The sequence below is a fragment of the Sphingopyxis flava genome (assembly GCF_900168005.1).
Taxonomy (GTDB): Bacteria; Pseudomonadota; Alphaproteobacteria; order Sphingomonadales; family Sphingomonadaceae; genus Sphingopyxis; species Sphingopyxis flava.
In genome coordinates this window covers 1-54,470 of the sequence record NZ_FUYP01000001.1, presented here as the reverse complement: position 1 = coordinate 54,470, position 54,470 = coordinate 1, and the positions used below count along the sequence as shown (strand labels likewise).

General features: G+C 64.5%; 56 protein-coding genes, 3 tRNA genes and 1 pseudogene (1 of these 60 running past the window's edge). 27 read left to right on the top strand and 33 right to left on the bottom strand.

What is annotated here, in order from left to right:
- Together B5X69_RS00290 and B5X69_RS00285 are read right to left on the bottom strand one after the other, a co-directional pair.
- Positions 1-655, bottom strand: partial view of an SDR family oxidoreductase gene (locus B5X69_RS00290; RefSeq protein ID WP_079636625.1) — the 5' portion only. It extends 248 nt beyond the left edge of the window; 655 of the gene's 903 nt are visible here — the first part of the coding sequence; the start codon lies at positions 653-655; its stop codon lies beyond the left edge, outside the window.
- Between the two features lie 124 nt (positions 656-779).
- Entirely contained in the window at positions 780-2,558 is a 1,779-nt protein-coding gene (locus tag B5X69_RS00285) for an ABC-F family ATP-binding cassette domain-containing protein (protein WP_079636918.1), read from the bottom strand.
- Between the two features lie 135 nt (positions 2,559-2,693).
- Here B5X69_RS00285 and B5X69_RS00280 point away from each other — a divergent pair, with 135 nt between their 5' ends.
- The gene (locus tag B5X69_RS00280; RefSeq protein ID WP_079636917.1) at positions 2,694-3,437 is read left to right on the top strand and encodes an SIMPL domain-containing protein; all 744 of its coding nucleotides are present in this window, start codon (positions 2,694-2,696) and stop codon (positions 3,435-3,437) included.
- A 58-nt stretch (positions 3,438-3,495) separates the two neighbouring features.
- Here the strand turns inward: B5X69_RS00280 and B5X69_RS00275 are convergent, their stop codons facing one another.
- Positions 3,496-4,155, bottom strand: coding sequence for a prolyl hydroxylase family protein (locus B5X69_RS00275; protein ID WP_245798481.1), 660 nt, complete (start codon positions 4,153-4,155; stop codon positions 3,496-3,498).
- Between the two features lie 128 nt (positions 4,156-4,283).
- Here B5X69_RS00275 and B5X69_RS00270 point away from each other — a divergent pair.
- The 3 genes from B5X69_RS00270 (at position 4,284) to B5X69_RS00260 (ending at position 5,961) form a co-directional block, all read left to right on the top strand.
- Positions 4,284-4,360 (top strand) — tRNA-His (locus B5X69_RS00270).
- A 98-nt stretch (positions 4,361-4,458) separates the two neighbouring features.
- Positions 4,459-5,508, top strand: coding sequence for a Glu/Leu/Phe/Val family dehydrogenase (locus tag B5X69_RS00265; RefSeq protein ID WP_079636622.1), 1,050 nt, complete (start codon positions 4,459-4,461; stop codon positions 5,506-5,508).
- A 99-nt stretch (positions 5,509-5,607) separates the two neighbouring features.
- Positions 5,608-5,961, top strand: coding sequence for a YbaN family protein (locus tag B5X69_RS00260; RefSeq protein ID WP_079636620.1), 354 nt, complete (start codon positions 5,608-5,610; stop codon positions 5,959-5,961).
- A 31-nt stretch (positions 5,962-5,992) separates the two neighbouring features.
- Here the strand turns inward: B5X69_RS00260 and B5X69_RS00255 are convergent, their stop codons facing one another.
- Positions 5,993-8,548: a TonB-dependent receptor plug domain-containing protein gene (locus B5X69_RS00255; protein ID WP_079636618.1), complete on the bottom strand. Its 2,556-nt coding sequence runs from the start codon at positions 8,546-8,548 to the stop codon at positions 5,993-5,995.
- Between the two features lie 315 nt (positions 8,549-8,863).
- On the opposite strand from B5X69_RS00255, the gene ccmC reads away from it, so the two are divergent.
- Genes ccmC through B5X69_RS00220 form a run of 8 tightly spaced genes read left to right on the top strand, consistent with a single transcriptional unit; the run spans position 8,864 to position 15,798 of the window.
- On the top strand, positions 8,864-9,595 hold the full coding sequence (gene ccmC, locus B5X69_RS00250; RefSeq protein ID WP_079636617.1) for a heme ABC transporter permease CcmC: 732 nt from the start codon (positions 8,864-8,866) through the stop codon (positions 9,593-9,595).
- Between the two features lie 4 nt (positions 9,596-9,599).
- Positions 9,600-9,755: a heme exporter protein CcmD gene (locus B5X69_RS20800; protein ID WP_139375603.1), complete on the top strand. Its 156-nt coding sequence runs from the start codon at positions 9,600-9,602 to the stop codon at positions 9,753-9,755.
- Positions 9,756-10,193, top strand: a complete 438-nt coding sequence (ccmE, locus tag B5X69_RS00245) for a cytochrome c maturation protein CcmE (protein WP_079636615.1) — start codon at positions 9,756-9,758, stop codon at positions 10,191-10,193. It abuts the gene before it with no gap.
- A gap of 34 nt (positions 10,194-10,227) precedes the next feature.
- Complete coding sequence (locus B5X69_RS00240) at positions 10,228-12,198, top strand: heme lyase CcmF/NrfE family subunit (protein ID WP_079636614.1); 1,971 nt, start codon at positions 10,228-10,230, stop codon at positions 12,196-12,198.
- Positions 12,195-12,725 carry a DsbE family thiol:disulfide interchange protein gene (locus B5X69_RS00235; RefSeq protein WP_079636612.1) on the top strand — a complete coding sequence of 177 codons (531 nt, stop codon included), beginning with the start codon at positions 12,195-12,197 and terminating at the stop codon, positions 12,723-12,725. Before B5X69_RS00240 ends, B5X69_RS00235 begins: the two co-directional genes overlap by 4 nt.
- Entirely contained in the window at positions 12,722-13,147 is a 426-nt protein-coding gene (locus B5X69_RS00230) for a cytochrome c-type biogenesis protein (RefSeq protein ID WP_079636610.1), read from the top strand. Before B5X69_RS00235 ends, B5X69_RS00230 begins: the two co-directional genes overlap by 4 nt.
- Positions 13,144-13,794: a tetratricopeptide repeat protein gene (locus B5X69_RS00225; RefSeq protein ID WP_079636609.1), complete on the top strand. Its 651-nt coding sequence runs from the start codon at positions 13,144-13,146 to the stop codon at positions 13,792-13,794. Before B5X69_RS00230 ends, B5X69_RS00225 begins: the two co-directional genes overlap by 4 nt.
- 45 nt (positions 13,795-13,839) lie before the next feature.
- On the top strand, positions 13,840-15,798 hold the full coding sequence (locus B5X69_RS00220) for a potassium transporter Kup (protein WP_079636607.1): 1,959 nt from the start codon (positions 13,840-13,842) through the stop codon (positions 15,796-15,798).
- 21 nt (positions 15,799-15,819) lie between these two features.
- On the opposite strand, the gene B5X69_RS00215 is transcribed toward B5X69_RS00220, so the two are convergent.
- From B5X69_RS00215 to B5X69_RS00205, 3 genes are all read right to left on the bottom strand, one after another.
- On the bottom strand, positions 15,820-16,791 hold the full coding sequence (locus B5X69_RS00215; protein WP_079636606.1) for an NAD(P)H-dependent flavin oxidoreductase: 972 nt from the start codon (positions 16,789-16,791) through the stop codon (positions 15,820-15,822).
- 80 nt (positions 16,792-16,871) lie between these two features.
- Positions 16,872-17,291, bottom strand: coding sequence for a VOC family protein (locus B5X69_RS00210; RefSeq protein ID WP_139375602.1), 420 nt, complete (start codon positions 17,289-17,291; stop codon positions 16,872-16,874).
- A 16-nt stretch (positions 17,292-17,307) separates the two neighbouring features.
- Positions 17,308-18,888: a bifunctional GNAT family N-acetyltransferase/carbon-nitrogen hydrolase family protein gene (locus tag B5X69_RS00205; RefSeq protein ID WP_079636605.1), complete on the bottom strand. Its 1,581-nt coding sequence runs from the start codon at positions 18,886-18,888 to the stop codon at positions 17,308-17,310.
- Between the two features lie 156 nt (positions 18,889-19,044).
- Between B5X69_RS00205 and B5X69_RS00200 the strand changes: the two are divergent.
- The 3 genes and pseudogenes from B5X69_RS00200 to B5X69_RS00190 all read left to right on the top strand — a co-directional run.
- Positions 19,045-19,407 (top strand): annotated as a pseudogene (locus B5X69_RS00200) (YciI family protein); the annotation flags it as partial.
- Positions 19,408-19,515: 108 nt separating this feature from the next.
- Entirely contained in the window at positions 19,516-20,787 is a 1,272-nt protein-coding gene (locus tag B5X69_RS00195; RefSeq protein ID WP_079636603.1) for an RNA polymerase sigma factor, read from the top strand.
- A 102-nt stretch (positions 20,788-20,889) separates the two neighbouring features.
- A complete protein-coding gene (locus tag B5X69_RS00190; RefSeq protein WP_079636602.1) occupies positions 20,890-21,435 on the top strand; it encodes a hypothetical protein in 546 nt (181 codons plus the stop codon).
- 229 nt (positions 21,436-21,664) lie between these two features.
- Here B5X69_RS00190 and B5X69_RS00185 read toward each other — a convergent pair whose 3' ends face one another.
- The 14 genes from B5X69_RS00185 to miaA form a co-directional block, all read right to left on the bottom strand.
- Positions 21,665-21,859 (bottom strand): hypothetical protein, encoded by a 195-nt coding sequence (locus tag B5X69_RS00185; protein ID WP_053553702.1) that lies wholly within the window; start codon positions 21,857-21,859, stop codon positions 21,665-21,667.
- A 28-nt stretch (positions 21,860-21,887) separates the two neighbouring features.
- Complete coding sequence (locus B5X69_RS21250) at positions 21,888-22,028, bottom strand: hypothetical protein (protein ID WP_176141459.1); 141 nt, start codon at positions 22,026-22,028, stop codon at positions 21,888-21,890.
- A gap of 42 nt (positions 22,029-22,070) precedes the next feature.
- Entirely contained in the window at positions 22,071-22,325 is a 255-nt protein-coding gene (gene infA, locus B5X69_RS00180) for a translation initiation factor IF-1 (RefSeq protein WP_079636601.1), read from the bottom strand.
- Between the two features lie 3 nt (positions 22,326-22,328).
- Entirely contained in the window at positions 22,329-22,535 is a 207-nt protein-coding gene (locus B5X69_RS00175) for a cold-shock protein (protein ID WP_079636600.1), read from the bottom strand.
- Positions 22,536-22,863: 328 nt separating this feature from the next.
- A complete protein-coding gene (gene leuA, locus B5X69_RS00170) occupies positions 22,864-24,528 on the bottom strand; it encodes a 2-isopropylmalate synthase (protein ID WP_079636599.1) in 1,665 nt (554 codons plus the stop codon).
- Between the two features lie 262 nt (positions 24,529-24,790).
- The gene (locus tag B5X69_RS00165; protein WP_079636915.1) at positions 24,791-25,432 is read right to left on the bottom strand and encodes a YceI family protein; all 642 of its coding nucleotides are present in this window, start codon (positions 25,430-25,432) and stop codon (positions 24,791-24,793) included.
- A gap of 58 nt (positions 25,433-25,490) precedes the next feature.
- Positions 25,491-25,928, bottom strand: coding sequence for a hypothetical protein (locus B5X69_RS00160; RefSeq protein ID WP_079636598.1), 438 nt, complete (start codon positions 25,926-25,928; stop codon positions 25,491-25,493).
- A gap of 77 nt (positions 25,929-26,005) precedes the next feature.
- Positions 26,006-27,262: an adenosylmethionine--8-amino-7-oxononanoate transaminase gene (locus tag B5X69_RS00155; protein ID WP_079636597.1), complete on the bottom strand. Its 1,257-nt coding sequence runs from the start codon at positions 27,260-27,262 to the stop codon at positions 26,006-26,008.
- 52 nt (positions 27,263-27,314) lie between these two features.
- Positions 27,315-27,926 (bottom strand): dethiobiotin synthase, encoded by a 612-nt coding sequence (bioD, locus tag B5X69_RS00150; RefSeq protein ID WP_079636596.1) that lies wholly within the window; start codon positions 27,924-27,926, stop codon positions 27,315-27,317.
- On the bottom strand, positions 27,923-29,065 hold the full coding sequence (locus B5X69_RS00145; protein ID WP_176141458.1) for an 8-amino-7-oxononanoate synthase: 1,143 nt from the start codon (positions 29,063-29,065) through the stop codon (positions 27,923-27,925). The genes bioD and B5X69_RS00145 overlap by 4 nt, the downstream gene beginning before the upstream one ends.
- 190 nt (positions 29,066-29,255) lie before the next feature.
- Positions 29,256-30,275 (bottom strand): ketol-acid reductoisomerase, encoded by a 1,020-nt coding sequence (gene ilvC / locus B5X69_RS00140; protein WP_079636594.1) that lies wholly within the window; start codon positions 30,273-30,275, stop codon positions 29,256-29,258.
- A 96-nt stretch (positions 30,276-30,371) separates the two neighbouring features.
- The gene (gene ilvN / locus B5X69_RS00135; RefSeq protein ID WP_053553711.1) at positions 30,372-30,887 is read right to left on the bottom strand and encodes an acetolactate synthase small subunit; all 516 of its coding nucleotides are present in this window, start codon (positions 30,885-30,887) and stop codon (positions 30,372-30,374) included.
- 5 nt (positions 30,888-30,892) lie between these two features.
- Positions 30,893-32,647: a biosynthetic-type acetolactate synthase large subunit gene (gene ilvB / locus B5X69_RS00130; RefSeq protein ID WP_176141457.1), complete on the bottom strand. Its 1,755-nt coding sequence runs from the start codon at positions 32,645-32,647 to the stop codon at positions 30,893-30,895.
- Positions 32,648-32,734: 87 nt separating this feature from the next.
- On the bottom strand, positions 32,735-33,694 hold the full coding sequence (gene miaA / locus B5X69_RS00125) for a tRNA (adenosine(37)-N6)-dimethylallyltransferase MiaA (RefSeq protein ID WP_079636593.1): 960 nt from the start codon (positions 33,692-33,694) through the stop codon (positions 32,735-32,737).
- Between miaA and serB the strand changes: the two genes are divergently transcribed.
- Positions 33,693-34,577, top strand: a complete 885-nt coding sequence (gene serB, locus B5X69_RS00120) for a phosphoserine phosphatase SerB (protein ID WP_079636592.1) — start codon at positions 33,693-33,695, stop codon at positions 34,575-34,577. The genes miaA and serB overlap by 2 nt on opposite strands.
- Positions 34,578-34,598: 21 nt before the next feature.
- On the opposite strand, the gene B5X69_RS00115 is transcribed toward serB, so the two are convergent.
- A complete protein-coding gene (locus tag B5X69_RS00115) occupies positions 34,599-35,843 on the bottom strand; it encodes an SPOR domain-containing protein (protein ID WP_079636913.1) in 1,245 nt (414 codons plus the stop codon).
- Between the two features lie 256 nt (positions 35,844-36,099).
- Here B5X69_RS00115 and B5X69_RS00110 point away from each other — a divergent pair, with 256 nt between their 5' ends.
- Genes B5X69_RS00110 through B5X69_RS00100 form a run of 3 tightly spaced genes read left to right on the top strand, consistent with a single transcriptional unit; the run spans position 36,100 to position 38,864 of the window.
- A complete protein-coding gene (locus B5X69_RS00110; protein WP_053553716.1) occupies positions 36,100-36,822 on the top strand; it encodes a ParA family protein in 723 nt (240 codons plus the stop codon).
- A gap of 12 nt (positions 36,823-36,834) precedes the next feature.
- The gene (locus B5X69_RS00105) at positions 36,835-37,464 is read left to right on the top strand and encodes a hypothetical protein (RefSeq protein ID WP_079636912.1); all 630 of its coding nucleotides are present in this window, start codon (positions 36,835-36,837) and stop codon (positions 37,462-37,464) included.
- Between the two features lie 23 nt (positions 37,465-37,487).
- Positions 37,488-38,864, top strand: coding sequence for an SPOR domain-containing protein (locus B5X69_RS00100; protein WP_079636591.1), 1,377 nt, complete (start codon positions 37,488-37,490; stop codon positions 38,862-38,864).
- Positions 38,865-38,920: 56 nt separating this feature from the next.
- On the opposite strand, the gene B5X69_RS00095 is transcribed toward B5X69_RS00100, so the two are convergent.
- The 5 genes from B5X69_RS00095 to B5X69_RS00075 form a co-directional block, all read right to left on the bottom strand.
- Positions 38,921-40,144 (bottom strand): dihydroorotase, encoded by a 1,224-nt coding sequence (locus tag B5X69_RS00095; RefSeq protein WP_079636590.1) that lies wholly within the window; start codon positions 40,142-40,144, stop codon positions 38,921-38,923.
- Positions 40,135-41,130: an aspartate carbamoyltransferase catalytic subunit gene (locus tag B5X69_RS00090; protein ID WP_079636589.1), complete on the bottom strand. Its 996-nt coding sequence runs from the start codon at positions 41,128-41,130 to the stop codon at positions 40,135-40,137. The genes B5X69_RS00095 and B5X69_RS00090 overlap by 10 nt, the downstream gene beginning before the upstream one ends.
- Before the next feature lie 13 nt (positions 41,131-41,143).
- The gene (locus B5X69_RS00085; RefSeq protein ID WP_139375601.1) at positions 41,144-41,461 is read right to left on the bottom strand and encodes a DUF1294 domain-containing protein; all 318 of its coding nucleotides are present in this window, start codon (positions 41,459-41,461) and stop codon (positions 41,144-41,146) included.
- 63 nt (positions 41,462-41,524) lie between these two features.
- On the bottom strand, positions 41,525-41,983 hold the full coding sequence (gene ruvX, locus B5X69_RS00080; protein WP_079636588.1) for a Holliday junction resolvase RuvX: 459 nt from the start codon (positions 41,981-41,983) through the stop codon (positions 41,525-41,527).
- Between the two features lie 116 nt (positions 41,984-42,099).
- Positions 42,100-43,407, bottom strand: coding sequence for a DUF3089 domain-containing protein (locus B5X69_RS00075; RefSeq protein ID WP_079636910.1), 1,308 nt, complete (start codon positions 43,405-43,407; stop codon positions 42,100-42,102).
- A gap of 78 nt (positions 43,408-43,485) precedes the next feature.
- Here B5X69_RS00075 and B5X69_RS00070 point away from each other — a divergent pair, with 78 nt between their 5' ends.
- The 4 genes from B5X69_RS00070 to gatB all read left to right on the top strand — a co-directional run bounded on the left by B5X69_RS00070 (position 43,486) and on the right by gatB (position 48,695).
- Positions 43,486-45,261, top strand: coding sequence for a DUF4153 domain-containing protein (locus tag B5X69_RS00070; RefSeq protein WP_245798480.1), 1,776 nt, complete (start codon positions 43,486-43,488; stop codon positions 45,259-45,261).
- A gap of 78 nt (positions 45,262-45,339) precedes the next feature.
- Positions 45,340-45,642: an Asp-tRNA(Asn)/Glu-tRNA(Gln) amidotransferase subunit GatC gene (gene gatC, locus B5X69_RS00065; RefSeq protein ID WP_079636586.1), complete on the top strand. Its 303-nt coding sequence runs from the start codon at positions 45,340-45,342 to the stop codon at positions 45,640-45,642.
- Positions 45,642-47,123, top strand: coding sequence for an Asp-tRNA(Asn)/Glu-tRNA(Gln) amidotransferase subunit GatA (gene gatA / locus B5X69_RS00060; protein ID WP_079636585.1), 1,482 nt, complete (start codon positions 45,642-45,644; stop codon positions 47,121-47,123). The genes gatC and gatA overlap by 1 nt, the downstream gene beginning before the upstream one ends.
- A gap of 99 nt (positions 47,124-47,222) precedes the next feature.
- Entirely contained in the window at positions 47,223-48,695 is a 1,473-nt protein-coding gene (gatB, locus tag B5X69_RS00055) for an Asp-tRNA(Asn)/Glu-tRNA(Gln) amidotransferase subunit GatB (protein WP_079636909.1), read from the top strand.
- Between the two features lie 193 nt (positions 48,696-48,888).
- On the opposite strand, the gene B5X69_RS00050 is transcribed toward gatB, so the two are convergent.
- A complete protein-coding gene (locus tag B5X69_RS00050; RefSeq protein WP_079636584.1) occupies positions 48,889-49,086 on the bottom strand; it encodes a hypothetical protein in 198 nt (65 codons plus the stop codon).
- Positions 49,087-49,255: 169 nt separating this feature from the next.
- On the opposite strand from B5X69_RS00050, the gene B5X69_RS00045 reads away from it, so the two are divergent.
- Both B5X69_RS00045 and tig read left to right on the top strand, forming a co-directional pair.
- Positions 49,256-49,340 (top strand) — tRNA-Leu (locus tag B5X69_RS00045).
- A 59-nt stretch (positions 49,341-49,399) separates the two neighbouring features.
- Positions 49,400-50,974 (top strand): trigger factor, encoded by a 1,575-nt coding sequence (gene tig / locus B5X69_RS00040; protein WP_079636908.1) that lies wholly within the window; start codon positions 49,400-49,402, stop codon positions 50,972-50,974.
- A 129-nt stretch (positions 50,975-51,103) separates the two neighbouring features.
- On the opposite strand, the gene B5X69_RS00035 is transcribed toward tig, so the two are convergent.
- From B5X69_RS00035 to B5X69_RS00025, 3 genes are read right to left on the bottom strand one after another with little or no spacing between them, the layout of a single operon-like run.
- Positions 51,104-51,691 carry a GNAT family N-acetyltransferase gene (locus B5X69_RS00035; RefSeq protein WP_079636583.1) on the bottom strand — a complete coding sequence of 196 codons (588 nt, stop codon included), beginning with the start codon at positions 51,689-51,691 and terminating at the stop codon, positions 51,104-51,106.
- Positions 51,688-52,089, bottom strand: coding sequence for a ketosteroid isomerase-related protein (locus B5X69_RS00030; RefSeq protein ID WP_079636582.1), 402 nt, complete (start codon positions 52,087-52,089; stop codon positions 51,688-51,690). The genes B5X69_RS00035 and B5X69_RS00030 overlap by 4 nt, the downstream gene beginning before the upstream one ends.
- A 35-nt stretch (positions 52,090-52,124) precedes the next feature.
- Positions 52,125-52,742 carry a DNA-3-methyladenine glycosylase family protein gene (locus tag B5X69_RS00025; protein WP_079636581.1) on the bottom strand — a complete coding sequence of 206 codons (618 nt, stop codon included), beginning with the start codon at positions 52,740-52,742 and terminating at the stop codon, positions 52,125-52,127.
- Between the two features lie 104 nt (positions 52,743-52,846).
- Here B5X69_RS00025 and B5X69_RS00020 point away from each other — a divergent pair, with 104 nt between their 5' ends.
- Positions 52,847-53,164, top strand: coding sequence for a 2Fe-2S iron-sulfur cluster-binding protein (locus tag B5X69_RS00020; protein WP_079636580.1), 318 nt, complete (start codon positions 52,847-52,849; stop codon positions 53,162-53,164).
- 79 nt (positions 53,165-53,243) lie between these two features.
- On the opposite strand, the gene rlmB is transcribed toward B5X69_RS00020, so the two are convergent.
- Positions 53,244-54,011, bottom strand: a complete 768-nt coding sequence (gene rlmB / locus B5X69_RS00015) for a 23S rRNA (guanosine(2251)-2'-O)-methyltransferase RlmB (protein WP_176141456.1) — start codon at positions 54,009-54,011, stop codon at positions 53,244-53,246.
- 79 nt (positions 54,012-54,090) lie between these two features.
- Between rlmB and B5X69_RS00010 the strand changes: the two genes are divergently transcribed.
- Positions 54,091-54,176: transfer RNA gene (locus tag B5X69_RS00010), tRNA-Tyr, on the top strand.
- A 39-nt stretch (positions 54,177-54,215) separates the two neighbouring features.
- Here the strand turns inward: B5X69_RS00010 and B5X69_RS00005 are convergent.
- Positions 54,216-54,470: transposase (locus B5X69_RS00005; RefSeq protein ID WP_217699080.1), on the bottom strand; the 255-nt coding region annotated here is incomplete at its 5' end.

The following is a 54,470-nucleotide window of genomic DNA, read 5'->3' as shown; positions in this document are numbered from 1 at the left end:
CGACATTTTCCGGTGTGAACTTTTCGAACAGCTCGGGCGGGAAGATGTCTTCGGTCATGCGCGTTCCGGCAACCGGTGCGATGGTGTTGCAGCGGATATTATATTTTGCGCCTTCAAGGTGAAGCGTCTTGGTCAGCCCTGCGAGGCCGAGCTTCGCCGCCCCGTAATTCGCCTGGCCAAAATTGCCGTAGAGCCCGGTCGACGAGGCGGTCATCAGGATACGACCATAGGCCTGTTCGCGCATCAGGTCCCAGCATGCCTTGGTGACGTTGGCGCTGCCGATGAGGTGGACCTTCACGACGAGGTCGAAATCCTCCATTGTCATCTTGGCGAAGCTCTTGTCGCGCAGGATTCCGGCATTGTTGATCAGAATGTGGACGCCGCCCCATTCTTCCTTCGCCTTTGCGACCATTTCGGCCATCTGCTCATATTCGGTAACACTGCCGCCGTTCGACATGGCGGTGCCGCCCGCGGCGCGGATTTCCTCGACCACCTCGAGCGCTGCGTCCGAATGCCCGGTACCATCGCGCGCACCGCCAAGGTCGTTGACGACCACCTTTGCCCCGCGCCGCGCCAGTTCGAGCCCATATGCGCGGCCGAGCCCGCCGCCGGCGCCGGTCACTATGGCCACGCGTCCGTCAAAATTGATCGTCATGATGAACTCCCAAAAGCCGGGGCCCCTGATGGGTTTCCCAAGAAAACTGGCCTGTTCCTTAATCGTTCGCAGCGCGCTGGCAAGGGCGAAAGGGCGGACAGAGCATGGCTTCAGCAAGCCTGTTCTAGCCCAGCTGCTCCACCTCTTCGGCGAGCGCGAGCCAGCGGTCTTCGGCTGCAGTCTTTTCGTCGCGCAGGGCCTCGAGCTTCTCGGTCAACGCAGTGAAGCGAGCGTGATTGCGCGTGAAGAGGCTGCCGTCGGAAAGCTCGGTCTCGATTCCCGTCATTTCCGTCTCGATCGCCTCGATCCGGGCGGGGAGAAGATCATAGTCGCGCTGATCCTTGTAACTCAGCTTCTTGCGCGCCTGCGGCGGGGCGGGCGTGGCCGCAGCGCCCTGCGCTTTCGCTTTCGCCGTGACGGGCTTCACCCGCTTTGCTTCCCAGTCGGCATAGCCGCCGGCGACGACATCGACCTTGCCCGTGCCGTCGAGGCCCAAGGTGACCGTGACGGTCCGGTCGAGGAAGTCGCGGTCGTGACTGACCAGCAGAACCGTCCCGTCATAATCGGCGATGACCTCCTGCAAGAGGTCGAGGGTCTCAAGGTCAAGGTCGTTGGTCGGCTCATCGAGGACGAGAAGGTTCGACTCGCGGGCAAATTCACGCGCGAGCAGGAGCCTCGAGCGCTCGCCCCCCGACAATGCGCCGACGCTCGCCTCGGCAATGGCGGGGTCGAAGAGGAATTCCTTCAGATATCCTTGAACATGCTTCTTGACCCCGCGGACCTCTACCCAGTCGCCCCCATCGGCAAGGATGTCCCGCACCTTTTTTTCCGGCGAGAGAAGACTTCTCTGCTGATCGATGACGATGCCGTCGAGCGTCGGAGCGAGGGTCACGCTCCCCTCGTCGGGCGCGATTTCGCCGGTCAGCAGCTTCAGAAGAGTAGATTTGCCTGCGCCGTTGGCACCGACGATACCGATCCGGTCGCCGCGCTGGATGCGGAAGGTGAAATCCTTGATGATCACCCGCTCGCCAAAGCCTTTGGTGATATGCTCCGCGACAATCACCGATTTCGACCGGACATCGTCATTGGCAAGACCGAGCTTCGCCACCCCGGGGCCGCCGATCATCGCAGCGCGCGCGGCGCGCATCTCCATCAGTTTCTCGAGCCTGCCCTGATTGCGGCGGCGCCGCGCGGTGACGCCGCGTTCGAGCCAGTGGGCCTCGAGCCGGAGCTTGGCATCAAGCTTTTCGGCGGCGCGTGCTTCCTCGGCATAGACAGCCTCGGTCCAGGCATCGAAGCCGCCGAAGCCGATTTCCTTGCGCCGGATGCTTCCGCGGTCGAGCCACAGGGTCTGGCGGGTCAGGCGGATCAAGAAGGTGCGGTCATGACTGATGACGACGAAAGCGCCGGCAAAGCGCGAGAGCCACCCTTCGAGCCAGTCGATCGCGGCGAGGTCGAGATGATTCGTCGGTTCGTCGAGCAGCAAGACGTCGGGCTTTTGCGCGAGCGCGCGGGCGATCGCGGCGCGGCGGCGCTCCCCGCCCGAGGCGTTGGCGGCCTCGCGCGTCATGTCGATGCCAAGCTGGTCGGCGATCGCGGCAACCTCATGCTCCGCCGGGGCGCGCTCGCCGCTTGTGGCATAATCCATCAGCGTGGCGAAGCCGGTGAAGTCTGGCTCCTGTTCGAGAAGAACGACATGCGTGCCCGGGACGATCGTGCGCTTACCCTTGTCTGCGTCGATGCGGCCGGCGAGCAGCTTGAGCAAGGTCGTCTTGCCCGCCCCGTTGCGACCAATCAGCGCAAGCCGGTCTCGCGCTCCGATATAGATGTCGAGGTCCTGGAACAGCCATCCGCTGCCCTGGACCAGGCCGAGGCCTTCATAAGAGAGAATGGGGGCTGCCATGATGAACGGCTCGCTACCGATGCGTTCAGCCTGATGCAAGCCGCCTCCGCGCAAGGCCGGAACGGGTCTGCTCCGTCAGCGTTACGGGGGTGGAAGACCAACAGGGACCGGATGTCCGGCGCGCAGGAGATTGAAATGACGAAATCCATGTTCACCGCTATGGCCAGCGGGCTGGCGCTATTGGCCGCCGCACCCGCGCTTGCGCAGCCAGGAGGAACGACGGTGACGGCAGCGACACAGCAGGGTCCGATTTTGAGCTTTACGGTCAGCGAGGAGGTCCGTGCGCGTCCCGATCAGGCGACTATCGGCGCCGGTGTCACCACGACTGCGCCGACCGCTGTGGCGGCGATGCAGGCAAACGCCGCGGCGATGGACAAGCTGATCGCGGCTGCCAAGGCCAAGGGTATCAAGGCCGAAAACATACAGACGAGCGGGATCAACCTGTCGCCGCAATATGACTATAACAACCGCGGCGACGGCCAGCCGCCGCGCTTCATCGGCTATCAGGTCTCGAACAGCGTCCGCGCAACCACGAACAATATTGGCGATATCGGACCGCTGCTCGACGCGCTGGTCGCAGCCGGCGGCACCAATGTCGATGGTCCCTGGTTTGCGATGAAAGACCCCGATGCGATGCTGGTCGGAGCGCGCGGCGCAGCGATCAAGGCTGCGCAGGCAAAGGCGCAGGATTATGCCAGGCTCGCCGGATTCAGCGGCGCCGAACTTGTCTCGATCAGCGAAGGGAGTTTCGGCGGCCCGCAGCCCCCGATGCCGGTGGCGCGGCTTCAGGCCATGGAAGCTGCGAAATCGACCCCGGTCGAGCCGGGGCAGGTCGGCAATACGCTGACGCTGAGTTTCCAGTACAGGCTGGTACCGTAAGTGAATTGGCCCCGGCGCGAGCCGGGGCCGGTTTGTCACGGGCCCCGGCTCGCGGGCATCAACCCGAAATTTCTCCTTTGGTCCAAGGCCAGGCGCGCTCGCGAAACCACTTCGTGATGATATATTTGCGCCCTTTGCGCACCTTCATTCCATGGTGGAGCGTATCGGAGTTGGGCTCGCCGTCGGCGCCGATATTGTTCCAGGCGAGCAGTTTGCCGGTTTCAGGCTGGTGAATCTTGCCTGTTGCGAGGAATCGCGTCGCACCGCCCGCAGCGGGCTCGTTGAGGTAAACCATCAACGTCCAGCTGCGCTGGCCCGGCACGGCGCAATAGGTCTCCCAATCCGCGCCACTGGGGTCGAAATAGTCGGTATGCGCCTTGAATTCCTGCCCGACCTCGTAGCGCTGTCCCTGGAGCGGCTCGCCGAATTCGATCGGGATGCCGGTAAGCGCGTGCAGCTTGGCGTTGACGGCCCGCACGAGCGGATCGCGGTGGTCGAGGTCGCAGCTTGTGCTTGTTCGGAAGGATTCATCGCCATTCGGATCGGCGATCGTCGACGGCCGCACGTCGCGGTCGATCCTTTCGATCAATTGCGCGCAGCTTTGCGGATCCAGAAAGCCGGGCAGGATGAACTGCTCAAGCTTTCCTGTCGGCGCGCGCCGGATCCCGGGAACGGCCGCAAGCCGTGCGGCGGTCTGGTCGGCGCAGGACCTAGCCATGTCGACGGATCGGTTTTCGGCCATGAAAGGCTTTTAGGCGTTGCCCTCTGTGCGAACAATGCTTGACGAAAAGGGGCGTGCCGCCTATCGCCCGCGCGCTGCCGGCGGCATGTCCGTCCGGCCTTGTGGCGATCGTAGCTCAGTTGGTTAGAGCACCGGTTTGTGGTACCGGGGGTCGTGGGTTCAAGTCCCATCGGTCGCCCCATTTTCCCACGTCATGCAAGGTTCAACCTTTGGCGTGACTCTACACCGGCGTTGCTTTATTACATCTTTGCGTAATTTTTTAACGTGAAGGGTCAAGCCATGTCCGCTGTCTGGGATTTCGCCGATTTTGACGATCACGAGCATGTCCACATGTTCCGCGACCGGGCGAGCGGGCTTACTGCGGTGATTGCAGTGCATTCGACGCACCTGGGTCCCGGTGCCGGCGGGGTGCGATACTGGCATTATCCGCAGCGAGCCGCGGCGATCACCGACGCGCTGAGGCTCTCGCGCGGGATGAGTTACAAAAATGCGATGGCGGGCCTGCCAATGGGCGGCGGCAAGGGCGTTATCCTCGCAGATGAAGGCGGAGCGAAGAGCCCCGAACTCCTCGCAGCATTCGGGCGCGCGGTCGAATCGCTCGGCGGCGCTTATGTGACCGCCGAGGATGTCGGGATCACGGATGGTGACATGGTCGAAATTGCAAAGCACACCAGACATGTCTCCGGTCTGCCCGTGGCGAGCGGCGAAGCGGGCGGCGACCCGGGGCCTTTGACTGCGCTGGGCGTTTATCTCGGGATCAAGGCAGCTATCCGCGAGGGTCTCGGCAGCGACAGCGCGCAGGATGTGCGGATCGCCATCCAGGGTGTCGGCAGCGTCGGCGCAGGGGTCGCGCGGCGGCTTGCGGCCGAAGGCGCAAATCTGACCCTTGCCGACGTCAACCTAACGCGGGCGAAGGCGCTGGCCGACGAGCTCGGCGCCGAACTCGCTGATTCGGCCGCGATCATGGAGATCGAGGCTGACGTGCTGAGCCCGAACGCCCTCGGTGCGATCCTGAACGAGCAAAGCATCGAACGGCTCAAGGTGTCGATCGTTGCGGGCGCGGCGAACAATCAGCTCGCGACGGTCGCTGACGGCCAGCGTATCCACGATCGCGGTATCGTTTATGCCCCCGACTATGTGATCAACGCCGGCGGCATCATCAACGTGGCATTAGAGTATCTGGGCCAGGGGAGCCGCGAAGAGGTGGAGAGCCGGATCAGTCAGATACCCGGCCGCCTTGCCGCAATTTGGGCCGAGAGCAAGGCGAGCGGCACGCCGGCCGCCGCGGTGGCCGACCGCATGGCCCAGAAATTGATCGGGCGGGGGTAAGGCGCTCCGGCGGAAGCCGTAATCCGCGCAGGATCCTGCGACAAACGACGACGATTGGCGGCTGGCGCCTACTGCGAATTACGCTAAGTCCATGTCCGCATGAAGCGGCACTTCTATCTCGTCAGCGGCTGGGCGTCGCTCGCACTTGGCGCGCTCGGCGCTTTCCTGCCGTTGCTGCCGACGGTGCCATTCGTCATCCTGGCCGCTTTCTGTTTCGCGCGCTCCTCGCCGCGGCTCGAGGCGTGGCTGGTCACGCATCCGAAGTTTGGACATCATATCCTCGCGTGGCGCGAGAAAGGTGCGATCAGCCGAAAGGGGAAGATCGCCGCGACCGCGGCTTTTGCGCTCAGCATCTTTGTCGCCGCGATTTTTTCGCCCTGGCCGTGGGTCATGCTACCGGTCATCGCTGCCGCGGTCACCGGAAGCTGGTTATGGACGCGGCCGGAAGCATAGCTCCCGGCCGCATCGATACTGCTGCTGCCGGTCAGAAATCGACCGAAACACGTCCGTAGACGAAGCGGCCGCTGAAGCCGAAGGGCGAGAAGGACGAATAGGGCAGGAAGGCGTTGTTGAGGCCGTAGTCGAAGCCGCCTTCGACGCCGTAAGGCAAACGGTCGGGATATTCGTCGAGCAGGTTGTTCGCTCCGACCGCGAGCTGGACCGCTTCGACAGGACGGAAGCGCGCCTCGAGATCGACGACCCATTTGGGCGACAGGGTGATGTCACCCGGCGCATCGCCTTTCGCAATGGCGATGTCACCGCTCGGTCCCGGGATGAACACCGACCCATAGCGGTTGCCCCGCAGTGTCAGGCCGGCGGGACCCGATTGCCAATCAAGCCCGATGTTGAGCTTGTTCGACGGTTGCCCCTCGGTGAGACGAAGGCTTTCCGGCCGCGCGAACAGGCGTGCGGCGGTGAAGCCGCTGAAGGTTCGTCGGTCGGTGATCTTCGTGTCGTTGAGATTGTAGCCCGCGGTCAGCGTCACCTTGCCGATCCCCATGTCGGGCAGCCGGTAACTTGCAACCACGTCGAGCCCCTGGGTGCGCGTGTCGATCCCGTTGATGAAGAACCGCGCCGACGAGCCAGGGACTCCCGCATCTTCCAGAATCTGCCGGACATCCGCGCCCTGGAGGTTCTCGGTGAGGGTGATGCGATCCTTGATCTTGATCCGGTAATAATCGACCGTGAGATTGAGTCCCGGGACCATGGTAAATACAAGGCCGCCGCCCAGATTCACCGACTTTTCGGGCTTGAGCGGCTGGGCGCCAAGGGCGAGTGCGATCGGCGAGCCGACAGGGAAAGTGCCGACTTCCACCAGACCAACGCCGGTCAAATTGACCGTCGAGGTCGTCGAGAAGAATTGCTGTGCCATGCCGGGGGCGCGGAACCCCGTCGATGCCGATCCGCGGAGCGCGAGGCCCTCCACGGGTTCAAAGCGCGCTGCGACCTTGCCGTTCACCGTGTCTCCAAAGTCGGAGAAATGCTCGTAGCGGCCCGCAACCTGAATATTGAACATGTCGCTGAGATCCGCGTCAAGCTCGACATAGCCCGCAAAGCTGTCGCGCGAGGCATCGACCTCGGAGCTCGGGAGGAAGCCCCCGAACACCTGCGACCCGACCCCGGCACCGTTCGTATAGAAATAGGGGCCAACAGCATAGCTTGCTGGCTCGCCCGCGACGATCCTGTAATTCTCGTTCCGCCATTCGGCGCCGAGCGCCAGCGAGGTATTGCCGAGTCCGATGTCGAGATCACGCTGGGCGTCGAAATTTACAGCGGTCTGGCCGTAGCGCATGCCGCCCGCGTCGAACTTGCGAGGACTGTGGTCGCCACCGAGCGAGACGTTGACGCTGTTCTCCACGCCATAGTCGAGCCGGTTTGATCCATAGTTGATCGAAAGGTCGAGGTTCCAACCGCCCGCTTCGCCTCGAATGCCTCCGGCGACCGCGATGTCATGGATGCTGCTCGTAATGAAGGGCAGATAGCCATCCTCGTAGATCGGTGCACCGCCATTGTCCCAGTCGGCATTGCGGGCATCGAGAGCGCGGCGGTAAAAGCCGGCGGCATTCGCATCGCGCACGCCGTAGCTGCCGAAGCTGTAGAGCTCCCACCCGCCGGCGTCCATTCCGGCGTTGTAGAAGAAGTTCATATCTTTCGATTCGCCGTCGCCAAATCGGTGCCAGAAGCGGTCGATCGTCGTCTCACGCGGGTCGCCCGCCGCGGCATAGTTGCGGCGAAGATCGGCGCCGGACCGATTGGTTGGCGAGCGGTCCTTATATTCGGCGGTGAAGTTCAGGTAGCCATTGTCGCCGACCGGCAGTCCAATGTTGGTGGCCATCGTCAGCGTGCCGCCGTCGCGCCGCTTGCGGTCGGAGTCGGTGAGAGTGATGACCGGATTGTCGGAAGCGCCGGTGGTCGGCGAGACGCTGGCGACGTTTTTCACATCCTCCATCGTCGTGATATATTTGCCGTAAGTGATCTGTGCCTGGCCGCCGACGCTCTTCTTGAGCTGGATATTGATGACGCCCGCGATCGCGTCGGACCCATATTGCGACGAGGCGCCATCGCGCAGCACCTCGATCCGCTCGATCGCGATTGGCGGGATGGTGTTCATGTCGACGCCCGACGAGCCCCGGCCCACCGAGCCGTTGAGATTAAGAAGCGACGAGAGGTGGCGGCGCTTGCCGTTGACGAGAACGAGTACCTGGTCGGGTGCGAGGCCGCGCAGCGTAGCAGGACGCAGCGAATCGGTGCCATCGGTGAGCGAAGGCTGCGGAAAGTTGAACGAGGGAACGAGCTGGTTGAGGAGTCGGTTGGTTTCGGTGGTGCCGCTGTTGGCGAGCGAATCCGCCGAGATCACATCGATCGGCACGCTGCTGTCAGCAATCGTGCGGTCCGTACGGCGCGTGCCCGTCACGATGATGAGCGCGTCTGCATCCTCCTCGGATGCGCCAGCCTCCTGCGCTGCGGCGGGGGCCCCCCAGCAGGTGGTGGCAAGCGCCGTGGTGATGGCGAGGAGGGTGAGGGGACGAGAAGATCGCATGTGAAGCTCCCTGTTATTTTGCGAAAATGAGCTGGGCCAAAAGTCCGCCCCCGCGGCCCTCAACGCCACCCCTTTTCGACGAGCGATGGAGCAAATGTTGCATTTTGCAATCCACTGTGGTAATTGAGCAACAGGGTGCGGGGCAAATATTGTCATGATATTACAGGCTTGAGATGCCCGCAGCTCGGACCCTGTCTTGCTGCAGCTTTTAGGAAACGCACGTTTCGGCCGCTCTCTGTCGCATCGGGGGAGGACAATCTGTCCACGCCATAAGACTGGACCACCGCCACATCGTCGCTTAAGGCTTCGCGCGCGATGCACGCCTATGCGAATCCTGCCCGTTTTCTGGCCATTGCCCGCCCGCTGACCCCCTGGCTGCTGGGCCTGGGTACAGCCCTGCTGGTCGTCGGTGCCTGGGCTGGGCTTGTCCTGGTGCCGGGCGACTATAAGCAGGGGGAAACGGCGCGCATTCTCTATGTCCATGTGCCTTCGGCATGGCTCGGCATGGGCGGCTGGACGGGGCTTGCGGTCGCGGGGCTTGTCCAGCTGGTCTGGCGCCACCCGCTCGCGGGGATTGCGGCGCGCGCGATTGCGGTGCCGGGGATGCTTTTCACCGCGCTATGTCTTGCCACGGGTTCGATCTGGGGCAAGCCGACCTGGGGCACCTGGTGGGAGTGGGACGGCCGGATGACCTCGATGCTCATCCTCCTCTTCCTTTATGCCGGATTTATCGCGTTGACGAAGGGCGAAGAAGGCGGACGGCAGGGGTGGGCGCTGCCGCGCGGCGCTGCGGTCTACGCGCTCGTCGGCGCGGTCAATATCCCCATCATCAATCGCAGCGTCGTGTGGTGGAACAGCCTGCACCAAGGGCCGAGCATCACGATGCGCGGGTCCTCGATCGACGGCGCTCTCTTGTGGCCACTCGGCTTGACCTTGCTCGGCTTCTCACTGTTATTCGGCGCCATCGTGCTGATGCGGATGCGGCGCATCATTGCCGATAATCGCGTCACAGCGCGGCTGCAGCGGATGGCCGACGAGGAGGTTTAGGGCAATGACGGGGGTGATCAGCGGCGGTGGCCAATGGGCCTATGTTGTGGCCGCATATGGTCTTGCCGCGCTCCTGACGGGTGCGGTTATCTGGCATAGCTGGCGCGCAATGACCAAGGCCGAGCGACGAAGCGATGCGCTGCGAAAGGATCGTAAGTAGATGAAGCCCAAGCACCAGCGGCTTGTCCTCGCGCTCCTTGCGCTCGCCGGCATCGCAGGCGCCGGTATTCTCGGCGCGAGCGCGCTACGCGACGAGGCGGCCTATTTTCGAACCCCGGCCGAGGTGACGGCAGGAAAGGCCGAGACCGGCGAGGCGATGCGGCTCGGCGGCATGGTTGCAGCGGGAAGCATCGCGCGCCAGGCTGACGGCGTCACGATCCGCTTCGTTGCAACCGATGGCAAGGCGTCGGTTCCCGTCGAGTTCACTGGCATTGTCCCTGACCTGTTCGCCGAAAATTCGGGCATGGTCGCCGACGGACGGATGCGCGCCGACGGCGTTTTCGTCGCCGACCGGATTCTCGCCAAGCATGACGAGCGCTACATGCCGCCGCAGATGGGCGAGATGCCCAAGAATATGAAGCTGGTGCCGGAGGAATGAGGCACTCTCCCTTCGCCTGTTTGCGAGCCGAACGGTGATCGCAGAACTCGGCCTTGCGCTCTTGTGGATGGCAGCAGCGCTCGCCTGCCTTTCGCTCGTCGCGGGGGCATTGTTCCTGCGCGGTGGACCGAAGGATCTCGCATCGCTCGTGCGGCCTGCGAGTGTTGCGCAGGGCGTGTTGACGGCGGCGGCCTTTGGCCTGCTTATCGCCCTGTTCGTCCGCTCCGACATGTCGGTCGAGCTCGTCGCGCGCAACAGCCACAGCCTGAAACCCATGCTGTTCAAGGTCGCGGGCGCTTGGGGAAATCACGAAGGCTCGATGCTCCTGTGGCTGACGATACTTGGCCTGTCGGGAGCGCTTGTCGCGCTGTTTGAGAGGCGGCTACGCGAGGATACGCTGGTTGCAACCCTCGCAGCGCAGGCAGCGCTCAGCCTCGGCTTCTTTGCCTTCCTCCTTTTCTCCTCCAATCCCTTCAACCGCCTGCCGATCGCGCCGCCCGACGGGCAGGGGCTCAACCCCCTGCTTCAGGACCCCGGCCTCGCCTTCCATCCGCCGACACTCTACATCGGCTATGTCGGCCTGTCGGTCGCCTTCAGCTTCGCGGTGGGTGCGCTGGTTACACGCGAGATCGGACCTGCCTTCGCGCGCGCCATGCGGCCCTGGGTTCTGGGGAGCTGGATATTCCTGACGCTCGGGATCACGGCCGGCAGCTACTGGGCCTATTATGAGCTCGGCTGGGGCGGCTGGTGGTTCTGGGACCCGGTCGAGAATGTGTCGCTCGTGCCCTGGCTTGCGGGCGCGGCTCTCCTTCATTCGGTCGCGGTGACAGCAACGCGCAATGCGCTTCGGGCATGGACGGTGATGCTCGCCGTGATCGGCTTTTCGATGTCAATGGTGGGCACGTTCATCGTGCGCTCGGGGCTTTTGACGAGCGTGCATAGTTTCGCGGTAGATCCCGAGCGCGGCACCTTTCTGCTCGTCCTGATGGCAATTTATATCGGCGGGGCGCTCGCGCTGTTCGCGCTGCGGGCCGGGACGGTCGCGGAGGGCAAGAAATTTGCTCTTTTGAGCCGCGAAGGCTCGCTCGTGATCAACAACCTCCTGCTGACGACGATCCTCGCGCTCGTTCTTTTAGGGACGCTCTATCCGATCGTCGCTGAAGCGATGGGCGAGAAAATCTCGGTGGGGCCTCCCTATTACAACAAGGTTGCAGGACCGCTCGCCCTCATCCTGTGTCTTGTCATGGTCGCAGGACCATTGCTTGCCTGGCGCCGCGACGACGGCAAACGCCTATGGTCGCGCTTGCCGCCTGCGGTGCTCGCGGGAGCGCTGGTGCTCTTCGGTCTTGTTCTTTTTGGCGGATCGGTGCGTATCCTGCCGCTCCTTGGAATGACCGTGGCGGCCGTGGTCGCGGTGGCGAGCCTCGCGCCGCTCTGGGGCCGCAACCTCCGCCGCACGCCGCTCCCGACCTGGGGCATGGTGATCGCGCATTTTGGGGTCGCGGTGGCGCTCGCGGGAATGGCCGCGGAAAGCGCCTTCATCAAGGAGCGGCTCGTTGCCGCAGCGCCGGGCGAGACGGTCAAGGTCGATGATTTTGCCGTGACCTTCGTGGGCGTTCGGCCGATTGCCGGTCCCAATTACACCGCGATCGAAGGGCGGCTTGTTGCGACCACAGGATCGGGGGCAAGCTTCACCTTGCGCCCCGAGGCACGCACTTTTCCAGGCCTGATGGGCGGCCCGCCCACCGAAACCAACGAGGCGGCGCTGCTGACACGGCCCGGCGGGCAGCTTTATGCCGTGCTCGGGCAGCCGGTGACCTCGCCTGACGGGACGGCCGAGCGCTACCAGCTCCGCCTGTGGTGGAAGCCGCTCGTGTGGTGGATTTGGCTCGGCGGTGCGCTCATTGCGATCGGTGCGGCGCTGTCGATGCTCGGCCGCGCACAATTGCTCGCCATGTGGCGCACGCATCGATCGAAAAAAGCGCAGGAGCGTTTCGCGCCATGAGGAATCGGTGGATCCTTTTCGTGCCGCTGGCGATCATGGCGTTGTTGTTCGGCGCCTTTGTCTATCGGCTGGTGACCCCCGCTGAGACGCTCATCCAGTCGCAGTGGATCAACAAGCCGATGCCGCTTTTCGACCTTCCGCCTGCGACTGCGGGTGTCGAAGGGCTCAAGAGCAGTCAACTTGCCGACGGGCGGCCGCGGCTTGTCAATGTGTTCGCGAGCTGGTGCATTCCGTGCCGCGCGGAGGCGGCGCAGCTTGAAGCACTCAAGCGGGCAGGGGTTCCGATCGACGGCATAGCGATCCGCGACCGGCCCGAGGATGTCGCGGCCTTTCTCAACGAATTCGGCAATCCCTTCGACCGCATCGGGTCAGACCAGCAGAGCAGCGTCCAGATAGCCCTCGGATCATCGGGCGTGCCTGAAACGTTCCTGATCGACGGTAAGGGCATTATTCGCGAGCAGATCCAGGGGGTCATTCTCGCTGGCGATGTACCGCGGATCATCGCGAAGCTGGAGGCGATGAAATGAAGGCGCGGCTCCTCATCGCGGCGATGATGACGCTGACCTCCCTCCCGCTCGAAGCGCAGGACCGTTTGCCGCCGGCGCCCTACGCCTACCAGCAGCTCAATGATCCGGCGAAGGAAGCCAAGGCCAAGGCGTTGATGGAAACGCTGCGCTGCCTCGTCTGCCAAGGGCAGTCGATCGCCGATAGCGATGCGCCGCTTGCTGGCGACATGCGGCACGAAGTGCGCACGAAGATCGCTGCGGGCGAAAGCCCCGACACGATCCGCAAATGGCTTGTCGCCCGCTATGGCAACTGGGTGAGCTATGACCCGCCTTTTGACGGGGCGACAGCGCTGCTCTGGCTCGGCCCGCTCTTGTTTCTCGGGGTCGGCGGGTGGCTTGCCTTCGGACGCTTCCGCCGCGCGGGCGGGGAGGATGAACGATGATCTGGCTGTGGATCTCGCTTGCCGCGCTCCTCGCTGCGGGCGGCATGATGTGGCTCGGGCGTCTTCCCGCCGCCGCACGGCCGCTCGCCGGGGCCGCGCTGATGCTCGGCCTTGCAGGTTATGCGCTGCAGGGCAGCCCGGCGCTGCCCGGAAAACCTGTGGCAAAGGTCGAGGAGCCCGAGGGCTTTGGCGAGGCGATCGCCGACCGCCGGCAGGGGATGAGCGGGCGTTTCGGTCCGGCCGCGCAGTGGCTTGCGATGTCCGACGGCTTTGCGCGTACCGGCAAGACCGCGCTCGCGGCGCAGACACTGGAAAAGGGACTTGAGCGCTACCCGGACAATGTCGACCTCTGGGTGGGGCTCGGAAACGCGCTTGTCGCGCACGGCGGCGGCGTGATCTCGCCCGCCGCCGCGCTCGCATTCGATGAAGCGGCAAAGCGCGACCCCGCGCATCCCGCGCCGCCATTTTTTGCCGGGCTTGCAATGGCACAAAGCGGTGACCTTAATGGCGCGAAGGCGGTGTGGAGCGAGTTGCTTGCTCGCAGTCCCGACGACGCGCCCTGGCGCGGCGACCTTGAAATGCGCCTCGCGCAGCTTCGCCAGGCGATGGGACCCGAACTCCCGTCCGAGGCGCCGCGAGGCCCGTGATCCGCCTCTATTCTATTTGCGCAGGCTCGTCTAAAGCGCGGCGCCATGACTGCTGAGTCGCAACAGGCGGTGGCAGGAGCGGACAGCGCCGCAACCGCCGCCGACACGGGCCAAGCCGGCCATGCCCATCACGGAGATGGCAAGCTCAAGCTTGCGGTCGGCGCGATTGGCGTGGTGTTTGGCGACATCGGCACCAGCCCGCTTTACGCCTTTCGCGAAACCTTCGCCGGGCACCATTCGATCGATGCCGACCGTGTGCACATTTATGGCGTGCTCAGCCTCGTTTTCTGGTCGATGATGCTCGTCGTCACCTTCAAATATGTGCTGACGATCATGAAGGCGGACAATAAGGGCGAAGGCGGGAGCCTCGCGCTGCTCGCGCTCATTAGCCGGCAATCGGAGGGAAAGCGCTGGACCTGGCCCATCGTCCTGCTCGGGGTGTTTGCAACCGCGCTTTTCTACGGCGACAGCATGATCACCCCCGCGATGTCGGTTCTGTCGGCAACCGAGGGACTCAGTTATGTCAACAGCGGATTCCAGCCCTATATCGTACCGATCGCGCTGGCGATCCTGATCGGCATCTTTGCGATTCAATCGCACGGGACGGCAAAGGTGGGCGCTTTGTTCGGGCCGATCATGCTCTGCTACTTTTTGATGCTCGCGGTGCTCGGCCTCATGCATATTATCGAGCATCCGACGATCATCTTGGCGACGATCAACCCGGTCAACGCGCTGCGCTTCTTCTATCTCGACGGCTTTACGGCCTTCATTGCGCTCGGCGCCGTGGTGCTCGCGGTGACGGGGGCCGAGGCGCTCTATACCGATATGGGGCATTTCGGGCGCGCGCCGATCGGCCTGTCGTGGCTGTGCTTCGTGCTGCCCGCGCTCATGTTCAACTATATGGGGCAGGGCGCGATGGTGCTCGAGGCCGAAATGGGCGCACGGCTCGGTATCATTCAGGACCCATTTTTCCTGATGATGCCCGATAGCTGGCGGATTCCGGTGGTGCTGCTTGCCCTGCTCGCGACGATCATCGCGAGCCAAGCGGTGATTTCGGGTGCCTTCTCGCTCACCCAGCAGGCGATCCAGCTGGGCTTTATGCCGCGGCTGCGCGTCGAGCACACGAGCGCCTCGGCGCAGGGACAGGTCTACATCCCGCTCGTCAATTGGGGGCTGATGGTGATGGTGATCCTGCTCGTCCTCTTCTTCGGATCATCGAGCAATCTTGCAGCCGCTTACGGCATTGCGGTGACGGGGGCGATGTTCATCGACACCTGTCTGATGAGCGTGGTGCTCTTCGCCCTTTGGAAATGGCCGGCGTGGAAGGCAGTTCCGCTGCTCGCGCTCTTCTTCGTCGTAGATATCGCCTATTTTGGCGCAAACCTGATTAAGGTCCCCGACGGGGGCTGGGTTCCGCTTGCGATCGGTCTGACCATCTTCACCCTGCTCACGACCTGGTCGCGCGGGCGCAAGCTCATGCAGCAGCAGATGGCCGAAGGTGCGATGCCGATCCCGATATTCGTCAAGTCGGCCGCGAACAGCGCGACGCGGGTCCCCGGGACTGCCGTGTTCATGACATCAAGCGCGGACGGCGTGCCCCACGCGCTGCTTCATAATCTCAAGCACAACAAGGTGCTGCACGAGCGCATCATCCTTTTGACGATCAAGATCGCGGACGTCCCCTTCGTACGCGAAGCCGACCATTGCGCGCTTGAGGATCTCGGGCAGGGCTTTCATCGGCTGATCCTGAAATATGGCTTCATGCAGCCGGTCGACGTGCCCGCGGCGCTGAGCCGCGTCGGGGGATGCGGCGGCGCTTTCAAGATGCTCGAGACGAGCTTCTTCCTGTCGCGCCAGACCTTGATCGCGGCAAAATCGCCCGGGATGCCGATCTGGCGCGAAAAGCTGTTCGCCTGGATGCTGCGAAACTCGCAAAGCGCGATGGAATATTTCCGTCTGCCCACCAATCGCGTCGTTGAACTGGGCAGCCAGCTCGCGATCTGAAGCCTCGAGGTCAGGGCGCGCCTAACCGATATATTTGTCCTGCAGCTCGCGATAGGCGTCGCGATATTGCGCCGCGAGGTCGGCGATGAACTCGGCCGCGGGGCGGACCCCCGAGATCGCCCCGATTCCCTGGCCTGATCCCCAGATATCCTTCCACGCCTTGGCCTTGGTGTTGCCGCCGGAGCCGAAATTCATCGTCTTGAGGTCGCCTTCGGGGAGATTGTCCGGGTCCATCCCGGCGGCAAGGATCGACCGGCGAAGATAATTGCCGTGAACACCGGTGAAGAGGTTTGAATAGACGATGTCGCCCGCACGGCCGGCGACAATACCCTCCTTATATCCCTCGTCGGCATTGGCCTCCGCGGTCGCGATGAAAGCGCTGCCGATATAGGCGAGATCGGCGCCGCACGCCTGCGCCGCCAGGATCGAGCGGCCGTGCGCAATCGCGCCCGAGAGCGCCACGGGGCCGTCGAACCAGCTGCGAATTTCCTGCACCAGCGCAAAGGGAGACTGGGTGCCCGCGTGGCCGCCCGCGCCGGCGGCGACCGGGATCAGCCCGTCGGCGCCCTTTTCGACCGCCTTGCGCGCAAAACGGTCGTCGATAACGTCGTGCAGCGTGATGCCCCCCCAATTGTGCACAGCCTGGTTGAGTTCCTCGCGGGCGCCGAGCGAGGTGATGGTGATCGGCACCTTCCATTTCTCGCAGGTTGCAATGTCTGCCTCGAGCCGGTCATTCGACCGGTGGACGATCTGGTTGACCGCGAAGGGCGCCGAGAGCCGGTCGGGATTGTCGCGATCCCACGCGGCGAGTTCTTCGGTAATGCGGTGAAGCCACTCGTCGAGGAGCGATTGCGGCCTTGCATTGAGGGCGGGGAAGCTGCCGACGATCCCGGCCTTGCACTGGGCGATGACGAGATCGGGCCCCGAGACGATGAAGAGCGGCGAGCCGATGACAGGGAGACGCAGGCGATCGAAGATCGGGGGAAGGGCCATGAATCACTCTCCGGTTGCAGTTTAGGGATGACCTTAACGTAAACGGAAGGTGTGGCAAGGGGCGGGATATGGGCGCGGGTTCACGCGCCAGCTGGCCGCTTCAGTTCGACGATATTGTCTTCCGGATCGCGGATGTAGATCGATGGGCCTTCCCCCTCGGCGCCATAACGGTAGCCCGCCTGCTCGACCGCGACGCCATGGCGCGCAAGGTGCGCGCGGATCGCCGCTTCGTCGAAGCCCTCAACTGAAAGGGCAAAATGATCCAGATTGCGACCCTCGGCGCCCGGCGCTGCCCCGCCCATGGCCCCGAGCTTGCCGGTCACAGGGATGAGGTCAATGAGGGCAGCGCCCGCGCGAAGCTGATAGAGGCCGATGCCCGTCTGCTCGCGTTCCTCGGTGCAACCGAGGATCTCCTTGTAGAAGCGGCGCATCCGCTCAAGATCCGCCACGCGCAGCACAATATGATCAAGTCCGCGCAGCTTGAAGGGCGGCATCGTCATGGAAAGACTGAGCTCCTCATCTTGAACCGATCCCCGGGGCGGCCGGGTCCTTCCAGTCGACGCGGTAGAGATCGAAGCGCCGATCGCGCAGGTTCTGAACCGCGCCGCTCTGGCGGCTGGTGAGGAGATCCGCGAGGCTCAAATCGGCAATCGCGATCGTCTCGGTGTTCGCCGCAGTGTCGGCGGCGACGCCGTCACGTGCAAAGGCGAAATCCGAAGGGGTCAGTATCGCGCTTTCGGCATAGTGAATGTCCATATTCTCAACGTTCGGCAAATTGCCGACGACGCCCGAGGTGATGACATAGCATTGGTTCTCGACGGCGCGCGCGTGACAGCAATATCGCACGCGAAGATAGCCGCGCCGTTCGTCGGTGCAGAAAGGGACGAACAGCATCATCGCGCCCTGGTTGACGAGGTGACGCGCAAGTTCGGGAAACTCGCTGTCGTAGCATATCATCACCCCGATCGGCCCGCAGTCGGTATTGATCGCATCGGCGCCATAACCGCCCTTGATATTCCACCAGCGGCGTTCGGAAGGGGTCGGGTGCAGCTTCTCCTGGCGGTGCACCGAGCCGTCGCGCAGGAAGACATAGGCGATGTTGCGGATGTCGCCGCCCTCGACGCGCGTCGGGTGCGAGCCGCCAACGATGTTGATATTATAGCCGACCGCAAGCTTCTCCATGAAGGCAAGATAGCGGTCGGTATAGTCGGCGATCTTCAATATGGCCTTTTCGGGCGGGAGCTTGTTCTTGTCGATCGATAGCAGCTCGAGCGTGTAGAGCTCAGGAAAGACGACGAAATCGGCGGCGTAATCGGCAGCAACGTCAACGAAATATTCGACCTGTTCCTCGAACTGTTCGATGCGGTCGATTCCGCGCATCTGAAACTGCACGGTTGCAACGCGCACCGAAGCGGGGAGACGGTCGGGCGCCGAGCCGCGATGGCGCGCATTCGCCTTCTCGCGCGGCGGGGCGAGAGGGTTCTCCCACAGCATCAGTACCGCATGACCGCCGCTTTCGCGGTCGCTCGGCAGATAGTCGTGGAGAATGCCCTTGACCTGATAGCCCTGATTGACCTGGAAATTGATCACCGGGTCGCGAAGCTGCTTGTCGAGCACCGCGGCGAGATAGGCTTCGGGTTCGGGAAATTGGCGGCGGCGGCGTGCATAGCCTGGCATACGGCCGCCAAAAGCGATGCCCTGGAGTTCCAGCGACTGGCACAATTCCTGCCTCTTGCGGTAGAAGCGCTGGCCGATGCGCAGCCGCCGATACTCAGGATCGACGCACACCTCCATGCCATAAAGGATGTCGCCATCGGGATCGTGGGGGGTGGCAAAGCCGCCTCCGCTGATCGCGGCCCAGCGATGATCCGCGAGCGCGGCCGCCTCGGGGACGATCAGCGTCGCGCAGAATCCGACGATCTGGCCTTCATATTCTGCGACAAACTGGCCTTCGGGAAAATTGTTGATCTGGCCGCGGATCTGCGCTGCCGAATAGCCCTCCGCGCGGCCGTAGACCTTCGCTGACAGGCGGGCGATCGCGGCGGCATCGCGGGTTTCGGAGTTTCTGATGACGAGCTTTGGCCGGGTGGAATCCATCGGTTCGATATAGGACGCACAGCGGTGCTGTCCAATCGACGTTCCTGCAAAACGAGGGAATGGGAAAAAATTCGCGATCGCCTGTCGATTTCGCGATCGCTCCTTCGTCGTCTAGAAAGGAGGCCCTGCCGGCCTCTGCGATGAAGGAGATGACCGATGCGTGTAATGGTTTTTGTAAAAGCGACCGAGGAAAGCGAACAGGGCATAACGCCTTCGCCCGAAGTTGAGCAGATGTTCCTCGACATGGGCAAGTTCAATGAGGAACTCGTGAACGCCGGGATCATGGTCGCAGGCGACGGCCTCAAGCCCTCATCCTTTGGCAAGCGCGTTGCGTTCGACGGGCCGGGCCGCACCGTAATCGATGGTCCTTTTGCCGAGACGCGCGAACTCGTTGCCGGCTTCTGGCTCTGGGAAGTCAAGGACATGGACGAGGCCGTCGAATGGGTGAAGCGCTGCCCCAACCCGATGCCTGGCCCGAGCGAAATTGAAATCCGCCCCCTCTACGAGATGGAGGATTTGGCCGATCTCATTCCGCCCGAAGCCGCTGCGATCCATGACGGGGTCGGCGAAAAGCTCGCGAAGCGCTGATGCCTTGTCCTACCCGCCATGCGCCCCTAACGCGGGCGCATGGCAGCTGACCCGACCCACAGGGCGATCGAGGCGGTCTTCCGGATCGAGCGCGCGCGGCTGATCGCTGGGCTTGCGCGAATGACGCGCGATGTCGGCCGCGCCGAGGAACTGGCGCAGGAGGCTTTGCTCGCTGCTCTCACAGACTGGCCGAGATCGGGTGTTCCAGGCCGGCCGGGCGCGTGGCTGATGGCGGCGGGTAAGCGCCGCGCGATCGACGGGTTGCGCCGCGCGGCGATGCAGGAGCGCAAACACGCCGAGATTGCCCGCGAACGGGAGGATGAGCGCTGCTTGAGCATTGAGATGATCGAGGCGGGGATCGACGATGACCTGGGCGACGAACTGCTCGGCCTGATTTTCGCCGCATGCCATCCGGTGCTTACGCCCGAGGCGCGCGCCGCGCTGACGCTGCGCCTCGTGGGAGGGCTGTCGGTCGAGGAGATCGCGCGCGCCTTTCTGTCGAGCGAGGCGGCGATCGCGGCGCGGATTACCCGCGCCAAGAAAGCGATCGCCAAGGCACGCGTTGCGTTCGAGGTCCCGCGTGGGCAGGCGCTCGCACCGCGCCTCGCCTCGGTGCTCGAGGTGCTCTACCTTATCTTCAACGAAGGCTATGCAGCGACGAGCGGGCACGATCTGGTACGCCCGCCGCTCTGCGCCGAGGCGCAGCGCCTCGGGCGTATTCTCGCGGGGTTGATGCCCGCCGAGCCCGAGGTGCTGGGGCTGCTCGCGCTCATGGAGATTCAGGCATCGCGTCTTCCTGCGCGCGTCGGAGCGGGCGGCGCGCTGGTGCCGCTGCCCGAACAGGATCGCTCGCGCTGGGATCAACTCCTGATCCAGCGCGGGCTAACGGCGCTTGCCCGTGCCGAAGCTCTGGGCGGCGGAGATGGTCCCTATGCACTGCAGGCGGCGCTTGGCGCGTGTCACGCCCGCGCGCGGCGCGCCGAGAATACCGACTGGCGCCGCATCGCCGCCCTTTACGATCGGTTGGGAACGGTAAATCCCTCACCGGTGGTCGAGCTCAACCGCGCAGTGGCGCACAGCATGGCGTTCGGCCCCGAGGCGGGGCTCGCGCTCGTCGATGCGATCGCCGATGAGGCGATGCTGCGCAGCTATGCCCCGCTTCCCGCGGCGCGCGGCGATTTCCTGCTCCGCGCCGGGCGAAATGCCGAGGCAAAGGTCGCTTTCGAGGCGGCCGCGGCGCTCGCAGGCAATGCCCGCGAGCGCGATTTCCTGCTCGCTCGCGCGGCGTCGTGCGTGAAGAACCGGGGCTGACCCCTTCGGTCCATCCTGTCCGCAACACAGTCCGTCCGTGAGGCCGTGGCAGGCGCGCGGCACGCGGTTCATCAGCGGCCGGGTTCCTATTGGAGTCGCCCCATGACCAGAGTCTTTGGCCTTGCCCTCTCCCTTTGCGCCGCGATTCTCGCTGCCGGTCCCGCGCAGGCCGTCCAAAAGAGCAGCGCGGTTGCGGCAAGTGAGCTCACCCCCGGCACCAAAGTCTATGACGTGGACGGAAAAGAGGTTGGCACCGTCGCCAAGGTGTCGGGCGACAAGATCGCGGTAGCGATCGAGGGAAATGGCCTCATCGTCCCGCGCGCCGCCTTCGTCCGGACGGACAAGGGGCCGGCGCTCAAAGCGACCAAAGCCAAGATCTTTGCGGTGCTCCATGAGGCCGAACGCGACGCTGCCGCAGTCGATGCGGCGCTCAAGGTCGGGGCCGAGGTCCACAGCGCGGATGGCGCTGCGGTGCTCGGCAAGATCAAGGCGATCACGCCGCAAGGGGCGGTGATGACGACCGGCGAGGGCGATATCACGATGCCGCGCGCCGCCTTCTTCCTCGCAAAATCGGGGCTCGCGGTGAAGGTGACCGCGGCGCAGTTCGCCGAAGGGGTCAAGAAGGCGCGCCAGTCGTCGGGTGGCTGACCCGCCCCTTTCGTTTGGGTCAGCTGAGCGCCCTTCCCATGAGTCAGGTGGAGTCACCTGAGGACCTGGAAAACACGCTAAAACAAGACTCTAGAGTGCCGGTTTTGATTCAATCAAAACCGAACGCACTCGAGGGGCGCGAGGGGCGTCGAGATCTGCAGGGACCTTGAGGCGATGCGTCGGCATGGCGCCGATCGCTATCCAAGGAGACTGCATCTGCCGAGGGCGCTTAATTCTTCGCCGCCGCGATCAGCTGTTCCTTTTCGGCGCGCAGCTTTTCTGCGTAGAGCAGCTTGTCGGCCATTCCTTGCCACGCTGCGGCAGCGCGCAGGTTGCGCTCGCGCACCTGGACGAGCGACGAGGCCGCGGCCTCTTCGCTGCATTTTTCTGCTTGGGCGAGATAGAATTCAATGGTGGCCGACACGGGGACAGGCTCCTTTAGCTATGCAAGGTCAATCGACCATGTCGGCGATCAGGCGCCGAAGCTCGCGGCGCGACAAAGTGGTCGGGCGGCGGCGCAGGCTATCCGGCATCGCCTTTCCGGCCATCGGAAGTGCGCGAAGAGCGGGGTAAATGGGATTCTGAAATGTCATCATTTTTATCTTAATTTTACCAGTATTTCAATTTATTGGGTGTCAGCGCCGCTGGCGCTTTCCGTTGACCGGGGCACTGCCGCGCTCGCGATAGACGAGGCGGCCCTTGCTAAGGTCATAGGGCGTCATCTCGACGCGAACGGCGTCGCCGACGACCGACCGGATGCGAAATCGTCGCATCCGGCCGGCGGTATAGGCGATGATGCGGTGACCATTTTCGAGCACGACGCCAAAACGGGCGTCGGGCAGAATTTCGTCGATCACACCATCGAAGGTGAGGGCTTCCTCTTTGGCCAATAATCAGGCCTGTTCGAGGTTGATCGCCGACACCTTGCCGTTGCGGCCAGTTTCGAGCTCGTAGGAGATGCGCTGATCCTTGTTCAGCACTTGCATCCCTGCCGCCTGTACGGCGGTGATATGGACGAAGCTGTCGCCCGAGCCATCTTCATTTTCAATGAAGCCATAGCCCTTGTCCGTATTGAAGAATTTGACGGTGCCGATCGGCATGGGTGTTTCCTTTCACGAAACAAGATACCCGCCGGCAAAAGCACCGGCGGAGCTGGTAGCGTGAGAAGGCAAGAATCCACCCGAAAGGGGTATCAAAATTCCGTCGCAGGCGACGATAGCCCCCGCCATATGGGGGCTTTCGTGCGGAAAGTCAAGGAAGTGTCCCGGGTTCAGTACATATGAGACTGCTGGAGATTTCCGCAGCTGATGGACTTTGAGGTACTCGGCGGGGGCTTTCACGTCGAGAGCATCGTGCGGCCTGACGTGGTTGAAGCGGTGCGCGACTGCGCCGCCACCTCCTGAGGTGGCAGCGCAGTTACAAAACGGTCTATGCCCCGTTGGCGGCGCTCAGGATTGCGCGCACGCTGGCGGTCGCGACATCGGTATCGAGCCCGCAGCCGAAGAGGCTCTTTCCGTCGGCCGTGCGACACTCGACATAGGCAGCTGCCTGCACGTTGCTGCCTTGGCCGATTGCGTGCTCGGAGTAATCGACGATGTCCATCACCGGGCCGCCCGACTCCGCGAGCGCGGCAACGACGCTCGACATGAGGCCGTTGCCGCGGCCGCTGACGCTGCGTTCGGCGCCGTCGATGGTGAGCTTGCCCGCGAAGATGCGGTCGGTGCCGCTATGCGTTTCGGCCCAGTCGACGAGCTGGAAGCGCTTGGCCTCGCTCGCAAGATAATGGCTCTCGAACGCTTGCCAAATGTCTTCGGCGCCAAGTTCGCGGCTCGTCGCGTCGGCGACGGCCTGAACAACATGGCTGAAGCTCGCCTGCATCCGCTTGGGCAGCTTCAGCCCCTTGTCCTGCTCGAGAACCCAGGCGACGCCGCCCTTGCCCGACTGGCTGTTGACGCGAATGACCGCTTCATAGCTGCGCCCGAGGTCGGCGGGGTCGATCGGGAGATAGGGAACCTCCCACCGCTCGTCATTCTGGCGTTCGCGCGCGGCAAAGCCCTTCTTGATCGCGTCCTGATGGCTGCCCGAAAAGGCCGTGTAGACGAGCTCACCTCCATAGGGGTGGCGGGGATGGACGGGCAACTGGTTGCAATATTCAACCGTCGCGATGACTTCGTCGATGTCGGAAAAGTCAAGCTCAGGGTCGACGCCCTGCGTGTACATGTTGAGCGCGATGGTCACGAGACAGGTATTGCCCGTGCGCTCGCCGTTGCCGAACAGGCAGCCTTCGACGCGGTCGCCGCCGGCAAGCAGGCCAAGCTCTGCCGCCGCAACGCCGGTGCCGCGGTCGTTGTGCGTGTGGAGCGAAATGATCGCACGATCACGGTTCGGCAAATGCTTGCAGAAATATTCGATCTGGTCAGCGTAGATATTCGGCGTCGCCGCCTCGACCGTCGCGGGGAGATTGAGGATGATCGGCTTCTCGGCGGTGGGCTGGAGAATTTCCATCACCGCGGCGCAGCATTCGATGCTGAAATCGAGCTCGGCGGTCGAGAAGGTTTCGGGGCTATATTCGAACCGCCAGTCGGTGCCGGGCAGGCGCGCGGCATTGTCGCGCAACTGTTTCGCGCCGTCGATTGCGATCTGCTTGATCTCGGGCATTTCCATACCGAAAACAATGCGGCGCCACGCCGGGCTCACGGCGTTGTAGAGGTGGACGATCGCGGTTTTTGCGCCTTCGAGACTGTCAAAGCTCGTGCGGATGAGGTCGGCGCGGGCCTGTGTCAGCACCTGCGGTGTGACATCGTCGGGAATGCGGCCCGAGCGGACAAGGTTCTGGATATAGTCGAAGTCGGTGGCACCGGAGGCAGGAAAGCCGACCTCAATCTCCTTCAGCCCGCATTTCACGAGCAGGTCGAAGAAGCGCGTCTTCTTCTCGGCATCCATAGGGTCGATGAGCGCCTGGTTGCCATCGCGCAGGTCGGTCGAGAGCCAGATCGGCGCCTTGCTAATCGTTCGCGAGGGCCAATGGCGGTTTTCCAGCGGAACCTGCGGGAAGGGGCGATATTTGGTCGATGGGTCGCGGAGCATGGTCATGAATCGGGTGTCTTCTGCGTTTTGAGTGGGATGCGGTCTCGATCAGGCCCTTGGGCGTACGGCCCGCCGCCAGTCGCGCAGGCCAAAGGTCACGCCCAAGGGCGTGTAAGTCGCAGAAGAAGAAGGCCGCGCATGTGCATGGCCGCCCTAGTGATGCAAAATGTCGCGATTTGCAAGGGAAAAGGCGGGAGGATTGGATCGGCGCTTCAAAGCGCCCTGGATCTGCAGCTCGCGCAGATCCAGGGCTGGAATAAGGCGGCGGCTACTTCTTCTCGAACGCGGCGGTAATCTCGAGTTTTACCTCGTCGCCGACGAGCGGAACGCCAAAGCCGAGACCAAAATCGCTGCGCTTTATCGCGGCTTCAGCCTCGAAGCCGATCGTCTCAACATTGCCCATGGGCGAGGGGCCGGCGCCGGTGAAGTCGACGTCGAGCGTGACCGGCTTCGTCACGCCGTTAAGGGTGAGGTTGCCGGTGACCTTGGCCTCGTCGCCATCCTCGTCAACGACCACCGAGGTAGAAACGAAACGCGCCGGTTGGGGGTTGGCACCGAAGAAATCGGGCTTGGCACCGCTCTCGGCCGGCGCGCGCAGGAGGTGATCCTTGAGCCCCGCGCTCGCGACAGTGACGCTGGCAATGGGGATGGTGATGTCGAGCTTCGCTTCGGCCGGCGCCTTGGGGTCGATCGTCAGCGTGCCGGTCACGTCGCCGAAAATTCCGAAATAATCATTGAAGCCCAGATGATTGAGCCGCCAGCCGACGAGTGTGTGGTGCGGGTCGGCCTGATAGGTTCCGCCGGTGACGCGCGCGGCGTCTTTCGCACCGGGGGCGGTGGTGGGCATCTGCGCGAGCAGTGGAACGGCAAGCAGAAGCGGCAGAGCGAGAAGGGGGACGGCAATACGCATGGCGAGGCTCCTGATTTTCCTGAAGATCGCAAAGGCTATGCGATGGCGCAGCGCGGCGTCAATCGTCCGCAACATCGGCGGCGCGCTTCATCGCGCGGCGTTCTGCCTGCCATTCGCGCAGCGCCGCCGCCGAGCAGCCTGAAAACCCGTAACTGCCAACGGGAGAGCAGCTGTCCGGACGCGTCATGCGCGCGATATTCTCATATCCCTCGACTGCCGAGGTCCAGCTCCCCCCGCCAACCGGCGCGTCGTCCTTCAGTTCCTCACGCAATTCCTTGGGTACGCGGTAGCGATCCGATTCGGGCCGCTGCGCGCAAACGACGATTTCGTCGCCCTCGGCCTCGGGGCAGGGTTCATCGCCATAAGTGTAGAGGATCGAGGTTCTCTGCGGTGGCTGCCCGGTCTGCGCGAGGCTTTCTTGCCTCTCGGCGAGCGCCGGCGACACAAGCGCCGTGGCGGCGACAAGCGACAGGAGAAAATGGGCATAGCTCGTCAAGTCGCATTCCTTCGCGTCCCCTGGCGCCCGGTCTATGGGCTGCAGATGAACCTCAGCCGAACTGTGACCTTTTACCGTCAGATTTCCAGCGACGCTGCAATCGCCGTCCAGACCTCTGCGAGGTCGTCAGGGGTGATGCCATAGGGCGGCATCACATAGATGGTGTTGCCGAGCGGGCGGAGCAACACCCCGCGGTCGCGGTAGAAGGCGATGAGGCGCGGGGCGAGGCCCGAGAGATAGCCCGCGTCGGACTGGTCGACGTCGAGTGCTGCGATGGTGCCGAGGCGGCGGGGGCTCGAGACGCGCGGTGCGTGCGCCAGCATAGCGAGATGCGCGCGCTGCGCCTGGGCGAGCCCGTCGATCCGCTCCTCAACCGGCTCATCGCGCCATATTTCGAGATTGGCGTTGGCCGCGGCGCAGGCGATCGGGTTCGCGGTGTAGCTTGAAGAATGATAGAAGGCGCGTGCACGGTCGGTCGACCAGTGCGAGGCGAAGATCGGCTCTATGCACAAGGTTACTGCGAGCGGGATCGCGCCGCCGGTGAGCCCTTTCGAAAGACAGAGGATGTCGGGGATGACCCCCGCCTGATCGCACGCAAAGCGGGTTCCCGTCCGGCCCCAGCCGGTCATCACCTCGTCGGCGATGAAAAGCACGCCGTGCGCCGCGCAGATGCTGCGCATTTCAGCGAGTACCCAGGCGGGATAGATCAGCATGCCGCCGGCCCCGAGGATCAGGGGCTCGACGATGAGGGCTGCGGGCTTTTGAGTGCAGGCGACCTCAAGCGCGTCGAGCGCAAGCTGCTCCATCCCCTCGTGCGGGAAGGGGATGGTGCCGACGTCGAAAAGGAGGGGATCGTAAGGCTTGTTGAATACCCCGCGCGCGCCAACCGACATCGCGCCGATCGTGTCGCCGTGATAGCTGTGTTCGAGGACGAGAATGCGCTGGCGCGGCTCTCCGCGGTTGGCGAAATGGCCGAGCGCCATCTTGAGTGCGACCTCGACGCTGGTCGAGCCTGAGTCGGAAAAGAATACGCGGGTGAGCGGGCCGGGCGTGATGCGAATGAGCTCGGCGGCAAGCGTTTCGGCGGGTTCGTGGGTCCAGCCGGCGAAAATGAGCTGGTCGAGCTTTTCCGTCTGGGCGCGGATCGCGGCCATGATGCGCGGATGCGCGTGACCGTGCGTTGTGACCCACCAAGAGGATATCGCGTCGATCCATCTGTTGCCGTCTGCGTCGTAGAGGCGCGCGCCCTCGGCGCGGGCTATCAGCGGGATCGGCTCTTCAAGGCCGTGCTGGGTGAAGGGATGCCAGATGGGGGAGGAGGACGCATGGGTCATTCTTTGGCCCTACACCGGCGCGCCGCGAGCGCAAATGCTTCAGGGCTTGCCGTCAGGGGTAATCTGCAAGGACGAAATGCTCGGTGAATGCAGCGCCCAGCGTCTCTGACGTCAAAAGGTCGAGCCGCGGGAGACGGCCGAGGCGCTTGGCGCCCGAAAATGCCGCAACGATCGCTTCGCTATCCTCGTGCGGCTCGCCGATGAAGGCGATGCCGTGGATGGGCACGCCGCGCGATTTCAGCGCCTCGATGGTGAGCAGGCTGTGGTTGATGGTGCCGAGCGCGGTGCGCGCGCAGACGATGACAGGGATCTGCCAGCGCGCAAAAAGGTCGGCATAAAGGAGATTGCGCGTCACAGGGACGAGCGCGCCGCCCGCGCCCTCGACCAGGAGATCGCCGGCGGGCGGCGTGAGTCCCTCCGGGTCGATGGCAATGCCATCGCGTTCGGCTGCGAGGTGCGGCGAGGCTGGGGTGCGAAGGCGATAGGCTTCGGGATGGACCCGAACCCCCGCGAGGCGGGCGACGGTCTCGCTGTCGGTTTCCTCATCCAGCCCCGACTGGATCGGTTTCCAATAGGCGAGGCCAAGCGCGCCTGCGAGCGCGGCGCTGAAGATGGTCTTGCCGACGCCGGTATCGGTGCCGGTTACGACGTAGCGGCGGGTCATGCCGCCGTCATCGCTGCCGCGAGCGCATCGACCATCGCGTCGATCTCGGGCTCGTCGACGTTGAGGGTGAGAGCGATGCGAAGCCGCGCGGTGCCGTGGGGGACGGTGGGCGGGCGGATGCCGCGGACATCGAATCCCGCGGCCTGAAGCGCGGCGGCGATCTGCATGGTGCGGGCATTGTCGCCGATGAGGATGGGAATGATCTGGGTTCCGCTCGCCGCGATGCCGAGCGGTGCAAGGCGCGTCTCGGCGCGGCGGACGAGCGCCTGGAGCCGTGCTGCACGCTCGGGCTCGTTGGCGACGATCTCGAGCGCGTTGCGCACGAGCCACGCAACGAGCGGCGAGGGCGCGGTCGAAAAGATGAAGGGACGCCCGCGGTTGACCACAAAATCGCGGACGATCGCGGGGCCGCACAGCAGCGCTCCCTCGCACCCCAGCGCCTTGCCGCATGTGTGAAGAGTGATGATATTTTCACGGTCCGCAAGCTCGTGCGCGAGCCCTTGGCCAGCCGGCCCGTAAACCCCGGTGGCGTGCGCCTCGTCGATGATGAGGACCGCATCGTGGCGGTCGGCGACTGCGGCTAGGTCGGCGAGCGGTGCCCTGTCGCCGTCCATCGAATAGAGGCTTTCAACGGCGATCCACGGTGTGCCGGTGCCACCCCCGCGGCGCCAGCGCGCGATGATGTCGTCGAACGCCTGAGCATCATTGTGGCGCGCGTCGACGCGCCCGGCGCGGCCAAGCTTCATGCCGTCGTGGGCGCTGGCATGGATGAGTTCGTCGTGGACAATGAGGTCGCCGCGCTGGGGCAGCGTTGCAAAGAGCGCGGCATTAGCGGCAAAGCCGGTCGAGAAGAAGAGCGCGGCCTCGCTGCCATAATGGCGCGCGGCATGGGCCTCGAGCGCCTCATGCTCTGGATGATTGCCACGCAGGAGGCGCGAGCCCCCCGACCCTGCGGGAATGCCGCGCTCAAGCCCCGCGGCGAGCGCTTCGCTCAGGGCATAGGAGCCGGCCAGCGCAAGATAGTCGTTCGAGGCGAAATCGACGCCCTTGCGCGGGCTCAGGCTGCGGCGCCGGTCTTCGGCCGCGAGCGCTGCAAGGTTTGCGCGGTGGGCGCGGAAGGGGAAGTTGCTGCTCGACACTCGCACGCTCCCTTGAAGAAAGCAGGCTCAACGAACGGTTTGCTCCGGGCTTGCCGGAGACCGTTCCAAGAGCGAACGGTGACTCGGCAGGCCCGGCACAAACGGCAAAAAGGCTGGTTTGGCCGCTGAGCGTCAGAACGCGGGATAGCGCCCGATCCAACCCCTCCCCGGAAGAAGGGGACTTAAAGCGTCAGTTGACCGCCTTGTCTACCAACTTGTTCTTCGCGATCCACGGCATCATCGCCCGCAGCTCAGCGCCCGTCTTTTCGATCGGGTGCGCCGCGGCGGCCTTGCGGCTTGCCTTGAGTTCGGGCTGGCCGGCCTGGTTGTCGAGGACGAAGTCCTTGACGAAGCGGCCCGAAGTGATGTCGGCAAGAACGCGCTTCATCTCGGCCTTCGTCTCGTCGGTGATGATGCGCGGGCCGGTCTTGATGTCGCCATATTCGGCGGTGTTCGAGATCGAGTAGCGCATGTTCGCAATCCCGCCTTCATAGAGAAGATCGACGATCAGCTTGGTTTCGTGGAGGCATTCGAAATAGGCCATCTCGGGCGCGTAGCCCGCCTCGACCAGCGTCTCGAAGCCTGCCTGGATGAGGTGGGTGATGCCGCCGCAGAGCACCGCCTGTTCGCCAAAAAGATCGGTTTCGCACTCTTCCTTAAAGCTCGTCTCGATAATGCCGCTGCGCCCGCCGCCCACGGCGGATGCGTAGGAGAGGGCGATTGCCTTGGCATTCCCCGTCCTGTCCTGATCGACCGCGATCAGGCAGGGGACGCCGCCGCCCTTCTGATATTCGCTGCGCACCGTGTGGCCGGGGCCCTTGGGTGCGACCATGAAGACGTCGATGTCGGTGCGGGGTTCAATGAGGCCGAAGTGGACGTTCAGGCCGTGCGCGAATGCAAGCGCTGCACCGGCCTTCATATTGTCCGCAAGGTCCTCGGCGTAGATTTTCGCCTGATGCTCGTCGGGGGCGGCGATCATGATGACGTCGGCCCAGGCGGCCGCTTCCTTGTTCGACATGACCTGGAAGCCTGCACCCTCGGCTTTCTTCGCGGTCGCCGAGCCGGGGCGAAGGGCGATTGCAACCTCCTTCACCCCGCTATCGCGAAGGTTCTGGGCATGGGCATGGCCCTGGCTGCCGTAACCGAGGATGGCGACCTTCTTGCCCTTGATCAGATCCTGGTCGGCGTCGCGATCATAATAAACCTGCATCTCATTCTTCCCTATTGGCGTCGCCCCAAAGCTTGGGGCCGATAGCGTGGTTGAAATTGCGAGCGATCCCGGCCGTCGCCGGATTATCGATAAACTCTAAAGCGCCTCCGCGCCGCGGGCGATGGCGACGACGCCGGTGCGCCCCACCTCGACCAGCCCGCATTCACGCATCAGCGCAATGAAGCGGTCGACCTTTTCGCTGTTGCCCGTGATCTCGAAAATGAAGCTGTTGATCGTCGTGTCGACGACCTTGGCGCGAAACACATCGGCAAGCCGCAATGCCTCGATCCGCTTGTCGCCCGTACCCGCGACCTTCACGAGCGCGATCTCGCGCTCGACATGCGCGCCCTGATCCGTGAGGTCGGTGACCTTGTGGACGGGGACGAGGCGGTCGAGCTGTGCGATGATCTGGTCGATGATCGGCGGCGGGCCCGAGGTGACGATCGTGATGCGCGACAGCGCATGGTCGGCGGTGATGTCCGCCACCGTCAGGCTTTCGATATTATAGCCGCGCGCGGTGAACAGCCCGGTGATCTTGGCGAGCACCCCGGCCTCGTTGTCGACGGTGACGGCGAGCACGTGGCGCTCGCCCGTTTCGGTTGTGATTTTCATGTCGGTTACACCAGCGCCTTGGCTTCGTCGTCCATCGTGCCGGTGACGTCACTCGGCTGAAGGATCATGTCGGTGTGCGCTGCGCCCGACGGGATCATCGGGAAGCAGTTGGCAAGCTTTGCCACGCGGCAGTCGACGATCACCGGACCCGGTGTGTCGAGCATGGTCTGTATTCCCTCTTCGAGTTCGCCGAGCGTGTCGATGCGCATGCCCGTCCAGCCATAGGCCTCGGCAAGTTTCACGAAATCTGGCAGGCTGTCCGAATAGCTGTTCGAATAGCGGCTTTCATAGGTCAGCTCCTGCCACTGGCGGACCATGCCCATCCATTCATTGTTGAGGATGAAGATCTTGACCGGCAGGCGGTACTGGCTGACCGTCCCCATTTCCTGGATATTCATCTGGAGCGAGGCTTCGCCTGCGATGCAGATGACGAGGCGGTCGGGCCTGGCGATCTGCGCGCCCACGGCGGCGGGAAAGCCGTAGCCCATCGTGCCGAGCCCGCCGCTGGTGAGCCAGCGGTTAGGCGCGGAGAAACCGAAATGCTGCGCCGCCCACATCTGGTGCTGGCCAACCTCGGTCGTAATGATCGGATCGCGCCCCCGGGTCGCCTCGAACAGCGCTTTCACCGCGCGCTGCGGCATGATTTCGGCGGCCGCGTCCTTCTTTTCGGGAAAGTCAAGGCAGCGCGCCGCGCGCCAGCCGTCGATGCGGCGCCACCATTCGCCAAGATCGCGCGCCTTGTGCCCCTTGTCCTGCCACGCCGCAATCAGCGCGTCGAGCGCGCGACCCGCATCGCCGAGCACAGCGACATCGACGGGGACGATCTTGTTGATCGAGCTGCGATCGATATCGATGTGGATTTTCTTCGCGTGCGGCGCAAAGGCGTCGAGGCGGCCCGTCACGCGGTCATCGAAGCGCGCGCCGACCGCAATGATGAGGTCGGCGCGGTTCATCGCCATATTCGATTCATAGGTGCCGTGCATGCCGAGCATGCCGAGCCACTTGGGATCGTCCGACGGGAAGGCGCCGAGCCCCATCAGCGTCGAGGTGATCGGCGCGCCGGTGAGCCCGACGAGCTGGCGCAACGCCGCGCTCGCGTCGGGACCTGCATTGATGACGCCGCCGCCGGTATAGAAGATCGGCCGCTCGGCCGCCGCGATGAGTTCGATCGCCTCGGCAATCGCCGCGGCGTCGGGCTCGACCTGCGGGCGGTAGCTTTGATGCTCGATCCGCGCCGGCACCGAGTAGGTGCCGACCGCAACCTGCACATTCTTCGGAATGTCGATGACCACCGGCCCCGGGCGGCCGTGGGTCGCGATGTAAAAGGCCTCGTGCAGGATCGGGCCCAAGCGGTCGGGGTCCATCACGAGATAATTATGCTTGGTGCAGTGACGGGTGATGCCGACCGTGTCGCATTCCTGGAACGCGTCGGTGCCGATGAGCGTCGTCGGCACCTGGCCGGTGAGGACGATCATCGGAATCGAATCGAGCAGTGCATCGGTGATGCCGGTAACGGCATTGGTCGCGCCCGGTCCCGAGGTCACGAGCACAACGCCGGGCCTTCCCGTGACGCGGGCGTAGCCCTCCGCAGCATGGGTGGCCGCCTGCTCGTGGCGGACGAGAATATGCTTGATCTGGGGGTGATTGAAGAGCGCGTCGTAGATGGGAAGGACCGCGCCGCCCGGATAGCCGAACACTGTGTCAACCCCGAGGTCGACCAGCGCCTGAACCACCATGTCGGCACCGCTCATTTCCGTCACGACCTTGCTCCTTTGCTCATCTTTTTGCTCGCGCGCCAGGGTGGCGCTTGTGCGCTGCAACAGTCGGCGGGCAATAGGTGTATGATTCTATCCTGTCAATAATCTATCGCGTAATATTGTTGCAATTTTACTTATAGAATCGACCGATAATGATTCTTCCTCGCGTGGCCAGTCCTGGGGCGGCTGATGACGGAACCAGGTGTATTGCCGCTTGGCATATTGGCGCGTCGCTGCCTGCGCGCGCGCGAGTGCCTCCTCGTGGGGGATGCGGCCTTGCAGCCACGCTGCGACCTGCGGCACGCCGATGGCGCGCATGACGGGAAGATCAGGATCAAGGTCGCGCGCAATGAGCGCAGCGACTTCCTCGGCTGCCCCGGCCTCAAACATTGCCTCGAGCCGCGCGTCGCAGCGCGCGCGCAGCCATTCGCGCGGCGGCAGGAGAACAAGCGGGATGAGCGCGACATCCGAGGCAATCCCGCCCTCGCGGGTCTGCTGCCAGTCGAAAAGCGTGCGGCCGGTGGCGCGAACCACCTCGAGCGCGCGCGAGACGCGCGCCCTATCGGCGGGGGGCAAGCGCTCGGCGGCCGGGGGATCGAGTTGCTCGAGCGCGGCGTGCGCTTCGGAGGGAGGCAGGGCGCGCACCTCGGCTCGGATGGCGGGGTCGATGTCGGGCACCGGAGCGATGCCGTAAAGGAGGGTGCGCAGATAAAGGCCGGTCCCGCCGACGAGGATCGGCACATCCTCATCCTCCCACGCGCGGGCAAGCGCGCGGCGCGCGTCGGCGGCCCAGCGCGCCGCATCATAGGCATCGGCGCCGTCGACATGGCCGAAGAGACGGTGGGGGACAGCTGCCATCTCGGCGGTCGTCGGACGCGCCGAGAGAATCGCCAGATCGCGATAAACCTGGCTTGCGTCGGCATTCACCACTTGCGCGCGCCCCACTGCCTGCGCCAAAGCGACAGCCAGCGCGCTCTTGCCGCTCGCGGTCGGCCCGGCGATAAGCACGAGCGGGGGCTTGAGCCCTCTAGAGGTAGAAGGAGACACCATGTTCGTTGCGACGCTGATAGCAGCCGGAAAGCTGACGGGCGAGGTGGTGCGCGAAGCGATCGACCGTCTTGACGCGACAGGGCACGAAGTCGGCGCGCCGCACTGGCTCGACGACGGCGATGCTGCCGATATCGTTTTCCACGGCAGCCTGGTAAGCGCGCGGAGCGAACTTGCAAAAATGGACCATGGCGCGCTCGACGTGATCGTCCAGCCGCTCGGCGACCGCACCAAGAAGCTGCTGATCGCCGACATGGATTCCACGATGATCAGCTGCGAGTGCATCGACGAACTCGCCGACTATGCGGGTCTCAAGGCCGAGGTTGCGGCGATCACCGAAAAAGCGATGCGCGGCGAGGTCGACTTTCGCGGTGCGCTTGAGGAAAGAGTGGCGCTCCTCGGCGGGCTTGCCGAAGGCGTGCTCGCTGAATGCCGGATGGAGCGGGTGCGTCTGACCCGCGGTGCGCGCACGCTCGTCCAGACGATGAAAGCCTATGGCGCGCATAGCGTGCTCGTCACCGGCGGCTTCACGGCCTTTGCAAACCCGGTGGGCGAGGCGGTCGGATTTGACCGGGTGGTCGCGAACCAGCTCCTTCTCGAAGGCGGCAAGCTCACGGGCAAGGTTGCCGAACCGATCGTCGACAAGGACGCCAAGCTTGAAACGCTGAAGAGCGAGGCGGCAAGGCACGGTCTGCCCCTCGCCGACACGCTCGCGATCGGGGACGGTGCCAACGATATTCCAATGATCACTGCCGCAGGGCTTGGCATCGCCTATCATCCGCACCAGGCGGCGGCGGAGGCAGCGGACGCGGTGATTCGGCACCACGACCTGACCGCGCTGCTCTGGGCGCAGGGCTATTCGCGGCGCCAATGGGTGCTAGGCTAAGCGGGCAGGGCGAAGCCTTCGCTACTTATCGACCACCAGGCAGGCCTGGCCGTCCTTCTTCACCGTCGCGCAGAAGGCGTCGGCCTCCGCCTTGCTCGCAAAACCTCCGGCCTGGAGCCGGGTGAGCTTGCCGTTTTTGACCAGATAGGGCTGACGCGAAGCAAAGGCGGGATGTGTCTTTTCAAGGCTCGTCCAGAGTTTGCGCGCATTGCTCTCGATCCCGAAGGCGCCAAGCTGTGCGCGCCACGGGCTTGCGGCCGCAGCGCCAGCAGCGGGCGCCGGCGGAGCGGCGGATGTCTTGGGGGCGGGCGAGGGAGATGCCGTCATGGCGGGACCGGGTGCGGAAGCCGGCGGCAGCGGACCGCTTTTTGGGGGGGGCGCATAGGTCGTGCCGGGGGCCGGCGGGGCGGCTTTCACCGGCGCCGATACCGCCGGCGGACCTTTCGCCGCTGCGGTGCTCACCGCGGTGTCGGCCGCGGCTCTCGCTTCCGCCGCAGCGGCAGCTGCCGCCTCGGCAGCGGGCGAAACAATGGGATTGGGCGGCGATGCGGGAGCGGGCGCCGCGATCACGGGAGGGGGCGTGTACCTTGTGCCCGGAACCGAGGCGGGCAGGCTCGCGGTCTTGACCGGCGAGGGGGCGGGCTTTGGCGGCGGCGGGGCGGCGGCGTTCACCGCGGCGAGACGCGCGCGGGCTTCGGCCTTTTCCATCTCGGGCAGCATCGAAAGGCCCTTTTGCCGCTGCTCGAGCGGGATCAGACGGTCGAGCTGGGCAAGGCGCGCCGAGGCAATCTGGAGTCCCGCGTCGCTCGCACGCTTGGTCAGCGCATAGGCGAGCGGCCAGTTTTCGGTGGCAAGGTCGCCGTTGAAGTGCGCTGTACCGAGGACATATTGCGCGCGAGGCTCGCCGCGTGCTGCCGACTGGGCGATATAGGACATGGCCTCCTCGCGGCGTCCCGCGGTGAAGAGAACAAGGCCAAGATTATCCTCGGCCTGCAGGTGACCCTGTTTTGCGGCGCGGCGATACCAGGCTTCCGCCTGCTCAAGATCGGACGGAACGCCGCGACCGAGCTTGTAGGCTTGACCGAGGTTGAACTGCGCGTCGGGATCGCCCGCAACCGCGAGCGGGCGCCACTCGGCGACGGCGCTTCGATAATCACCCTGTTGCCAGGCGTCGACGCCGTCCTTCACCGAGGCAGCAGCGGGCGCGCCGAGCGATGCGGCCAGGAGCGGCAGCGCGAGCGAAGCGATTGTGCGGATTGAGTGCATCGAATTCTCCATGACCCGGTCGCCTGGAGGGGCGAGCAGTTCCCGAGGAAGAGACCCTAACCCCAAATGGCTAACACGCCGTTAGCAAGAAACAGGGCCGGCCGGACTTTGATCCGGTCTGGCACAACATCGTCTCAAGCCTTTGGTTACCATAGGTCTCAATGCTTCCTTCACCCTCTTTTTATCATCGTTAACCCAATTTTAGCGCCCCGCATGTCATTCCTCCGACCGATTTTGGACATTCAGGGGGACAGTCGTGCGCGTTTTGGCATTGGCTTCACAGAAAGGCGGGTCGGGGAAAACGACCTTGTCGGGGCACCTTGCGGTGCAGGCCCAACTAGCGGGCGCCGGTCCCGTCGTTCTCATAGACATCGACCCGCAGGGCTCGCTCGCCGACTGGTGGAACGAGCGCGAAACCGACCTTCCGGCCTTTGCGCAGACCACCGTTGCGCGGCTCGCCTCTGACCTGGAAATCCTGCGCCAGCAAGGTTTCAAGCTCGCGGTCATCGACACGCCGCCCGCGATTACCATGGCGATCCAGAGCGTCATCAGCGTCGCCGAACTGATCGTCGTTCCAACGCGCCCGAGTCCGCACGACCTGCGCGCTGTGGGGGCCACGGTCGACCTGTGCGAGCGCGCTGGCAAGCCGCTGGTTTTCGTTGTCAACGCGGCAACCCCCAAGGCAAAGATAACGAGCGAGGCCGCGGTCGCGCTCTCGCAGCATGGAACCGTCGCGCCGGTGACGCTGCATCACCGCACCGATTATGCCGCGTCGATGATCGATGGCCGCACGGTGATGGAGGTCGATCCCAATGGTCGCTCGGCCGAAGAGATCCGCCAGCTATGGACCTATATGAACGACCGGCTGGAGAAGAATTTCCGCCGCACCATTTTCGCATCGCCGCTACCCACGCAGGGCAATTACGGTGCGGTTCGCCCGATGGGCGGGGGCTTCGGCCGCCGCATCGCCGGCCAGTAAGGGGAGGGCATGATGGGCGAACCCAAACCCCTCGCATCGCTGAGCGCCGGTCTGCTTGCCCGCAAGGGCGGTGCGCGGCCTGCCATGCGCCGCCAGCCGCTCGGCAGCGGCCCCGGCCCGCTTGTCGGCGCCGGCTATGACGATCTTGGCTGGAACGATATGGGCTATGACGTCGATCCTGACCAGAATGCTGAACCGGCCCATATGGTCGATTTAAAGCCGCTGCTCACAGGATCGGTGCTCGCGCACAATGTCGAGGCCGAACAAGCCGTCGACGAAAGCGCCGAGCCTGCGATCGCCGAAACGCCGCCGTCGGCCGAACTCGGCGAGGCTTTCGCGCCTCGGGTGCCCGAAGTCGTGCGTCAGCAGGAATCGCTCATTGACCGCGTCGCGGCGGTCGCGCGCAAGGTCGAACAGCCTTCGCCCAAGGCGAAAGCGCCGCGTGCCCGCGAAAAGGCGGCATTCACGCTGCGCCTCGATGCCGAGCGCCATTTGCGCCTGCGTCTCGCGAGCGCCGTTACCAACCGCTCCGCGCAGGTCATCCTCACGGACTTGCTCGACCAATATCTTTCGTCGCTGCCTGAAATCGACGCGATGGCGAGCCGTCTGCCAGCGGCGCGCTCTGCGCGCCGGACGGCCTAGCACCGGATAAAGGGGGGACCTTCATGAACCGCAAAATGCTGATGAAACTCGCCGTATCGGGCTTCGCCTTGGGAATCACGGCGACCGGGTGCAGCGGCACGGGGCCGCTCGCAGTCGCCTCGTTGAAGGTCGCCGACAAGGCGGAAGCCGCCGCGAAGTCTGCTGACCGCGCGCGCGCCGCGCTCGAAAAGGGCAAGGCAGGAAAGGCCGTGAGCTTGGCCGAAGCGGCGGTCGCAGCAAGCCCGCGCGATGCGGGCTATCGCGCCCTGCTCGGCCAGGCCTATCTCAGCGACGGGCGCTTTGCGTCGGCCGAGGCGGCGCTCGGCGAGGCGATGGAATTGGGCGCGCGCGACGCCAACACCCTAATCGCACTGACGCTCGCGTATATCGCCCGCGGCAACAGCGCTGGGGCGCTGGCGCTGCTCAAGAATAATAGTGATGTTATTCCCGCGTCTGACGCGGGCCTCGCGCTTGCGCTGGCTGGGGACAGCCAGTCGGCGATCTATGTGCTGACCGCAGCGGCCCGCGCTCCCGACGCGAGCGCGCGTACCCGCCAGAATCTTGCGCTCGCGTTTGCCCTCTCGGGTCGCTGGGCGCAGGCGCGCATCCTTGCCTCGCAGGACCTGTCGCCCGCCAAGGTCGAAGGACGGATGACGGAGTGGGCGAAGCTCGCCGAAGCGCGTGACCAGGAGATCCGCGTCGCCAGTCTGATCGGCACCAAGGCGAAGGCCGACGCCGGCATGCCGGTGCAGCTTGCGCTCGCCAATTTCGGGGACCCGCAAATGGCCGGGGCTCCGGCAGACGCGCTTGCGCTCGCCAGCGCCGATCCCGCGCCGGCTGAGAGCTATGCGCCTCCGCCGCCGGTGGCCATCGAGCCGAGCACTGCCGAAGCACCGATCCGCACCGTCGAACTGCCGATGCCCGAGCGGGTGGCAGGAGCCGCCCTGCCGGTCACCGAGCTCCCTTCGCCGAGCGCCGCCGCGCCCGTGATCGCCGCCGATGCGGGGCCCTATCGCCGAGCGCCGCGCGTGGGCACGCCGTCGGCAGCCGGCGATGTCCCTCTCCGGCTGACGGCGCAGGCCTTTGATGCCGCAAATCCTTCGGGCTGGGCGGTCCAGCTCGGTGCCTATGACAGCCTCGGCATCGCCAAGGAAAAATGGGGCGTGCTCAAGAAGCGCAACGGCGAGCTCGCGGCTTTCCCGGCGTCGAGCCATGCCGCGACGGTCAAGGGCCGCACCTATTATCGCCTCACCGTGAACGGCCTCAAAAGCCGCGCCGACGCGAGCAAGCTTTGCGGCGAGCTCAAGGCGCGCGGCCAGCGCTGCTTCATCCGTCAGATGGGCGGCGAGACGATCCAGTGGGCGGCGAAAGCGACCCCGGTGCGGATGGCATCCCGCTAGGACGTCCTCTGAAGGCGGGTGGCCCGCTCCCTGTGGCAGCACGGTCTCAAGGGCGGTCAGCGGATGCGCTGGCCGCCCTTCCACATTGCCGTTGCCCGGCCTTGCACCGGCATGCCGTCGAACGGCGTATTGCCTGCCCAGGCGGCCATTTTCTTCGCGTCGACCTGCCACGGGGTATCGGGATCGACGAGGATGAGGTCGGCTTCCTTGCCCACCTCGAGCTTGCCTGCATCGACCCCGAGAAGGCAGGCCGGGGTGGCGGCGAGCAGCTCGAAGAGGCGGCCGGGCGCGATATGTTCGTCGCGGACGAGGCCGAGACCGAGCGCAAGCAATGTTTCGGCGCCCGCCATGCCGGGCTGGGCTTCGGCGAAGGGAAGGCGCTTGTCCTCGGGGCCGCGCGGGTCATGGCCTGAGGATAAAATGTCGATCGTCCCATCGGCAATCGCGGCGAGGCAGGCGCGGCGATCCTCCTCCGAGCGGAGCGGGGGCGAGAGGCGCGCAAAGGTACGGAAATCTCCGATTGCCGTATCCGAAAGCAGGAGATGCGCAGGCGTGATGCCACAAAGGACCGGGAGGCCCTTCGCTTTGGCAGCGCGGATGAGCTCGAGCCCGCGCGCTGTTGTGACCTGGCGGAAATGGACCGGCGCGCCGGTTTCCTCGACGAGCGCGAGATCGCGCGCGATCGCCATCGCCTCGGCGATTGCGGGGGCAGAGGCAAGACCAAGCCGCGTCGCCATCTCGCCGTCGGTCGCGACCGCACCTGCGGTCAGTCCTTCGTCCTCCGCATGAATGATGGTCACAAGGCCGAGCGAGGCCGCGTAAGATAGCACGCGGCGCATCACGCCGCTGTCGGCGATGCGCGCGCGCCCCGTGGCAATGGCGCGCGCGCCCGCCTCTTTCATCAGCCCGATCTCGGCCAGCTCCTTGCCCGCAAGCCCCTTGGTCGCGGCGGCGAGCGGATGCACCCAAAGGTCGGGCTTGCCGCCCTTTGCGGCGCGCTCGACCAGACCGGCGCCGTCGAGCAGACCGCTGTCGGGCATCAGTGCAGCGCGCGTGATGCCGCCGAAATGAAAGGCCGGCTTGTCGGTTGCAAAGACGCCAAGGTCGATGATGCCGGGCGCGAGCCACTGACCCTTGGCATCGATCGTCTCGGCGCCGTTCGGAACCTCGGCCGGATCGAGCGCGGCGATGCGGCCGCCGATGACGAGCAGACTTCCCGGACGCGGTGCGCCGCTCTCGACGAGCTGCGCCCCGGTGATATGGAGCGGCCTTAATTCCATCCCGGCACTCCCCGCTTGCGGCGCGTCAAAATGTCGAGGCACGCCATACGCACCGCAACGCCCATCTCGACCTGCTCGGTGATCGTCGATCGCGCGGGATCGTCGGCGATACTGCTGTCGATCTCCACCCCCCGGTTCATCGGGCCAGGGTGCATGACGATGGCATCGGGTTTCGCCTTTTCGAGGCGCTGCGGCGTCAGGCCGTAAAGCGCATGATATTCGCGCGCCGAGGGAAGATAGGCGCCGTCCATTCGCTCGCTCTGCAGGCGCAGCATCATCACGACATCGGCGTCTTTGAGCCCCTCATCCATGTTCGTGAAGGTCGCGACGTGCATCCGTTCCATCGCAGGCGGGATCAGAGTCGACGGTGCGACAACGCGCACTTCGCTGCCCAGCAGGGTCAGGGCAAGGATGTTCGAGCGCGCGACGCGGCTGTGGAGAACGTCGCCGCAGATCGCGATGGTCAATCCCTCGACCTTGCCCTTGCGGCGGCGGATCGTGAGCGCGTCAAGCAGCGCCTGCGTCGGATGCTCGTGGCGGCCATCGCCCGCGTTGAGCACCGGGCAGTCGACCTTGTCGGCGATCAGTTGCACCGCGCCCGAGGCCGAGTGGCGAATGACGATCGCATCGGCCCGCATCGCGTTCAGTGTCATCGCGGTGTCGATGAGCGTTTCGCCCTTCTTTACGCTCGATTGCGCAGCATGCATATTGACGACGTCGGCGCCGAGCCGCTTGCCCGCGATTTCGAACGAAAGAAGCGTTCGCGTCGAATTCTCGAAAAAGGCGTTGATGATCGTCAGCCCCGCGAGCGCATCGTCATGCTTCGCGGCGCCCGAGCGATTGAGATCGACCCATTGTTCGGCAGCATCGAGAATGTAGGAAATTTCCCACGGGGTGAGCTGCGCAATGCCGGTCAGATGGCGATGGCGAAAGGCATCGCCGCCGGGCGGATAGTCGCTGGCGGGTCGGATGGTTGCGTTTGTCATTAAAGCCGAGCCTCTAGGCGTCGGCGGCAATTTTCGCAAGCGCCGAGACGAAGAACGGTCCCAGCAATCCGAGCGCCCAAGGAAGGAGCAGGATGATGTTGGCCCCGAGCGAGATCAGCATCCAGGTCGCAAAAGGCTGCTTGCGCGTCTTGTGGCGCATCAGGAGCGCGGCGAGCATGGTGCCCAAGGCGCCGCCAAGAAAGGCCCAGAGGAGCAGGGTGGACTCGCGCGTCCGGCGCATGCCGGCCTTGGCATATGCCTTGTCGAAGACCATCAGGAGAAATGCGATCAAATTTGCCGCAGCGAGCCACATGAAAATATAATCGGTCATCAAAGAGTGACTTGGCGGAAATGTGTGAAGCGCAGCATCGAAGGTTGCTCCCCCCGATGTGACTTAGTGCACCATCGCGTCGATCGCTCCTTGGAGTATGAACGCCGCTGCGGCGCTGTCGACGCGCTCGGCGCGTTTGGCGCGGCTGACGTCGGCGGCGATCATCGCGCGTTCGACCGCTGCGGTCGACCAACGCTCGTCCCAAAGCAGCACCGGAAGCGCGAGGGGAGCAAGGTTGCGCGCGAAGGCGCGCACCGACTGGGTGCGCGGGCTGTCGCTGCCGTTCATGTTGAGCGGCAAGCCAATGACGAGCCCGACAACCGATTGCGCCGCAACCAGCGCTCTTAGCGCATCGAGATCCGCGGCAAATTTCTTGCGGATGATCGTCTTGTCGGGCGTCGCAAAGCTCCAGCCCGCATCGCAGAGCGCGACCCCGATCGTCTTGATGCCGACGTCGAGCCCTGCAAGACGGCCGCCGCCTGGCAGCGCGGCGGCAAAATCGGAAGGGGCGGTGGTGATCATGGCTGGGCTCCTCCTTACCTCTTGATGCCGAGGCAAGTCGAGACGAGCCTCCGATGCTCGAGGCCTTTGTTTGCCGATACCTGTCCGGACCGAACCGAACGCGCGCCCGGCGTGCGTTAAGACCCGCTTTTAGCCTCTGGCGGCGCGGCCGGCGCCGCGGTCTCTCCTGCGGGGGCCGCGAGAGGCGCTGCGGGTGGGGGAACCGGCGAGGGCTTGCCCTCGAAGCGCGCGAGCCGGCGCAGCACGTCGGCGCGGACGTTCGCCCAGAAGAGGGTGATGTCGAAGACGTGATAATTGTTGCCGGGAAGCACGTAGCTTGGCGCATAGTCCTTCGCGATCTCGGCATCGCCAATCATCAGGAAGCCGCGCGTGTCATCGCAGCGTGCGCCGATGACGCCCGGGACGAGCTGGCCCTTCTTGAACCCATCCTCGGGTTTCAGCGTGCCGATATTCGCCGCGGGCGCGGCTGCGGTATCGGGAATGCCGGTGATCGGGTTGGTGCACAGCATCCGCGTTTCGCGTCGCGGGCGGCCGTCATAGCCAATCGTGCCGTCATATGCGTCGGTGACCATCGACGTGTCGGCAGGTTCGGCGAAGGTCGCCCAGCCGAGGATGCAATTTGCCTGTTCCGCCGTCTCGCAGGCTGGAAGACCAAGCGCGTCGAGGTCGGTGTCGCGGCTAATCGGCCAGCCCACAATATAGGCCGCGACAATTCGCTTCGCGAGCGGGGTGCCCGCGATGCGGTTCTTGATCAGCGTTTCGATATGGAGCGCGCCCTGGCTGTGACCCGCGAGGATGATTGGCCGGTTGTTGGGCTGCGCGGCAACGAACGCGTCAAAGGCCTGCTCGACGTCGCGATAGGCGGCATCGATCGCCTTGCCAGCCGTGACACGGTCGGTCGCGAGAAAAGCGCCGAGCGTCGCCTGCCGATAACGCGGCGCCCAGACTTCGCCGGCGTCGGCGAAGGCGCTCGCCATGCCGCGCATGAAAAGGTCGGCGCGGTAATTTGCGTCGCGGTCGTCGAGCGGCGCATTCCAGCTCGACTTGCTGTAATAGCTCGTCGGGTGGACGAAGAAGACGGCAGCGTTGCCCTTTTGCGCCGCAGTCGCCGCGGCCGGCTCAGCGGCCCGGGCGGGCGCGATCAACTGATCGCGGGATTGCGCGGCGGCGCTGTCAGGTGGCGGCGTCATGGTCCCGGCGATTTCCGGGCGCCAGGCCGAGGGGTCGCTTTCAAGACCAGGGCGCGCGAGCCACATCGCTGGGTCCGCATAGGCGTTGGGCGCAATCGCTGCCTGGGGCTCAAATTCGGTCGACGGCACGAACGCGACACGGCCGAACCAGCCGGGCGCAAGCTGATAGGCGATGCCGACACCGAGGGCGAGGAGAATGATCGCAGCGATGAGATAAAGAAATTTGCGGGCCAAGCGGGGCTCCATGGGAGAGAAGGTGCGCTCGCGCTATCTGACTTGCACATGCGCCCGAAACAAGCCCAGATGTGGGGAATGAGCGAAACCTCCGCAACCCCGCCCGCCCTCGAGTCGCCCCGGTCTGTCTCGGCCAGGCTCGACGCCCACGACTTGCCCTGGCCCCAGCGGCCGTGGATCATGGCGGCGATCTGTGCGGTCGCGGGGCTGGTTTTCCACCTCCTGGTCGATCGCACCTATACTGAACCGCACGCGCCGTGGCGCGACGCGTCGGCGGCATTCGTGGCGATTTCGGCAGTCGTGTTCGTGCTGGGCGTCGAGATTCGCCGCTGGCACTGGGCGGCCGCCTTCGCGCTCCTATGGGGCGCGGTCATGGGACTGATCACCTGGCATTCGGCAGGATACAACCTCAACGGCTCGCCGATCGAATGGCCTTTCTGGTCTGGAATTCTTGCGGTGCTTGTCGCGACACCGCTGTTCCAGACGCGGCGCGACGTTGCGCCCGACGCGCGATTCTGGAAGCTTTGGCAGATGCCCTATGCGCGCCTGCACAATCACGCATGGACCGATGCGGTGATCGGCGCGGCGGGCCTCGCGTTCGTCGGCGTGACCTTTCTGCTGGTCATGCTTATCGGAGAAATGTTCCACCTGATCGGGATCGACCTGATCCGCGACTTGCTGCGCGGCGAATGGTTCGGCTGGATGCTCGCGGGGGCGGCGTTCGGGGGAGCTGTCGGGCTGCTGCGCGAGCGCGACAAGCTGGTTTCGACACTGCAGCGGCTGGTGATGATCGTGCTGGCGGTGCTTGCGCCGGTGCTCGCGGCGGCGCTGATCCTGTTCCTCCTGTCGCTGCTTGGGACGGGCCTCCAGAAATTATGGGACGCGGGCTTCTCGACGGCGGGGCTGATGCTCGGCATTTCGGCCTTCGCGGTGCTTCTTGCCAACGCCGTGATCGGCAACGGCGACGAGGACCGGTCGGGCAACCGGGTGCTGCACGGCGCAGCGGCAGTCCTCGCGGTCGCGGTGCTGCCGCTTGCGATCATCGCCGCGGTCTCGATGCAGGTGCGGATCGCGCAATATGGCTGGACGCCGGAGCGCATCTGGGGGGTGATCGCGGTCGGAATCGCGCTCGCCTATGGCATTGCGGGCGTGGCCGCGCTCGCGCGGCGGCGCCGGGATTTCGACGTTGCGCTGCGGCCGTTGCAGCAGACGCTCGCGATCGGGCTCATGCTGCTCGCGGCTTTCCTCGCTCTGCCGATTCTCGATTTCGGGGCGATCTCGACGCGCGACCAGGTCGCCCGGCTCGAGAGCGGTGCGGTGAGCGCGGAAAAGTTCGACTGGGCGGCGCTCGCCTTCGATTTCGGGCCGAGCGGGCGGCGTGCACTTCAGAAATTGGCCGCCTCGCAGCAAACCGAGCGCGCCAACCTTGCCAAATGGGCCTTGGCGGCAAAGAACCGCTGGGACCTCAGAGGGCCCGGCGAAGTTGATGCCAAGGACGCCGCCTTCGCAGTGAGGCCGATCGAAGAGCGGGTGCGGGTGCTTCCCGTGGGCGCGGTACTTCCCCCTGAATTCTACACTGCGATGGGCGAGGAGAGTGCATGCCGGACCTCGGCCTGCGCCGTCTATGTTCTTGGCGAAGGCGCTGTCGCACTAATTGCGCGCGGATCCGATCCCCGCTTCTTCGTCGCCGGCCCCAAGCCGGGCGAATGGAGGGAGAGTTATGGCGTGACGCTCGGTGCCGAGCAGCCTCAGAAGACCGACCCCGACCTTGAAACCGCAACAATCGAGCTTCGTCCGGTGGCCCGGCGGCAGCTCTTCGTCGACGGCAAGCCCGTCGGCGATCCCTTCGAGTGACGCGCCCTTCTGGTCCGACCTTGAAGCGTCGCAAGCGCAGTGCTAGCGGCGCAGCTTCTCCCGCAAAGGCAGGAATCAATGGCAATCGATCAGGATACGGTAAGAAAGATCGCGTCGCTGGCGCGCATCGCGATCAGCGATGCGGAAGCCGCCGCGATGGAAGGCGAACTCAACGGCATCTTGGGCTGGGTCGAGCAACTCGCCGAGGTGGATGTGACCGGGGTTGAGCCGATGACCGCGGTGATCCCCAACAAGCTCCGGCTGCGCGACGATGTCGTCGACGCCGACCCGCTCACCGGCGGCAACCGCCGCGACGACATACTCGCCAATGCGCCCGCGCCGCAGCACGGCTTCTTCGGCGTTCCCAAGGTAATCGAATAATGAGTGATCTTACGAACCTCACCGTCGCGCAGATCCGCGACGGGCACCGCGCGGGCGATTTCAGCGCCGTCGAGGTGGCCGAGGCGTTCAACGCCAATGTCGCAGGCGCGAAGGTGCTCAACGCCTTCATCGTCGAGACGCCCGACCATGCGATCGCGGCGGCAAAGCAGGCCGATGCCGATCGCGCCGCGGGGACGCTGAAGCCTTTGTCGGGCGTGCCGATCGGCATGAAGGATTTGTTCGCAACCCACGGCGTTCAGACCACCGCCGCCAGCCATATGCTTGAGGGTTTCGTTCCGCGCTATGAGTCGACGGTATCGCAGAAATTGTGGGATGCAGGCTGCGGCATGCTGGGCAAGCTCAACCTTGACCAGTTCGCGATGGGATCGTCTAACGAGACGAGCTATTTCGGCAATGTCATCAGCCCGTGGCGGCGCAAGGACGGCGGCAACGCTGCGCTTGCCCCTGGGGGATCGTCGGGCGGCAGCTCGGCCGCGATCGCGGCGCGGCTCTGCCCCGCCGCCACCGGTACCGACACCGGCGGCTCGATCCGCCAGCCTGCGGCCTTCACCGGAATTTCGGGGATCAAGCCGACCTATGGCCGCTGCTCGCGCTGGGGTATCGTCGCCTTCGCAAGCTCGCTCGACCAGGCAGGGCCGATGGCGCGCGATGTTCGCGACTGCGCGATCCTGCTCGAGACTATGGCGGGCTTCGACCCCAAGGACGCGACCAGCCTTGACCTGCCGGTGCCCAATTGGGAAGCCGCTTTGTCGAGTGATCTCAAGGGGAAGAAGGTCGGAATTCCGAAGGAATATCGCCTCGACGGCATCGACCCCGACATTGATGCGATGTGGGACGCAGGGATTGCGATGCTGAAGGATGCGGGCGCCGAGGTCGTCGAGATCAGCCTGCCGCATACCAAATATGCGCTCCCGGCTTATTATATCATCGCGCCGGCCGAAGCCTCGTCCAACCTCGCGCGCTATGACGGCGTGCGATATGGCCTGCGCGATCTGCCGCAGGGCGCGGGTCTTCAGGACATGTATGCCGCGACGCGCGCCGAAGGCTTCGGCCCTGAGGTCAAGCGCCGCATCATGATCGGTACCTATGTGCTCTCGGCAGGCTTCTATGACGCCTATTATACGCAGGCGCAGAAGGTGCGCACGCTGATCGCGCGCGATTTCAACACCGCCTTCGAAAGCTGCGATGTGATCCTCGCCCCCACCGCGCCGTCGGCGGCGTTCGGGCTGGGCGAGAAAACCGCCGATCCGTTATCGATGTACCTCAACGACGTGTTCGCCGTGCCGGCAAGCCTTGCCGGATTGCCCGCGATGTCGGTTCCCGCAGCGCTCAATCGCGAAGGATTGCCGCTTGGGCTGCAGATTATCGGCAAGGCGTTCGACGAGCAGGGCGTGCTCAACGCCGGGCTCGCGATCGAGGAGCGCGCGGGCTTCACGGCTCGGGCTGAGAAATGGTGGTGATCTAGCGGCGCGCTCCCGCGAAAGCGGGGGCCCAGAGCGGCCTCGCGCTGCCCCGCACTGGGTCTCCGCCTCTTGCGGGGACACATGAAGGAACGGAAGATGTCTGAATACCGCATCAAGGGCGAAACCGGCGAATGGGAGGTCGTGATTGGCCTCGAGGTCCATGCGCAGGTCACCTCCAACGCCAAGCTGTTCTCGGGCGCCGCGACAGCGTTCGGGGCGGAGCCGAACACGCAGGTCTCGCTCGTCGACGCCGCCATGCCGGGGATGCTGCCGGTGCCGAACCGCGAGTGCATCCGCCAGGCGGTGCGCACCGGGATGGCGATCGATGCCGTGATCAACAAATGGTCGCGCTTCGACCGCAAGAATTATTTCTATGCCGATCTTCCGCAGGGTTACCAGATTTCTCAGCTTTACCATCCACTTGTTGGCGAAGGTTCGCTGACGATCGAGGCGGATGAGAAAGCGGGAATCCCGGAGGCGAAGCGGGTCGGGATCGAGCGCATCCATGTCGAGCAGGATGCTGGCAAGCTGATGCACGATCAGCACCCCTCGATGAGCTATGTTGACCTCAACCGCTCGGGTGTCGCGCTGATGGAGATTGTCTCGCGCCCCGACATGCGCTCGCCGGCAGAAGCGGGGGCTTATGTCCGCAAACTACGCTCGATCCTGCGCTATGTGGGCTCGTGCGATGGCAATATGGAAGAAGGCTCGATGCGGGCCGACGTCAATGTCAGTGTGCGGCGCCCGGGCGATGAATTCGGCACGCGCACCGAGACGAAGAATGTCAATTCGGTGCGCTTCGTGATGGCGGTTATCGAGAGCGAGGCGAAGCGCCAGATCGAGCTCATCGAGAGCGGCGGCACGGTGGTGCAGGAAACGCGGCTTTACGATCCCGACCGCAACGAGACCCGGTCGATGCGCTCGAAGGAAGACGCGCATGATTACCGCTATTTCCCTGATCCCGACCTGTTGCCGCTCGAACTTGATGATGCGTTTCTTGAAGAATGCCGCGCAAGCCTGCCCGAACTGCCCGACGCCAAGCGCGCGCGCTACATTGCTGCCGGGATTTCTGCCTATAATGCCGACGTGCTGACCGCGGAGGTCGAGGCGGCGCGCTGGTTCGACGCGCTGCTCGAGGCGGGCGCGAAGCCGGTTGCGGCGGCGAACTGGGTGACGAGCGAATTGTTCGGCGCTTTGAACCGGCTCGGCAAGGACATCTCCGAATCGCCGGTGAGCCCGGTGCAGGCGGCTGAACTGCTCGGTCTTGTCGCCGACGGCACGATTTCGGGGACGATCGCCAAGCAGGTCTTCGAAAAGATGCTCGAGACCGGCGACGGCGCCGCGGCGATCGTTGAGCGCGAAGGTCTCAAGCAGACGAGCGATACCGGCGCGATTGAGGCCGAAATTGCCAGGGTCCTCGCCGCCAATGCCGACAAGGTCGAGCAATATAAGGCGGGCAAGGAGGCGCTCTTCGGATTCTTTGTCGGGCAGACGATGAAGGCGATGCAGGGCAAGGCAAACCCGCAGGTGGTGAACGAACTTCTGAGGAAGGCGCTCGGGCGAGCGTGAGTTGAGATAAGGCAAGGACGGCTAACCCGAACTCGGGGGGCTGTGCACGAATTGGCCAAGGGAGCTCTTTTTCGACTCTTCGTTGGGATGAGCTGCGTCTTCGACCGGTGAGCCTTGTCTTGCGGCGCTTCTTACTGCCGGAGCAGACCCCAGCGTCCATGCTCAGCCCATCCTGTTCCCTGCGCCGGCGAAGTTATACTGGCCCGGGCGGCACCTCGCTGGGGCCGCGGCCGGGCGCATCGAAGTCGTCGCCTCCCGGATTGCCGGGGATCTCTGTCGGCTGGCCCGCGGGGTCTTCAAGGGGTGTCGGTTGCACCGGTTTTTCGGGCGGCGACTGAGGTTCGATTGTGTCGGGTTTCGGATTGGATAGCGGATTGGGCGTGCTGGCCATGGCAAATCTCCTTGCCTGATCAACGTGCCGGCGCGATCAGCGTTCCGGCTCCCTCGATTATCGGGCGTTCGCCCTTGCCCTCGGCTCCCCGTCTGCTATAGCGCCGCCCGGCCCGCACGGGCGTGCGCGGCAGCGCATGGCTTCGTGCACCCGGCTGACAGCTTTTCACGCGGGCGTGGCGGAATTGGTAGACGCGCTGGTTTTAGGTACCAGTATCGCAAGATGTGGGGGTTCGAGTCCCTTCGCCCGCACCAGTTCGCTGACGCAAGGCCGGGAAACATACGAGTTTTTGAGCAAGGACAAGATCAAGGCAATGAAGACCGTCGAAACGCTGAACGAAGGCCTGAAGCGCGAATATCGCCTGACCATCACCGCGCAGGATATCGATGCGCGCGTCGATGACGAAGTAAAGAGCATTGCCCCCACGGTGCGCATGCCCGGCTTCCGTCCCGGCAAGGTGCCGCCGAACCTCATCCGCAAGATGCATGGCGAGGCGCTGTCGGCCGACGCGCTCAACAAAGCGATCGACCAGGGCGTCCGCGACCTTATGACGAATGAGAAGCTGCGCCCTGCGCTGCAGCCCGCAGTCAGCCTCGCCGATGGTTATGAGCGCGGCAAGGACGCCGAAATCACCGTTGCGCTCGAAGTGCTGCCCGAGATCGAAACGCCGTCGATCGACGGGCTGACGCTCGAGCGGCTGACGGTTCCCGCTGATGATAAGGCGGTGATGGCGAAGATCGAAGAATTCGCAGCGCAGATGAAGCGCTTCGAGGATGCGCCGAAGACGAAGAAGGCCGCGAGCGGCGACCAGGTCATCATTGACTTCGCCGGTAGCGTCGACGGCGTCGCCTTCGACGGCGGCACGGGCGAGGACATGGCGGTCGAGATTGGCTCGGGCCAGCTTATTCCGGGTTTCGAGGATCAGCTCGTCGGTGTGAAAACCGGCGACGAGAAGACCGTCAAGGTCAGCTTCCCCGAGGATTATCCGGTCGACACGCTGAAGGGCAAGGCGGCCGAGTTCGCAGTCACCGTGAAACAGGTCAAGATTCCCGCCGAGAGCAGGATCGACGACGAGTTTGCAAAGTCGCTCGGGCTTGAAAGCCTCGACAAGCTCAAGGAGCTGATGAAGGATCAGGTCGAGCAGGAGCTCAACGGCCTGACCCGCACATACATGAAGCGCAAGCTGCTCGATCAGCTCGCGGCGAACCATGACTTTGAGGTTCCCCCGACGATGGTCGAGGCCGAATTCAACCAGATCTGGCAGCAGCTCGAACATGAGGCGAGCCACGAGGAGGACCCCGAGGCAGCGAAGGCCGAACTCGAAAAAGATCGCGACGAATATCGCTCAATCGCGGTTCGCCGCGTCCGTCTTGGCCTGCTTCTCTCGGAAATCGGTCAGGCGAACGGCGTGCAGGTTTCGAACCAGGAAATGCAGCGGCTGATCATGCAGGCGGCGCAGCAGTATCGCCCTGAGGATCGCCAGCGCTTCGTCGAATATGTCCAGCAGGACGCGCTCGCTGCCGCGCAGCTCCGCGCCCCGCTCTATGAAGACAAGGTCGTCGACTTCCTCTTCGAAAAGGCCGAGATCACCGACCGCGAAGTGACGCGCGAAGAGATCGAGGCGGCGATTGAGGCAGACGACGATCACGTCCACGGCCCGGGGTGTGGACACGACCATGACCACGACCACAAGCCGGCGAAGAAGACCGCTGCGAAAAAGCCGGCGGCCAAGAAGGAAGCGGTGAAGGAAGAGGCCAAGGCCGAGAAAACCCCCGCCAAGAAGGCACCGGCGAAGAAGGCCGCAGCGCCCAAGGCCGAGAAGGATGCCGCGGACGAAAAGCCGGCCGCCAAGAAGGCGCCGGCGAAGAAGGCTGCCGCCAAGAAGTAAGCTCTGCTTTGGCGAAGATCGAACGGCCGGGTGGAGCGATTCACCCGGCCATTTTCTTGGTCGGTCGAAGATGGCGCCGGGCCTGCGACAAGTCCCTGATCGCGCGCCCGCTCCCCGCAAGCTGCGGGCCTACAGGCTCCGTGTCCAATATTGCAGCTCGTGCGGTTCTTCCTCCAGCCCGCCCACCGTTTTCCAGTCGAACCAGGCGGTCACGCCATTGAGCGGTGCATAGCCGCGTTTGCGCCAGAAACTGTCGAGCGGGCGATATGGGGCGGGCCGGGCGGGGTGATCTTGCCCGCGGACGACGCTGCAGAAGGCAGCGGTTGCGGCGCCGAGCGCGCGCGCCTGCGCCTCGCGGTGGTCGAAAAAGGCGTGGCCGATCCCGCGGCCGCGATAGCTTTCGAGCAACACCGATTCGCCGAAATAGAAGGTCCGACCAATGTCAAAGCCAGCCGAGGCGAGCGGCTTTCGCCAGGCCGCATCCTGCGCCGCGAGCGGTGCCGCGGTCGCGGCGCCGACGATGTCAGTGCCGTCGCGGGCAACAACGACGAGTGCGCCTTCGGCAGCCGCAAAGGCCGAGAGATAATCGGCCTCATATTCCGCATCGCCATCGTAGAGATAGGGAAAGGCGCGGAATACCGCGATGCGCAGCCTCGCGAGCTCCGGGATGACTTCGGCTAACCCGGCGCCGGTGACCGGCACGACAGTCAGCGTCATGCCCCAACCTGCCGCAGCCAGTCCGAAAGATTGTAATAGGTGGTGATGCGCTCGATCAGCCCGGCATCATTGACTGACAGGAAGGCGCCGGCGGGAAGGCGATAGGTCTGACCCGTCGCCTCGGGCAGACCTTCGTCGGTCGCGAGATAGGTGCCGTTGACGACAAACTCTGCGGCAGCGCGGTTGCCTTGGGCAAAGATCACCATGTCGGTGAGCTCCTCGCGGTAGCAGCGCGTCATGTGCGCGTTGAATTCTGCGAACAGAGCCTTGCTCCGGCGGGGCGAGCCCTGATTGACATCGTGGCGGAGATCGTCTGCGACAAGGGCGAGCATCGCGCCCGTATCGCCCGCGTTGAAGGCGGCGTAATAGGCGGCGACGATTTCGCGGGTGGCGGTCATGCGAATCTCCCCAGAAGCTGATCGCGAACCCCGTATCAGATCACAGCCATATTATAGCAGTGCCAGCTGAAGATTGCCGCTGCGCCCCGGTGGGGCCGCCAGGGTTCAGCGAGCGTGCGCACCGCCTTTTCGCTCGGACGCTCGCCGAGCTGCAATATGCGGCCGACCGCTTCTTGCACCGCGAGATCGCCCGCGGGCCAGATGTCGGGGCGTCCTTCGGCAAACAACAGGTAGATTTCGGCAGACCAGCGCCCGATTCCCTTGACCTTGGTGAGGAGCGCAATCGCCTCCTCATCGTCAGCGGGGAGCGCGGCGAAATCGAGTTCCCCTTCGAGAATGAGCTTCGCGAGGCTCTTGGCATAGCTTTGTTTCTGCGCCGACAGGCCGCAGGCGCGCAGCGCATCGAACTCGGCCGCGGCCATGGCCTCGGCGGGGCAGCCCTCGCCGAACGCCGCTTCGAGCTTTTTCCAGATCGAATTGGCGGCAGCGACGCTGACCTGCTGCCCAACGATCGTGCGGAGCAGGGTCGTATATCCCGGCTCGCGAATGCGCGGTTCGGGATAGCCGGCATGGCCGAGCGCGCGCGCGAAATGCGGCTCGATCCTGGCCAGCGCGTCGATTCCGGCGTTCAGCTCATCCTGGCCCAATCCCATATACGATATTCCCTTTTTGTTCCCTTCGTTGCTCTTAGCAACGCTTGATTTGACGTGCAACGCGCGACATAGCCCCATGCGAATCGAACGATATGGGGACGAGCATGGCCAAGCTGATTGTGGTGACGCGCGACGGGACCGAACATGAGATCGAAGGCGACACCAGCCTGACCGTGATGGAGAATATTCGCGATGCGGGCTTTGACGAGCTGCTCGCGCTATGCGGTGGTTGCTGTTCGTGCGCGACCTGCCACGTCCATGTCGAGGCCGGCAACAAGGACGTGCTGCCTGCGATGAGCGAGGATGAGAATGACTTGCTCGATTCGACCAGCGATCGCGATGAAAATTCGCGTCTGTCGTGCCAGATCCCGTTCAGCGAGGCCCTCGACGGTCTCAAGGTCCGGATCGCCGAGGAGGACTGAACTCCTCGTCATCCGGCGAGCATCGGGATGACCAGCCTTCGACAAGAACAAGAGCTCCCGGCCCTTGCTGGGTGCGCGTCTATGCCCCCGCCGTCGCCACCGCGTAGAGCGCGATAGCTGCGGCGTTCGAGATGTTGAGGCTTTCCATCCGCGGCGAGATCGGCAGCCGCGCAAGAACGTCGCAATGTTCCATGACATTGTGCCTCATTCCGTCGCCTTCCGAACCAAGAACGAGCGCGACCTTGCTGCCGTCGAGCGTCTCGCCGAGCGTGGTCTCGGTCTCGCCGGTCAGCCCGATACGCCAATATTGTGCCTCGGCGATTTCCTCGAGCGCACGCGAAAGATTGACGACCCGTACCCACGGCACGGTTTCGAGCGCGCCTGACGCGGCGCGCGCAATGACCCCGCTTTCGGGCGGGCTATGCCTGTCCTGCGTGATGATTGCGGCCGCGTCGAAGGCCGCGGCCGATCGGAGCACCGCGCCGATATTATGCGGATCGGTGACCTGATCGAGGACGACGAGCGGGCTCCGGCGTCCCGCGTCGCTTTCTTCCCGCAATATGTCGCCAAGATAGGGGCTGTCGAGCGGGTCGACTTCGATCACCAAGCCCTGGTGCGGGGCATCGCGCGCGACCAGCCGTGCAAGGTCCGTCACGTCTGCGTAGCTGACGGGGAGGGCGGAGGGCAGGTCGAGCTGACCGATCGCCTCGCGTGTCCCCCAGATGCGCTTGATGCGTCGCTCAGGGTTGTCGAGTGCGGCGAGAACGGCATGGCGGCCCCAAAAGCGGATGCCTTGTCCCTTGGGCGACTGGCCGCCGGGGCGGCGGTGGCGGGAAAATTGTCTCATATGGCGCGCCTTTCCCATGACTGCCATTGACAGGCAAGCGCCGTTTCGCCATTGGACCGCTTCCCCGCAGGGGCCCCATGGACAGGTGGCCGAGTGGTTAAAGGCAGCAGACTGTAAATCTGCCCGGGTTTCCGTACGCTGGTTCGAATCCAGCCCTGTCCACCATTTTCCGGCTCTTCCCCGTGAACGGGGGATGAGGGTGGATCAGACCCGATTGATGACGCCATTCCAACCGCAAAGAGCGAGGACGCGCAAGCGGTAGTTGTGAAAGTTTCGGAAGCCGAACGCGCGGCGCGAGATCATCTCCATCTTTGTGTGAAAGCCCTCGGTGATTCCATTGTTCCTGGAAAAGCGCCACATGCGGGCGACGGGCTCGAGCCAGCTGGTCAGGGTATCGGCGAGGGACTTGAGGGGGCTGGCGGCGAACTGATCGATCAGCCTGAGCAGGTCGGGGATAAG

Bases quoted from the DNA above. Each gene is read 5' to 3' on its own strand.
- B5X69_RS00285 (WP_079636918.1), bottom strand. From the start codon at position 2,558: ATGGCAGCCCCCATTCTCTCTTATGAAGGCCTCGGCCTGGTCCAGGGC.
- B5X69_RS00280 (WP_079636917.1), top strand. From the start codon at position 2,694: ATGACGAAATCCATGTTCACCGCTATGGCCAGCGGGCTGGCGCTATTG.
- B5X69_RS00275 (WP_245798481.1), bottom strand. From the start codon at position 4,155: ATGGCTAGGTCCTGCGCCGACCAGACCGCCGCACGGCTTGCGGCCGTT.
- B5X69_RS00265 (WP_079636622.1), top strand. From the start codon at position 4,459: ATGTCCGCTGTCTGGGATTTCGCCGATTTTGACGATCACGAGCATGTC.
- B5X69_RS00260 (WP_079636620.1), top strand. From the start codon at position 5,608: ATGAAGCGGCACTTCTATCTCGTCAGCGGCTGGGCGTCGCTCGCACTT.
- B5X69_RS00255 (WP_079636618.1), bottom strand. From the start codon at position 8,548: ATGCGATCTTCTCGTCCCCTCACCCTCCTCGCCATCACCACGGCGCTT.
- ccmC (WP_079636617.1), top strand. From the start codon at position 8,864: ATGCACGCCTATGCGAATCCTGCCCGTTTTCTGGCCATTGCCCGCCCG.
- B5X69_RS20800 (WP_139375603.1), top strand. From the start codon at position 9,600: ATGACGGGGGTGATCAGCGGCGGTGGCCAATGGGCCTATGTTGTGGCC.
- ccmE (WP_079636615.1), top strand. From the start codon at position 9,756: ATGAAGCCCAAGCACCAGCGGCTTGTCCTCGCGCTCCTTGCGCTCGCC.
- B5X69_RS00235 (WP_079636612.1), top strand. From the start codon at position 12,195: ATGAGGAATCGGTGGATCCTTTTCGTGCCGCTGGCGATCATGGCGTTG.
- B5X69_RS00230 (WP_079636610.1), top strand. From the start codon at position 12,722: ATGAAGGCGCGGCTCCTCATCGCGGCGATGATGACGCTGACCTCCCTC.
- B5X69_RS00225 (WP_079636609.1), top strand. From the start codon at position 13,144: ATGATCTGGCTGTGGATCTCGCTTGCCGCGCTCCTCGCTGCGGGCGGC.
- B5X69_RS00220 (WP_079636607.1), top strand. From the start codon at position 13,840: ATGACTGCTGAGTCGCAACAGGCGGTGGCAGGAGCGGACAGCGCCGCA.
- B5X69_RS00215 (WP_079636606.1), bottom strand. From the start codon at position 16,791: ATGGCCCTTCCCCCGATCTTCGATCGCCTGCGTCTCCCTGTCATCGGC.
- B5X69_RS00210 (WP_139375602.1), bottom strand. From the start codon at position 17,291: ATGACGATGCCGCCCTTCAAGCTGCGCGGACTTGATCATATTGTGCTG.
- B5X69_RS00205 (WP_079636605.1), bottom strand. From the start codon at position 18,888: ATGGATTCCACCCGGCCAAAGCTCGTCATCAGAAACTCCGAAACCCGC.
- B5X69_RS00195 (WP_079636603.1), top strand. From the start codon at position 19,516: ATGGCAGCTGACCCGACCCACAGGGCGATCGAGGCGGTCTTCCGGATC.
- B5X69_RS00190 (WP_079636602.1), top strand. From the start codon at position 20,890: ATGACCAGAGTCTTTGGCCTTGCCCTCTCCCTTTGCGCCGCGATTCTC.
- B5X69_RS21250 (WP_176141459.1), bottom strand. From the start codon at position 22,028: ATGACATTTCAGAATCCCATTTACCCCGCTCTTCGCGCACTTCCGATG.
- B5X69_RS00175 (WP_079636600.1), bottom strand. From the start codon at position 22,535: ATGCCGATCGGCACCGTCAAATTCTTCAATACGGACAAGGGCTATGGC.
- leuA (WP_079636599.1), bottom strand. From the start codon at position 24,528: ATGACCATGCTCCGCGACCCATCGACCAAATATCGCCCCTTCCCGCAG.
- B5X69_RS00165 (WP_079636915.1), bottom strand. From the start codon at position 25,432: ATGCGTATTGCCGTCCCCCTTCTCGCTCTGCCGCTTCTGCTTGCCGTT.
- B5X69_RS00155 (WP_079636597.1), bottom strand. From the start codon at position 27,262: ATGACCCATGCGTCCTCCTCCCCCATCTGGCATCCCTTCACCCAGCAC.
- bioD (WP_079636596.1), bottom strand. From the start codon at position 27,926: ATGACCCGCCGCTACGTCGTAACCGGCACCGATACCGGCGTCGGCAAG.
- ilvC (WP_079636594.1), bottom strand. From the start codon at position 30,275: ATGCAGGTTTATTATGATCGCGACGCCGACCAGGATCTGATCAAGGGC.
- ilvN (WP_053553711.1), bottom strand. From the start codon at position 30,887: ATGAAAATCACAACCGAAACGGGCGAGCGCCACGTGCTCGCCGTCACC.
- serB (WP_079636592.1), top strand. From the start codon at position 33,693: ATGTTCGTTGCGACGCTGATAGCAGCCGGAAAGCTGACGGGCGAGGTG.
- miaA (WP_079636593.1), bottom strand. From the start codon at position 33,694: ATGGTGTCTCCTTCTACCTCTAGAGGGCTCAAGCCCCCGCTCGTGCTT.
- B5X69_RS00115 (WP_079636913.1), bottom strand. From the start codon at position 35,843: ATGCACTCAATCCGCACAATCGCTTCGCTCGCGCTGCCGCTCCTGGCC.
- B5X69_RS00105 (WP_079636912.1), top strand. From the start codon at position 36,835: ATGGGCGAACCCAAACCCCTCGCATCGCTGAGCGCCGGTCTGCTTGCC.
- B5X69_RS00100 (WP_079636591.1), top strand. From the start codon at position 37,488: ATGAACCGCAAAATGCTGATGAAACTCGCCGTATCGGGCTTCGCCTTG.
- B5X69_RS00095 (WP_079636590.1), bottom strand. From the start codon at position 40,144: ATGGAATTAAGGCCGCTCCATATCACCGGGGCGCAGCTCGTCGAGAGC.
- B5X69_RS00090 (WP_079636589.1), bottom strand. From the start codon at position 41,130: ATGACAAACGCAACCATCCGACCCGCCAGCGACTATCCGCCCGGCGGC.
- B5X69_RS00085 (WP_139375601.1), bottom strand. From the start codon at position 41,461: ATGACCGATTATATTTTCATGTGGCTCGCTGCGGCAAATTTGATCGCA.
- ruvX (WP_079636588.1), bottom strand. From the start codon at position 41,983: ATGATCACCACCGCCCCTTCCGATTTTGCCGCCGCGCTGCCAGGCGGC.
- B5X69_RS00070 (WP_245798480.1), top strand. From the start codon at position 43,486: ATGAGCGAAACCTCCGCAACCCCGCCCGCCCTCGAGTCGCCCCGGTCT.
- gatC (WP_079636586.1), top strand. From the start codon at position 45,340: ATGGCAATCGATCAGGATACGGTAAGAAAGATCGCGTCGCTGGCGCGC.
- gatA (WP_079636585.1), top strand. From the start codon at position 45,642: ATGAGTGATCTTACGAACCTCACCGTCGCGCAGATCCGCGACGGGCAC.
- gatB (WP_079636909.1), top strand. From the start codon at position 47,223: ATGTCTGAATACCGCATCAAGGGCGAAACCGGCGAATGGGAGGTCGTG.
- B5X69_RS00050 (WP_079636584.1), bottom strand. From the start codon at position 49,086: ATGGCCAGCACGCCCAATCCGCTATCCAATCCGAAACCCGACACAATC.
- tig (WP_079636908.1), top strand. From the start codon at position 49,400: ATGAAGACCGTCGAAACGCTGAACGAAGGCCTGAAGCGCGAATATCGC.
- B5X69_RS00035 (WP_079636583.1), bottom strand. From the start codon at position 51,691: ATGACGCTGACTGTCGTGCCGGTCACCGGCGCCGGGTTAGCCGAAGTC.
- B5X69_RS00030 (WP_079636582.1), bottom strand. From the start codon at position 52,089: ATGACCGCCACCCGCGAAATCGTCGCCGCCTATTACGCCGCCTTCAAC.
- B5X69_RS00025 (WP_079636581.1), bottom strand. From the start codon at position 52,742: ATGGGATTGGGCCAGGATGAGCTGAACGCCGGAATCGACGCGCTGGCC.
- B5X69_RS00020 (WP_079636580.1), top strand. From the start codon at position 52,847: ATGGCCAAGCTGATTGTGGTGACGCGCGACGGGACCGAACATGAGATC.
- rlmB (WP_176141456.1), bottom strand. From the start codon at position 54,011: ATGAGACAATTTTCCCGCCACCGCCGCCCCGGCGGCCAGTCGCCCAAG.